We start from the raw sequence: 57,671 nt of genomic DNA, 5'->3' as shown, positions 1-57,671 counted from the left end.
CGTAGCGATGTTCCAAAAATTCTCTGGTATTGATGCAGAGCGCGTAAATGCGCAGGGATATGACTTCGGTGATGGTTATCCGCTGCCTACCAAATTTACTGTAGGTGCACGTGTAGAATTCTAGTTTATCCAGTAAATCCAATGCAATGAAAAGAATCAAATTAAGTTTATATAGCCTTTTACTCCTGGGTGCACTTACCTCCATGAGTTCCTGTAAAAAGTACCTCGACAATGAATTGAAAAATGGTACTTATGACAACGTTTTTTGGAATTCTCAGCAAGACGTGGAAGCAGCTATGAATGGCGCCTATGCGCTATATCGCACTGCCAACCAGAATAAAAATACCTTCTTCATTTGGGGGGATGTTCCTGCCGGCATCTATGCTACTGAAAGCTCTTACCTGAAACCTGTAGTGGAATCCGGTGATTTCAAAACACCATATTACGAAGATGCTTGTCACGATTGGACCAACTGGTATCGCATTATCAATCAGTGTAACATGATTATTGATAAGGTAGGCCAGTTACCTGTATCCAAATTCAAAGAATCATCTATCAGTGCAGAGGAAGTAAAAAACACTTATATCGGTGAAGCTTATTTCCTGCGTGCACTGGCGTACTTCTCCATGGTACGTGTGTGGGGTGATGTGCCTGTGCAGAACACTCCTATTTACGCAGCAGAACAGATTAAAATTAAAGCCAGAAGTCCACAAGACTCCGTCCTGGACCTAGTTACAGCCGACGCGCAATCCGCCAGTGCCCTGCTGACTTGGGATTATGCGGATGATCAAAACAAATCCAGAGCAGGTAAAGCGGCAGCATTATCATTATTGTCGCATGTGACAGCATGGCGTCATAAATATGATCTGACACTGAAATATGCTGACTCTGTTGTTAATCGTGGAAAATATGCACTGGAATCTGCGGCCACTTTAAGTCGCCTGTATAAATCCAAAAGCAATTCTTCAGAGATCATCCTCGTGGTGAACAATGACGATGCTGCAGGAGAAAGCAACGGTAACGGTGGCGGGTTCAGTATTCCAATGGCGGTGGCAACAGGTGTAACCCTGACTGGCCAGACGGCATTCAGTTTGTATTGGGGTAATGCCAGCAACATTGAGATGTATTACAAAACCAAAGACAATCCGGATGCACATGCAGATGCCAGGTATAGAAGTTTCTTCCTGCCAAAAACTGCGGATAAATATGTGTTGCTGAAGTATTCAGATGTAGTGAATAAAAGTACTACAGGTGGCACACTCTATAAGGATCAGTCGCCATTGATCATCTACCGTCTAGCAGATATGCTCCTGTTGAAAGCAGAAGCAGAAGCTAACCTGGGTCAGGAAAGTAATGCCATGAATACTGCCAATATTGTTAGAACACGTGCTGGCATTCCTCCATTGCAAGACTATAGCGGTCAGCTCCTAAGACGTGAGCTGCTGGCAGAACGTTTCCGCGAACTCACCGGAGAAGGCCAGAACTATTTCGATATGATCCGTACCGGATTTTATCCTAACTGGTTAACATCTGCAGACCGTATCAGCAAGAAAGGTTGGTTATGGCCGATTACCAAAAGCGTTTTCAATAACAACCCGCTGATGGTACAGAACGAGTATTGGAAAGGAAGATATTAATCAAAAATTCATTACATCAATTGCAAAAAATGATGAAACATATTTTTTTGAAAACGGCTACTGTGCTGATGATCGTGTATACCCTCGCTAGCTGTAAGAAAAGTCAAATCATTGATGGTGGTGTCTCCGACCCGCATGTGAACATGACCACTTATGATTATCTGAAGAACAATTCCTGGCATCTCTTCGATACCACACTGCTGTTGATTGACAAAGCAGGTATGAAAGATGTGATTAATGGAGATGTCACCTTCTTTGCGCCTACCAACTATTGCATCAATAAATACCTTGCTGCAAGAAGAGACGCTGCAAGAAAAATCTCTGAAAAACTGGACTATACACTGGATTCTCTCTTCAAGGAATTCACTCCACAAATGCTCCGTGATTCCCTGGGAAGATATTGCTTCAAGGGTAAGATCAACCGCGATCAAATGACAGAGAAAGGTCAATCCTTTGAATCATTGACAACTGGCGCTCCTTTGTGGTTGTATCTCACTAAATATACCTACATCAACAGCGGCATGATGACCACCACTGGTTTCCTTGTATCTGCCCGCAGAGTAATCGGCGATCCGGATATTATGGTAAACAATCAATTGGTAGATCCTAGCGGCGATCCTAAACTTACAGACGTTGCAACCATTTGTCAGACTTCCGGTATACTCACTACCAATGGTGTAGTGCATGTAATGGCCAATAGTCACTTGTTCAACTTCTATGGCAGATAGTCTTTAATCTTCTTAAATCAGTACAATGAAATTCAAACATATCATATTCGCCTGCCTGCCGCTGATAGCTGGTTTTACTGCCTGCCAAAAAGTGGAAACAGGTTACTTGAGTGATTATCCTCGCTATGCCGATAATCCACTCACCATCACACAAGGGTCCTTTAAAATGTCTGCCGGTATTATTCCGGACAACTCTACTCCTCCTTTGAATGTAACGCTGCTGGATGTACGCGACAAAGCGACTGGTAAACATGCGGATGTATTCTTCCAGGAGTTTGACACCTATGTATGGACAAAACCATACGATCCGGTAACCGATACTACTTTCGATTTGATCAATGCCAAGCGCTCAAAAGCCAAGAAGAAACCATTGGAAATTCTGGCTGCCAGCGGACAGTTGATCTTCTCGGATGTTACGACCAACGTTCCTCCTGGCACCTATACCATTGATCTTCAGATCTCCAATCCAAGAGGTACCAAGCAGTATAAAAACATCTGTGATATTATCGTGAATGCACAGAAAGAATACGAATATGTAAACGCACCATACGCGCTTGCTGGTAAAACCGACAAGGAAGAAGCGATCCGTTTCTCCTATGATGCAGACTGGATTGATCAACTGATTGGTCGTTCTACTACTGCATGGCTGAAGATTAAAAAGGTAGCTAATGAACCAAACCAGGTAATATTCGTTGTAAAAGACAAATATGGTAATATCTTCCCGCCAAATGCATTGCAGAAACGTCCTAGCGGTAGTTCTTTCCTGAAAACGATGGCAACATTTGCGGTAAAGACTTTCACCAACGATACTGCAACTATTCACCAGTTTGCAACGGTTCCTTTCCCACATACTTATTGGGAAAGCCAGAGCAATGGTATCAACTGCTATTATCGTATTTATAGTCAGTATATTCAATCTATTGATACCGCTGACGCGAGAAACTGGTTCCCACCAAACTCCACTCCATATGGAGAATGGAACAAACAACCAGTTAACCTGAACGTCAGGATGAATACAAGAATTCTGACACCAGGCAGTTACGTATACGAGCTGAATTTGCAGTGTACTATGAAAAAATAATTCCATTTTCACTGAAGGCTGGCTAAATTTAGCCAGCCTTCTTTTCAAGCAATAATGATATGCTCAGTCACCTGAAACGTCATATTGGTATGTTGGCGGTGAGTCTTCCGCTCTTCGCTACAGCAGCTACCTATAACGGGAATGATTCTACGAACATTGGTAAAAAGACGTTCATCATTCCCGCCAATAAATCTTATGTAGAACCTTACAGAGAGGATAATCCCGTTCGTTACAACCAGGATAGACCTTCTGCTGAAATACATAACTGGACAGATGCCGGCACCAATATCAGTTGGTATCTATATGCCAAACCTGCTGTTTACAAAGTGTATCTCCATGGCAAATTGCCTGCAGGAGATAAATCGGACCTTATATTAAATATCACCCGTACAGATGGCTCCTTCCGCCCACAACAAGCCAAGTTACACTTCGAATCCGATAGTAGTCGTGTATTTGTTGCCAATCTGAATATCGGTGATGCCGGTTACTATCGTTTTGAACTACAACCGAAACGCAAGACTGGCAAAGAATTCCTGCAAGTATCCCAACTTACATTCGAAACCGTTTCCGGCGATAGTGCAGAGGTACATCAGACAAAATATCTTTCCTCTCCTTCCGTGCATCTCCGTTTCGGTCCGGAAGACCAGGTTAAACGCGAATATGACTGGTTATACGGCGAGATCACGGTTCCGGTAGGATATGATCCCATGTATACGTATTACATGAGCCTGGGCTTTTATAGAGGGTATTTCGGCATACAGGTCAACAGGAGTACAGAGAGAAGGGTTTTATTCAGTGTATGGGATAGTTCCAATGAAGGCGTAGACCGTAATAAAGTAGGCCAGACAGACAGAGTAACCCTGTTGGAAAAAGGGAAAGATGTTACCGGCGGTGGCTTTGGCAACGAGGGTACTGGTGGCCAGACTTATCGTAAGTATATGTGGAAAACCGGCACCAAAGTGCAGTTCATCATGAACATGCGTAAACTGCCAGATAATTTTGTAGTCTATTCCGCTTGGTTTAAGGATAATGAAAAAGACGGATGGCAATATATGGCCAGTTGGAAAGCACCGCGCGAAACACGTTTCTTTGACGGATACTATTCTTTCTTGGAGAACTTCGGCCCTGGTAATGGACAACAAACCCGCAAGGCCTTATATGGTAATGCTTGGGGGAAGATTGCCGGCGGAGGGGATTGGGTTTCGTTTAACCGTGCCCGTATGACCTACACCGATGGCGCTCCAGGCCAGCGTTGCGATTATGCCGGAGGCCAGGATCCAAATCAAAAGGACCTTTTCTATATGAGCTCTGGCGGATATAGCGCTACCCAATATAACCAGTTCACCACCATCCCGAAAGGAACTAACATTCCAGTGACGGATCTGAAACAATTGGAAGCGCAGGTAGATCATGCGATTAACAATGCGAAATAAAATAAAGCCGGTAATGGAGAATTGCCGGCTTCATTTTATTAATTCAAGCAAGAACAATTTATCTTTCCTTATGGGTATTAATGAGGGAGACCCAATTTTTCAAATAAAACCCGGTTCCTACTTTTAGCATCTTTGAGCATTTTTTGATAAGAGATTACCTCTATGTAAGCGTTATACTTTTCATGAAAATTAAAGAAGCCCAAATTATCTGGAGTTCGTTTATAATCTCTGTCTTCAAGGATCTTTGTCAGGCTTTGATTGAAATCACAGACAATATATGCGTAAAATGGAGTCTTATCTTTATCAAGTTGAATCAATTTACCACGTCTATCAGTTGCCCCATTTTCACGGATGATTCTAATATAAGAAATAACTTGATCAACAGGATTCTTCTTCTCGGTTGAGATAGAATAGTGGTTCCGTTCCGGTCTCTTAAACTCAACTATAACAAACGAATTATGCGGGGCTTCGTCGTTGACAAAAGCAAAACTTGAGTTGAAGATTAATAGATCCAATCGGTCTTTACTTTCAATTCCTTCAAGAACAGGAATTTGATTTATTACCTTATCAGAAGCTAAATAGTAATGGTATGAAAGTCTTTCATCAATTAACCATAAATTTTGCTGTTCATAACTTATTTCATCCGACTCCTTACGAATCGGGAAGAAAATATTATGAATAGTTTCTTCTGTTTGGAATTCCCCATTTTCATCGGCACCCAATGAAATATCAAGCAACTCGATTACTGCTTTCCGATGGACAATGTATCTTGCTAAATTAGATTTGCCAATATCATTAAATTTCTCAATATACTCCTCATACCTCTTCATGTAATCCTGCGAAGACCGAATATCATCACTAACTTTCAATATACTTTCTCCCAATTCTTTTATCTCCAATTCAAGATCATTTTGAATCTTGAACAATTCAATATTTAACTTGTTCCCAGACAAGTTTGGAGGCATCATTTTTATTATATCAGACTTATATTTTACAAGAGGTTTGTACTGTGGTGCATTTTCACTGATATGATCTCTATACTGAAAAAATTTAGTCTCCCTGATTTCTGACAGATAGCTTTCTAATAGCTTTTCTAATGTATCAATAACTTTTGTTCGTATCTGTTTTAAGGACAGGTCTTCTAAGTTATCAACCTCTATTTCATCATCATTATCTCCAACTGGAAAGTGAAAATCAGTTCTTTCATTATCGACATTGATGTCCAGGAAATTACCAGTAACATAGCATTGATATGTAAATTCCTTGCCATCGGCATCCTTAATAAGTTTTCCTAAATCAGGAATATATTTAACCAGGTTTTCAGCAAACACTTCTCTTTCATTAGCACAATAATGGATTTTGTGCCCTCCTTTATTTTCATAAAGTTTTATTAAGTGTAACTTAAATGAAAACCTATCCTCAATAATTATCTCTGCTTCAGTATGACTTGTTCCGATAGTTTCTCCATATAAATCCTGAAGTAATATTTCGCTGTTGTTACTTTCAAGTATACGAATGTATGGGCATTTGTTAAGAACAAAATAAATTAGAAAATGCTCGATTATTTTATGACCTATTTCTTTCAATGATTTAGGTATACCTCTCTGAAACTCCGGACGAATCGTATCTAGATACACTATAGTCCCCGTTCTATTCTCCGCGCTGGACTCTAATATATACTCGTCAAAACCAGATGGTTTTAAACTAAAATAACGCCTTTGTCTCTGCGCATTACATTCTATATAAATACTATCGAAAGCTATTGATCTAAATGCCTTCAAGCAGACAAATCTACCAATACCTTTAGCACCTTTATCAATTTTGTATTCTGATTCAGCTGTCAAGAAAGAATGAAAATTGCGCTCATTGAAACCAATTCCATTGTCTTCAATAATAAATGATTTGACTGGTGATATCTCCACGTTCTTCATTTCCTCCAGCGTAGTAAGCTCCCCATTTCGTAGTAGGGTTATAATAATTTCTCCTGAATCAAGATTACCCTTTTCTTCAATTGCATGTATAGCATTACTTATAGATTCATAAAGAGGCCACATAGCCTTTCCTCTAGATAATTGTGTATTTCTAACTTTACCCGCAGAATTTGTATGAAATTTTGGTAATACTAATTGCTGTTCCATTAGAGATAAATTACCATCTAAAATAGCAATTTTAAAACTAATTAAATTAGGATGCGAAACTATTTTTCACAACAATTCAATGGGAATACATTTACATTTAAATCCTTATCTGACCTATCTCAATTCAATATATTGCTGATCATTCCGACTTCTTTGTTAAGCGTAAAATAAATTGAAATATTTATTTCATTATCTAATGTATAAACCCTTTTCTCAAACCAATCTCTCTATATCAAATCCATATCATAAACATCCGACAAAAACATAAAGTAGCGATATCTGTTATTCCCTTTATTTTCACTTCTAAATATTCAAAAACGATAGCGTACGAAAACTATGAGGAATAAACTGCCATTTAGTGGAGTCAATAGTATTAACTATTTCAATAATATGAATAAAATAAAAAAACCGCGACTAGCGCGGTTTCAATTTTTTCGTTGCCCAACCTGGATTCGAACCAAGACAAACAGAGTCAGAGTCTGTCGTACTACCGTTATACTATTGGGCAATTTCTATTTCCTACTGAATGTATCCTTTGATAAAATCTCACCAAAGCATCATTGTTTCGGGAGGGCAAAGGTACATTTTCTTTTATTTTTACCAAATTTTTCTCCTGAAATCCCAATATTTTTTTCATTAAAAGCCCTTCAGTATCAACTCAAACGGCCATTTTCGCGTAATTATTCCTAAATTAACAGCGGCTAAAACCCAAATCTCATGCGCCGCATCTTCCTCACACTCGCTGCTTTTCTCTCCCTGACGCTCACCGCTGCAGCCCAGGACAATACCACCGTAAAACCGGTATTGCTGGGAAAAATTGACAACGATAAACTGGAAGAAGCCTCTGGAATCGCCTCCAGCGTACCACTGAAAGGCTACTACTGGACGCACAACGACAGTGGCAATAAACCGGACGTATTTCTAATAAACAGCAACGCACATGTGGTAAGTGTTTTACGCATTGAAAACGCGTCTAATAGAGACTGGGAAGATATCGCGGAAGGCATCGGCCCCGAAAAAGGAAAAAGCTATGTGTATATAGGTGATATTGGCGATAATGCCGCTGTGCGCAATCATATCAAAATATATCGCTTCCTAGAACCCACCACTGTTCCTGCTGCTAAAGCGAGCATAACAGCGGATGTCCTGAAACTAGAATACCCCGATAAACCCAAAGATGCAGAATCATTAATGGTAGACCCTATCTCTAAAAATATTTATATTATCAGCAAGCGACAAAAAGCTGTTCACCTCTATAAAACCCCGCTCCTATTTAAAGATGGCGATCATGCAGTGCTCAAAGATCTCCTCACCCTTCCTTTTACCTGGGTCACTGCCGGCGATATCTCCAAAGATGGACATCATATCGTTATCAAAACCCTCACTACTGTTTATTACTGGCATCGTAAAACAGGTGAAACTGTAGAACAGGCCATGTCGCGCCCCGGTACCCAACTTCCTTACATCCCCGAAAAACAAGGCGAAGGCATCACGATTACCCCAAACAATGATGGTTATGTGACTATCAGCGAAGGAGAAGCCTCTCCCGTGTTTTTCTATAAGTGGAAATTCTAATTTTCTCATAATTATATTGTCTTTTTTGTTGCCGCTGACATCTCATTTCAGTAGCGACTGGTATACTTGTATACTATTCTACCCCTGAAGTCTATACCCTCAAAAACAGTGCTTCCTCACTGCAGGAAATGCTGTTGATAAAACCATAATAGTATGCCAGCAAAAAAAGCAATCATCATTGGGGCAGGCCCCGCAGGCCTTACTGCCGCATATGAACTACTGCAACGCACCAACATTACCCCTGTAGTCCTGGAAAAAAGCACAGACATCGGTGGAATATCGAAAACCGTTAACTATAAAGGAAACAGGATCGATATCGGAGGGCATCGCTTCTTCTCCAAATCTGACCGCGTGATGGAATGGTGGATGAATATGATGCCGCTGCAACAAGAAGCCGCGGCCGCATTCAGTATTACCTATCAACGCAAAACAAGAGAAGTTAGGAAACCTGAAAATAGTGATACGGATACCCTCGTAGCCCGCAATCCCGACCTAATTATGCTAGTGCGTCAACGACTGTCGCGCATCTACTTCCTAAAAAAATTCTTTAACTATCCCATCCAGCTTTCTCTCGATACACTTCGTAAACTCGGACTGGCAACAACTATCAGCATTATGTTCTCGTATATGTATGCCCAGTTGTTCCCAAGAAAAGAAGAGAAATCACTGGAAGACTTCATGATAAATCGTTTCGGCAAAACGCTCTACCACCTGTTCTTTAAAGACTATACAGAAAAAGTATGGGGCATTGCTTGTAATAAAATATCTGCTGAATGGGGCGCTCAACGTATCAAAGGTATCTCCATCGGTAAAGCCATCTCCCATGCGCTGAAATCAGCCTGGGACGCAGGTAAACCCAAAGATATCAATCAGAAAAATGTGGAAACAAGCCTCATCGAACAATTCCTCTATCCCAAATTTGGCCCTGGTCAACTCTGGGAAGAAGTAGCCCATCAAGTAACAGAAAAAGGCGGCATTATCCACATGCAACATGATGTGACTAAAATATTCACAAAAGGAAACCAAGTAACCGCTATCGAAGCAGTAGATAGAACTACCGGCGAAGCCACCATCTTGGAAGGCGATTATTTCTTCTCCACTATGCCCATGCAGGAACTCATCGCTGATATGCAAGGCGATGTACCTGAAAATGTACGCCAAGTGGCTGCAGGACTCTTATACAGGGATTTTATTACAGTAGGTATTCTCCTGAAAAACCTCACCTTCAGTGATCCGAAATCAGGCGCGGTGAATCCTATCGAATTAAAAGATACCTGGATCTACATACAAGAAAAAGATGTACGTGTAGGTCGTTTACAACTATTCAATAACTGGAGTCCTTACATGGTGAAAGATCCCAATACCACTTGGGTGGGAATGGAATACTTCTGCAATATCGGCGATGGTTTCTGGGAATTGAAAGAGGAAGAAATCCGTCAGATCGCTATTGACGAATTATGTAAAATCGGACTGGCTCGCCATGAAGATGTACTCGATGCTACCGTCTTGCGCATGGAAAAAACATATCCTGCCTACTTCGGTACCTACGACCGCTTCGACGAACTCAGAGCTTATATCGATACGTTCGAAAATATTTTCCTCGTAGGACGTAACGGTATGCACAAATACAACAACTCCGACCACTCTATGCTGACCGCTATGGTGGCCGTGGATAATATCTGCAATGGTATCACTACCAAATCAAATATCTGGTCTATCAATACAGAACAGGAATATCACGAAGAGAAAAAATAATGATTCACAGTATGTGATCCTCAAAATACCCAGAGATGTTGTTCGCTTCTTACCGCAACCCCAAATCTACGGAATACAGTTTCCGTCACTTCCTCCTTGCCGACAGGCGTAACCTCCTGTTGGCTGGGGTGGCGGCCATAACTATCTTGCTAAACCTGATCATCTTCAAAATGATCTATCCTTATGCAGACATTACTGCCGATACAGATACTTATATCACTGCAGCAACATACAACATGCCTGCCAACCTTTGGCCGGTAGGATACTCTCAAATACTTCGACTCTTTCATTTTATTTCAGCCTCTGAAACCGCACTAGTGGCATTTCAATATATATGCCTCCAATGTGGTGCTTTCTTTCTGTATTTCACGATATTATACCTGCTAAAACCAGGAAAGATTTTTCGCTACGGTGCATTTTTCTTTTTACTTATTAACCCTTTATTTCTTTATCTCAGCAACTATGTAATTACAGAGGCGTTATTCCTTGCCCTTGGGTTTACCTGGTTTGCGCTGTTGCTGTGGATGCTCTATAAACCCGGATTGTTTATTTTCCTTCTTCATGGCATTGTACTGGCGCTGGCTTTCACCATCCGGTATAATGCCATGTTTTTTCCTATAGTGGCTGCATTTCCGCTTATTATTTGTCGTGCTCCCATGTGGAAAAAAGCGATAGCAGTAGCCCTACCGTCACTGCTGATAGGCGCGTTCATCATCTTCACTATGAATGCGACCTACAAAGCCACAGGCGTACGGAAATTTTCCGTTTTCAGCAGTTGGCAACTGGCCAACAACGCGATGTACATGGCGCCCTACATTCCATACGACACCCTACACATTCCGCAGGATTGTAAACTGATTCATCAATTTACACACGCATTCTATACCAGCTCTTATTTTGATGCTGCGAAAGCAACACCCGCCAATGGGGCCTATTATATGTGGGAAACAAATGGTCCTATGAAAGCATTACTGTCTTATTATGAGCGGAAATACAGTATTGACGATAACTTCTCCGGTTGGGCACATACTGCTCCTGTATTCCAAGAATATGGTAACTATCTTATTTCACATCATCCATTTGCCTTTGCTAGGTATTTCTGGATACCTAATATGGTGGAATACCTGCGCCCATCACCTGAGTTGATTGGTGATAATATCCGTGCCAAACATGGTACGCCACTCGTTATGCAATCCTGGTTCCATGGTACTCCAGCTACAGTTAGCAGTCCATTACCAGGTGTGCAAACTTCCATCATGATGAAATACGTGATGCTGATAGTATTCCTCCAGTTTATTTTTCTGGAAGAAATTATACGTTATTTATATTTAAAGAGACACCGTTACGCAAGACGGATATTCAACAAAGTATTGGTGTTATTCGGTGTTTTCGTGATGGTGAATTTCTTCTTTAGTACCCTGGCCGCTCCAGTAGTATTGCGTTATCAGTTAATGTTGATGGTCCTGCAATTGTTTGCCACCCTATTACTGATAGAAAAAAATGAAAACAATCCGATTCCTACTCCCAAAGAAATGAAGGAAGACGAGGCGATGTTGGGGATTTAAATAATGGGCTTATTCTTCTCTTAATCGTTCATCCGTATACGTGATAGCGGTTTTACCATGTGGAACGGGTTTACCATGTTCATCCACACTTACAAACACCATTCTATCAATGGTTAGGATACTTTTATGGGTAATCTTGTTACGTACTTCACAGGTCAATGTTAAGGAGGTACGTCCAAAATGAGTAGCTTTAATACCTAGTTCCACAATGTCTCCCTGACGCGCAGAATTGATGAAATTAATTTCAGACATGTACTTGGTCACACAACGATTGGTTCCCAACTGAATAATGGAATAGATCGCAGCTTCTTCATCAATCCATCTCAATAAGCTACCACCGAAGAGCGTACCATGTGCATTCAGGTCTTCCGGTTTTACCCATTTCCTTGTATAAAAATTCATTGCATCCTCGATTTAATTCTGCTCAAAATTAGCGCATTCTCTATAAAGCAACTGTTAAAATCTCAATGCTGGTGCATCATCGTGATGATTTCGGCTGTCTCATAATCCGGGCATCCTTCACTTTTCCCTGCTACCAATGCTCCCAGCGCATTCCCAAAACGAAGCGCTGCTCCCGGCTTACTACCAGATAACATAGCATGGATATACCCAGCCAATAATGCATCTCCACTGCCAATGGTATCCACTACCTGCACCTTATGTCCCGGCTGCTGATAAAATTCACCATCTTCATACAATAAACATCCCTTCGCTCCCAATGTTACCAGTACTGCCCTCCATAAAAACCGATCCCTGAGTTGCCTTACCATTGCTCGCATATCTCCTTCAATCCCATACCAACCACACAACTCATGCAACTCATGCTCATTCATCTTTACGATATCGGCATGCTCCAATAACCAAGTGATATGAGTACTGCTATAATGTGGAGGACGCAAGTTTACATCCAGCACACGCAATCCGCGCACTTTACTTAGCAGTGCCTGCAATGCCTGCTTGCTGACATGATTCCTGGAAGAAAGAGATCCGAAAATAATACAGGCTGGATGTGGCGATTCCAGCGCTTCCCAAAGTATATCTGTGGTAATGTAATCCCAAGCTGCGGGAAATAAAATATCATAGGCCATTTCTTGTGCTGGGGTAACAGTGGCGATGACCTTGCCGGTGGCGACTGTTGGATCTACCTGGATGTAGGCAGGATCAAGCCCATAACCCCGCATCAACTGCAGCAAGCGATCACCATACTCATCCTTACCGATGCGTGTAACCATTGCCGTTATATGATGCAGCTTCTGTAGATGATAGGCTACATTCATAGGCGCACCGCCAGGCAACTCCTTATCTGGCAGAATATCCCAGAGCACCTCTCCGAAGCAGACAATTTCTGTTTTCATATACAGAAAGTTAACAAACTCCCGGAAAATAAAAAACCGCTATAGTTAAAAACTATAACGGTTTCTTTAAAGGTAAAGCCTCACGTTGCCCGACCTGGATTCGAACCAAGACAGTCAGAACCAAAATCTGATGTACTACCCTTATACTATCGGGCAATGCTAGTCATTAGCACCATTGATTTATCATCAACGGACCGCAAAAGTAGGATATTTTTGAAAAAAAACAAGAGGTTGAAAAATTTTTTCAAAAAAAATAAGCTGGAGGAGATCTCCATCCAGCCTATACTTCATGGTTGGTCTAAAATTACTCTCCGTAAATCTCTTTCAGTTTTTTGTCCAAAGCCTCTTCCTCACTACCATATCGGCCAATGATGACTCCCTCTGGATTGATGAGTATTTTAGTAGGCAAGGAATGAATACCATACCTCAAGGAAATATCATTTGGATTATTTTTCATGGCTTCGAAATTCAGACTCGCTCCTCTGCGGACATGTCTCCATGGTAAACCATCTTTTTCTACAGCCGCCACCCAGGCTTTTTCTGTCCTGTCGTCATCTGCAATACCAACTATATCAAATCCTTTCGGCTGATATTTTGCATACAAGGTTTTCAGGTGCGGATTCCCTTTTCTACATGGTACACACCAGCTAGCCCAGAAATCCAGCAATACATATTTCCCTTTATAATCACTCAACGATAATGCCTTTCCAGTCATATCCGGTGCAGTGAAAGCAGCAGCTACTGCTCCCGGAGAGCCAAGCTCCAAACTGTGAATCTCTTCCGCTATATCTTTCGCGAAGCCAGTTTTCTTTGTAGCAGGACTGAGCTTTTGATAATACTCCTTCAGTTCCGTCAGCGGAAGATCACCCACGTGATAACGAAGCATATATGCGGTGATCACAGAGGTAGGATACTTTTTGAAAAACCGGTAATCTGCTTCCCTATTTTCGGTAAAGTATGGTGCCAGATTTTCACGGATGGCCGCAGCTTTATCATGATCTTTTTCATTTCTCATGGCATCCAGTGTAGACTGATATTTCTGCTTGATCTGTATCTTCTCCTGCTGTAATACCCGCAGTCCTTCATTTGCGGGATCTCCGCCTGTGATAGTGGCGGAAGACATACTATTCCAGGAAGAGACGAATGATTGTGTTCCCGGCGCCAGGGCAAACATGGCTTTATCATCGCTCCGCAAGTCGCGCTGTACATAGGCAATCGCCACTGTTTCCAGCTTGCCTTTCAGTATGAATGTACCATTCTTCAGTTGCATCGAATCAATGGTACGATCGCCGGCACTATCCAGATACCACACATACACTGTACCATCTTTATGGTCAGTGATCTTACCATTGAGCTGAAAATTCTTTTTCTCCTGCGCATGGGATACAACTGTCAGTGTCATAAATCCCAACAGGGTGAAGGTGAGCTTTTTCATAAGTTCAATTAAAACGGATTTTGTGTAAGATTAGGATTGACAGTAATTTCAGTTGCAGGTATAGGATAAATCATACTCTTGTCTGTAGCTGGAATATTTATATGGCTGCCAGGCACGGTACTTCCTGTATAATCACGCACTACAGGCAGTCCATTGCGTAGCAAATCAGCTCTTCTACGACCTTTCTCAAATGCAAATTCTATCCTCGACTCATCCAATACCACCTGTAATACATTGGATCTGCCATGAAGATTTGCCAGTTGATATAAACCGGTGCCACTGATACCTGCACGGGTTCTTAACAGGTTCACATCATCCAATGCGGCCTGTGGATTGGTATTTGCATTGGCCTCCGCGCGGATGAGGTACATATCAGCGAGTCTGTATACCACTGGAGAACTCACCGCAGTATTACCACTCTGTATAAACTTGGTGGTAAAATAACGATCACCACTAGTAGTCGATAGCTTGGTATAAAACCCCAATCGTACGTCTCCTGCGGTTTCATTTAGTAGACTAAGTAATGGCGCAGATACCGCAGCATATTTGGTTTGAGTATAGTTGTAACCCAATCCGTAAAAGCCTTTCGCTTGTCCATCGACACTCTTGATAGTAAAGATGGTTTCTTTATCCGTTCCAGCGCTATGATCGTTATTGAAATAAGTGAGGTAATTGGTACCAGTTACCAAAGAAAACTTACCACTGTTAATTACTTTTTCCGCATAACTGATAGCTTTGGTATTGTCGCCTGCATTCAGCCATAGTTCGGCGAGGGCCGCCCAGCAAGCCTCTTTATTGGCATATGCATTGGCTTTAGGCTGTGTAAGCAAAGTAGCTGCTTTTTCAAAATCGGCTGCTGAAAGCGTATACACTTCCTTCACGGTATTCCTGGAAGGCAGCAATGTTGCATCCGTAGAGATCACATACGGCACTCCTGGATTTGCGCCAGCATTTTGTGCAAACGGTTTACCGAAAACCTGTACCAGTTGCATATGCAGGAATGCGCGCAAGAAAAGCGCTTCCCCCTTCAACTGTAGCAAGTTGGCCGCTGCATTATCAGGAATGGCGTTAATCACCATATTCGCATGATAAATGGCTTTATATCCTGTTCCCCATGTTTGTATATCCATCATGGAAGAGGTACGCATAAAAGAATAACTCTCGATGCTGGTAGTCGTGGCATTATTCCCCGCCTTCATCACCTCCACATTATCTGTACTCATCTCCACCTGGTTCATATAAGGGGTGATGAATTTATAATTATTCACAAGTGAGTATACGCCACTCAATGCTACCTGCAAATTATCATAACCAGTGAGTGCAGTAGATGCATCCAAGTCTGTTTTGGGCTTGAGATCCAGTGCGCTCTTGCAGGAACAGAGCATCCCTATAAACATCACGCCAATGATACTAGATCGCTTTATATTGATTGCCATTGTGATTTAATTTAAATTAGAAGGTTACCTGTATACCACCCAAAAACCTTTTCGTGAAAGGAGTTTTTCCTTCATTCTCTTCTCCGAATGCATTCTCCGGATCCATACCAGTGAATTTTGTCCAGGTCATGAGGTTATCGCCAGAAACAAACAAATTCAGTTTGGAGACTTTCAGTTTTCTCACCACATTATCCGGGAAATTATACCCCAGCCTTACGTTTTTCAATCGCAGGAAATCACCATTGTCCAAATATCTGGATGTAGGGAAATAGGCATCCACCTTATTGCCGGCCTTTGGTAGATCAGCAATTTGTCCAGGATGCTGCCATCTCACTTGTCCCGCCAATGGTGCAGCATTGTTGGAGCTTACATCAGATCCATCCAAATCCAGATCCGCACGGGTACGGTTCAGCATTTTATAGCCGCCAAAGTAACTCAGCATCACGGTGAGGTTGAAATTCTTATAGCTGAAGTTATTGGACATACCCGCTATATATTTAGGATCACTGCTCCCCAATACTTGAAGGGTAGCATTACCTGGATTATTGGTATAAGATACTTTACCTGTATAGTTACCATTGGCATCCTTTTCCAATACTTCAAAACGAGAGTTACCAGTGGCAGGATCTACGCCTGCATACACTGGCATGAAGTAGCTATTCATCGGCTGACCAATCATTCTTGCTGTACCCATATACTGCCCATCATACAGTTTATCCGTACCTGGTTGGAGTTCCAGTACTTTATTTTTATTGTATGCAAAAGTGAGATCAGTAGACCACTTAACAGCCGTGTGTTTCAACTGTCTAGTATTCAAAGTCAGTTCAATACCCTTGTTACGAATACGTCCCATATTGGCATAGTAAGCATTACCACCACTGGTGGCAGGAGGAGTAACACGCAACAATAATCCTTTATTCATTTTTTGATATAGCTCCAATGTTACATTCACGCGATCCCAGAAGCCTGCATCAATACCGATATTGGTTGTGTATTGCATTTCCCAGTGCAGGTTTGGATTTCCTTGTGCTGTTTGCGTAGCGCCGGTTTGACGGTTGTACTGATCACTGGAGGCCAGATAGCTATATAAGGAGAGGTACTGATAAGCTCCTAAAGGTAGATCATTACCAGAAACGCCATAGCTGAAGCGGAGTTTCAGGAGATCTAGATTCTTCGCATTACGCAGGAACTGTTCTTTGCTCAATTGCCATGCACCACTGAATGCGTAGAAATTACCATACTTGTTGTTCTGTCCAAATTTGGAAGATCCATCTCTTCTGAAGCTGGCGGTTGCAAAATATCGTCCATCATAGGAATAGTTGAGTTCAGAGAAGGCAGAGAGATAGGCCGTTTCTGTAATAGCGTTCCGAAATACAAGGGTGGTCTGATCTCCGGCGCCAATACTTTGGATACCAGGCTTCAAACCATAAACGGAAGCGCTAGTATTCTTTACGGTTACTTTATTATATTCAAATGCAGCAAGTCCGCTGATATGATGCTTACCAAATGATTTATCAGCCTGCAACATTTCAGTTGTAATAATATTTCCGGTATTAGGAGTAGACAAAGTCATGAGACCACCACGATAGAAATAGTTACTTGTCACATCTCTAGGATCTACATAATTCGATAACTCTCCATGTAAAAAGCTGTATCGGTTACGGGAGCTAAATGTCAGCCAGTTGGTTAGTTTGTAACGGAGACTCAGGTCAAAGGAGCCGATCGTGTTTTTGCCGGTTCCGAAATCATAGTCTTTTCCATAGAGTGGGTTATACCATATACCGCTGTACCAACCTGGTTCATTCATTCCTCCCACTTTCACAGCGCCATCAGGGTTATAAGGAATATCCCATGGCATCAGGCTCCAAGCATTGGTGTAAGGTGAATAAAATCCTCCACCACGTTGACTAGCATAGGAAATACTCGCATTAGAAGAAAGCGAAAGTCTTTCTGTAGCTTGAAAATCCGTGTTAAAACGGAAGTTACACTTCTTATAACTATCGGTTATAAGTGGCGCTACTTCATTGAAATAATCGCCCGATGCATAGTATTTAATACGACTATCCCCACCAGAAATCCAAAGGTTGTAATCCTGTGTCTGCCCCGTACGACGCACCAGGTCATTCCAATCAGTGTTATACTTCAACACGCTGTCTGGCACCATGGTGTGTACATACTTATTTACGTCTGCATCGCTGGCATTTGGATTGGTAGCCAGGTATTGGTTACGATAAATTTGTTGTAGCAGGTCAAAGCGTTCCTGACTGTTCATCATGCGGAATTTACCCTGACTTACTTTATTCGCACCATAGGTTACATTTCCACCGATGCGGGTGCCTCCTGCGCCGGCTGCGCCTCTTTTGGTAGTAATCACCAATACCCCGTTTGCTGCTCTGGAACCATATATAGCTGCAGATGCTGCGTCTTTCAGTACGGTTACAGATGCTATATCCGTAGAAGAAATGCTGGAGAGAGGATCTGTGGAACCACTGTAACTTTGAATGATACCATCAATTACCACCAGTGGTTGGGTAACATCATATCCCATAGACCCTTTACCACGAATGACGATGGAAGATGCGGTATTGGAACCGCTGTTTCCCCCGCCCACAGTAATATTCAGGCCTGCTACTTTACCTTGGAGATTATCGAGAATGGATTGAGTGGTAGTTGTTTGAAGATCTTCAGAGGTTACCTGCGAAACCGCTCCTGTCAACTCCCCCAGTCGTTTACTGGTGTAACCGGTTACTACCACTTGGTTCAGGGATCGTGGTGTTTCCTGTAATGTCACGTACAATGGGCCTTTTACCGTATCCATCTTAATATCCCGACGGTCATATCCCAAGAAAGAAAATTCCAACTGCTGGCCTTTACTTGCATTCAGATGAAAACTGCCTGTTCCGTCGGTGGCTACACCGCTGTTCGTTCCTTTAACGCGAACAGAAACACCCGCCAGCGGTTCACCGGATAAAGTAGTAACGGTACCATTTATCTGTGATCCGTTTGCTTGATCCGTTGATAACTGTTGGCTGTCATTTCCTTTTATTGCACCGGGAGCAGTGATGTAGATGTATTTGCCTTGTATGTGCCAGTTATATTGCTTTCCCAACACGGCATTCAGCGCTTCTTGCAGGGATGCCTGTTGCAAATTCACCGTTACACGTCTATTAAGATCCACCTCCGTATCACTGTAAAAGAATTCGTAGGATGTTTTCTTTTGAATATCCTGCAATACTGATTTCACACTCCTGTCTTTAACAGATAATGTAATGGCTGCTTTAGGTTGCTGGGCTTTCACTTCCACTATACCTGCATAAACACTGATGCAGGAGCATAGCAGGGTGGCACGTAAAAGTAGTGCCCAGCCTTCGCGGAAAGGCATAGGTATCCCCTTTAGTTTCATCACTATTAATTTTGGTTAATAAAAAAGATCAGACGTGTTGTAAATACTCCCGAACTATTTTTTTGTTACTGTAATGGTTGATCCTTGCAATGAAAATGAAAATTGGTTGGTGCTGTTATTCAATGATTGTAAAAATTCGCCCAGACTTTGATTCTTATCCAAATAACAGGTAAAAAATTGTCCTTCTATTTGTTGATGTGCGGCATTTATATCTACATTATACCACCTGGAAATAGTTTGCAGAATATTGGTTAATGGTTTATTGCTAAATCTTATCCATCCATCCTTCCAGGAAGTATATTCTTCTGTATTTACGTGCTGTACCTGGATTTGCGCCCCTTTCAACACCGCCTGTTCTCCCGGTTGCAGTACTTGTTGTCTCCCTACAGCCACTACTTGTACCTTACCACTTACCAGTGTTGTAAGCTGCTGCTGTTCTTCCTCATAATCACGCACACAGAATGCTGTTCCTAATACTTTTATTTCCTGCGCATGTGTGCGCACAATAAATGGTTGCGATGCTACTGCCGCCACTTCCAGGTATACTTCTCCAGAAATCGTCACTACTCTTTCCCCTCCTGTAAATACCGCAGGATAAGTAATGCTGGACATCGCATTCAGCCACGCTTTGGAGCCATCGGGCAATTGCACCTGGTAGGTAGCGCCACGTGGCGTAGTCAATGTATAATCCACTGGCTTGGAAGTAGCTACCTGCATGTTGCCATGCTGCACCTGTACTTGATTACCACCCAGTATAAAACTACTGTCTCCTCCATGCAAATCCACTTCCTCATTACCAGCTTTCAGCACAGCAAAATTACCCGCTGGTTTCTGCGCCGCTACCACTATTGCCATTGCTTTTGCATGGCTATTTTCCGTAGATCGCATGCGCCAAAACATTCCCATAGCCAGGACCACTACCGCTGCAGCAGACCACCAGAATATCCTGAGACGACGCATCACCACTACTTTACCTCCAATGTAATCTTCTTCTATAGTATGGGAATCTTCCCCAATAACATGCCGTTGCACAGCACTATGAGATGCCCCTGATTGAGACGCCTCATTCCACTGATTCGCTGCCGTAAACCGCTCCCACATTACATTCGTGTCAAAAAAACGTTGCTGCTGCAACACCTCCAACAACCGACGTAATTCCGCAGGCTCCTTTAAGAGCATACTCCGCGCAGGATCCGCCTGCAACCATGATTGCACAACAGCATCCTGCGGCTGCAAAGCTCCGCTCAGTAAACCGGATAATATCTCTATATCTGACTGTTCCATCAATAACTATAAGGACCTGTATAAGTAAGACACGGGCTTGTTGAAAATGTACTACGCGCTAAAGGAAAAATTTTTAAATAAAATTTCATCTCCCCAGCAAACACAATACCATCAAGGATGCCAGCACCAGAATAATATTATTTCTTAAAATATCGTATGCCTTGCTTACCTGATTTCGCACCGTAAAAACAGAAATACCCAATTCCTCCGCTACCTCTTTGTACTTCTTTTGCTCCAAGCAAACCTTTTCAAATATAATCCTACACTGAGGAGGTAAACCCGCTATCACCTGCTCCAACTGACGCACCCTATCCTGGAAAAGCATCTCCTGCTCCAACGGACCTTCGTCTGCCTGCAATTCTTCCGGCAAATGGTCTTCGGAAATAAACTTATTATCACGTAAATAATTCAGACTGGCATTATGCACCGCCCGGAAAGCATAACGCTGAGGAGAAATTTGAATCTGCAGCTCGATACGTTGCTGCCACAACTTGGAAAAGAATTCCTGCACAATATCCTCCGCTGCCTGCTTGTCTTTTACTATACGAAAGGAATAGGCACACAAAGCTGCTACCGTACTTTTAAAGAATTGTTCAAAAGCGGCAGGGTCGCGCTGAAGCGCTTCCCAAGAATAGTTGTCTGATCGGTGCTGCTTATTCAAAATATTATTAACTAGACGGATTGCTTCAAATATATAAATTAAAATCAAAAAGCTCCACCAGCCACATCTTAGGCCCGCCTAAAAAATATATACACCACCCGTTTCTTTATTTACTAAATTGGGCAGACTATTTTCCCTACGGAAATATGTATAAAATCGTTACAACAATGGAATGGAACGCACTTCAGCCACAAACCCTGTGGACAAACTTCGCCCATCTGAACGCAATTCCCAGAGCTTCCAAAAATGAAGCCGCAGCAATTGCTTTCGTCATGAAATTCGGCGAAAAACTGGGCCTTCCGGTAATCAAAGACGCTACCGGAAATGTCATCATTAAAAAACCTGCCAGCCCTGGCATGGAAAACAGACCAACAGTAGTGCTGCAGTCGCACCTCGACATGGTGCACCAGAAAAATAATGATACTGATTTCGACTTCGATACACAAGGTATCAATATGTTCATTGATGGTGACTGGGTAAGAGCCAAAGGTACTACCCTCGGCGCGGATAACGGTATCGGCGTAGCAGCTATCATGGCTATCCTGGAAGATAAAACCCTCGTACATCCTGCCCTCGAAGCGCTCTTCACCATCGATGAAGAAACCGGTATGACAGGTGCTATCAGCCTGGACCCCGCCAATATCAGCGGTACTATCCTCCTCAACCTGGATACAGAAGAAGAACATGCTTTCACGATCGGCTGTGCCGGTGGCCTGGATACCAATACCCACGCCACTTACAAGGAAGTACCTGCCGGTGATGGATTCATTTCCTATATCCTGAAAGTAAAAGGCTTACAAGGTGGTCACTCTGGTATGGATATCCACAAAGGTCGCGGTAATGCCAATAAATTAATGAACCGACTGCTGTACAAAGCACAGCAGGTATTTGATATCCAACTGGTAACACTGGATGGTGGTAGCCTCCGCAATGCAATTCCACGCGAATCTACTGCACAAGTCCTGATCTCTAAATCAGAAGAAGCCGATTTTCTGCAATTCGTACGCGATTACGAAATCGCAATTAAAGAGGAATATAAACATGTAGAACCTAAGCTGGCATTGGATTTTACCACCACTACCCATCCTGGCGTCATGATGGACCCAGCCTATTTCGGAAAACTCACCAGAGCTCTGTATGCCCTGCCAAATGGCGTTTTCCGCATGAGCCCAGAAATACCTGGACTGGTGGAAACCTCTACCAACCTGGCCCGCGTAATCGCGAAAGATGGCGTGTTTACCACCCAATCTCTCCAGCGTAGTAGCGTAGACAGTACGAAGGAAGATGTCGCCTTCGCTGTAAGAGCAGGCCTGGAAAATATCGGCTGTGAAGTGAATCAGGAAGGTGGTTACCCTGGTTGGAAACCGAATAAGGATTCCGTTATCCTCCAGGTAATGACAAAACTCTTTAAGGAACAATACAACCAAGAACCAGAAGTAGGCGCCGTTCACGCTGGACTGGAATGTGGTATCCTCGGATCTCATCTGCCTGGTATGGATATGATCTCTTTTGGTCCTACCATCCTGGATGCACACTCTCCAGATGAAAGAGTACAAATCTCTTCTGTAGAACGTTTCTACAAGTTGCTGACACGTACATTACAAGAAATACCTACTAAAGCATAATAATGAAGGCCGGAATAAATTCCGGCCTTTCTTTTTGAATCAACTATTCGGACTTGAGACTGTGAGCTGGATTTATAATGGCTGTTTTTATTGCCTGATAACTGATCGTACAAAGCGTGACCAACATAGCTAACAAAAAGGCATATACGAAAACAACCGGCGAAATTTGAATACGATAATCATACCGTTCCAACCAAGATTGTAATATCAACCAGGCCAACGGCACGGCAATGGCACTACCCACCATTACCAACAAGAGAAACTGTCTGCTAAGTAACATCCACAGATGCATAGTGGAAGCCCCCATGACCTTGCGAATGGCAATCTCCCTGGTTCTCCTAGCAGCAGAATAAGCAGCAAGCCCCAACAACCCAAAACAGGACACCAATATGGCCAAGATCGCAAAAATCCCTGCCAGATTGCCTGTCAGCACTTCCATTTTAAATTTCTTTTCATAAGCCACATCCGCAAATGCATAATCATAGGGATAAGCAGGATTATATCGGGAGAAAATAGGCGCAATTTTGGCCAATGATACCTGCGTTGGCATTTCGCTGTTCAGTCGGTAAATAACAGCGCCCATATTGTTATCGTGACTGAATATAGTGGGCTCCGCTGGCGTGAATGGTGATTTCATCAACACATCCTTCGCTACGCCTACTATCGTAACACGGAATTTCCCATTCATTACAATCGTTTGCCCTACTGGATGTTGGAGGTTCATCCTTTTAACCGCGGCCTCATTCACAATAACCAGCCCGGAATCAGCGGCTATCGTTTGATAGAAATCACGCCCCTCCTTAATTTGCATCCCAACGGTATGAAAATATCCATCCTGTACAGACATTGTAATAGTATTGATAAAGGAAGACGGCTGTCCCGTCTTACCTTCCCACTGATTTATAACGCCATGTGAATTTACTTCTGTTACGGAGCTACTCGCAGCCGTTACAGATGTTACCGCGCCAGATGCTAGCAGGTCATTCTTTAATGCGGGAAAGTTACGATCCAGATCCACCGTTATATCGGTAGATACCAATCCTGTTGCATCATATCCAGTTGGTCTTGATCTGCCATATTGTATCTGTTGATAAATAACAATGGTGGCAATTATCAAGGCTACAGAAGCAGCAAATTGCACGATGATCATTGCCCGCATCACACCACCGGATTTCCCTGGTTGTTTCAGCCCCTTCAACACCACTACCGGACGGAAGCCGGATAACAAGAAGGCAGGTCTACTCCCAGCCAATAAGGTCACTGTTATGATAAACAAGAGCAATACCATCCAGGCAAACGGTTGCTGGAAAGGTATCCGAATAGCGGCGCCCACCAGCGCATTGAAATACGGCATGATAGCAAACAACAATCCTACACTCAATACTGCGGCAATGGTAGTCAATAGTAACGACTGCATCATGAATTGAATAATCAAACTACTGCGCGAAGAGCCAATCGCCTTCCTAACACCAACTTCACGGGCTCGCTTATCTGCCATGGCGGTAGAAAGATTCACAAAATTGATACAGGCAATTAGCAGGATCAATAACCCTATAATCGTAAACATCCGTACATAGGCAATAAATCCTCCTAACACTTTTCCATTTTCGATTTTATCATAGAGATGCCATTGCACTAGTGGATGCATCATGGCACTCAGACGCGTATCAGGAACGTTGGAATAAATCAGGTCACTAGCTTTTTTCGCCACTCCTTCCGGATGAACGCCAGGAGCCAGTTTTACAAAACATTGAAATGAATTATTCTGCCAATCGTCCCGTACATCTTGTATCCATTTATAGGCTAATTCCAAATTTCTAAATGGAAAGAGGTAATCAAATTTTATAGTTGCATTATCTGGAACATCCGCCAATACACCCGTTACACGCAGGTCTTGCTGATTTTCGAGTCGTACAATTTTATTGATAGGATCTTCATTTCCAAAAAGTGATTTTGCGGTAGATTGGGTGAGCACAATACTATTGGGAACTTGCAACATACTCACATCCCCACTGATTACTTTATAATGAAATATATCCAGGAACTCCGGCCCTACAGCACCGCCCTGTAAAATGAATTTCTTATCTCCTACCGCAATACCCCTGTCAGAAAACCAGTCTGTCAATACCGCCTTCTCCACTCCAGGGATAGCTGTTTTCATCGCTGCTGCGAGTGGCCGAGAGGTTGCATTCATAGCATGTTTTCCCCCATCGTTATCCACATAATTCGTTTTCACCTGGTAGATATTCTCATATCCCGGCAAAAACTGATCATACGTATATTGATGCCAAGCCCACAATCCAATCAACAATGAAACCGTCATGCCTATAGCAAGTCCTGCTACGTTTAGTAACGTATATCCCGGGTTATTTTTGCAATTCCTCCATGCCGCCTTCAGATAATTGCGAATCATAATTTTTTTTGAGAGACATCCCGAATAGAATGCCAGTAGTTAATAAATTGATTATCAACAAGAACAAAGTTAATCGCTGTTCATTTACGGACGAAGTTGCATCAAAATTGAACAACAATATAAGTTCAGCTTTTTACTATATATGGCAGACAATTTTACGAGACAAAATCCAAACCTTACTATACACCTGATTCAAAAAATTGTATATCTTGCCTTACAATAAATTAGTTGATAGTATTCCACGTAGAACCAAAATCGTAACAAACACTTAATAAAAGACTTATTCCCTTTAATATACTTTTGTGCAATGGTAAATGATAAGCAGATACAATCACTGTTTCATAGGGTCTGCTATAATAATGATATGCAAGCGTACAACGAATTATACATAGCGTTGTGTACCCGATTGATTCATTTTTCTGCATCCATTGTATCCTCTTTTCATCTGGCAGAAGAAATTGTGTCGGATGTCTTTATCACGTTGTGGCAAAAACGGAATAACCTATCACACGTAGAAAATCCGCTGGTATATCTGTATGTCAGCGCAAAAAATCTTTCTCTTAATACGCTACAACAGCAAAAAAAACATCAACATCGGTCAATTGAGCATATAAATCTAGATATCCTATCTATTGCACCAGATGCAGAAAATGGAATGGTATCTGCCGAAGTCTCTCAAAAAATAGAAGGGGCTATCCGCAGCTTGCCGGCCCGCTGCCAACTGATTTTCCGCTTAATTAAACATGATGGCCTCAGTTACCGAGAAGTAGCCACCCTACTAGGTATATCTCCTAAAACCGTTGATGCACAACTAACCATCGCAGTAAAAAAAATATCCCAAGCTATTCGATTCGACCTATCGGATGAAATCGTGCAAACCTTCCTCCGGATTGATTCTTAACTTTTTTTCATTTCTCTTAGGGAGTTTCTACCTGTTTATTTGTCCTTCTTATCACGGAGAGACAAATTACGGCGTATCACAACAAGGGAGTTATATTGTCTCTTATCTGTAAATATGGATCAGGAAAAACTCTATGCGTTGCTGGCTCGCGAAATGGCCGGCCAACTTTCAGAAAAAGAAGCTAGTGACTTGCAGCAATTGCTGCAACGATATCCTGATGCCGGTTACATACGGGAAGTGTTCTCTCAAAATTGGTCGCCAGTAAGCAATCAATATACATCCACACAAGTTCAACAACTACTGGAAAAACATCAGTCACGCCTGCAAGAGGCCATGGCTGAAACAATAATTACACCTGAAGAAGAAGTACCACGAAAAGTATGGAAGCTTTACCTGGGAATAGCCGCCAGCTTACTGATGCTAATATCTGTCGGCTTCTACTTTTTTCAGCCCAAGCGAATAAAAGCCACAGCGGCCTTAGCACAATTAGTTACTTCCAAACGCACACGCTCGCAAATTCTATTACCCGATGGTTCACGGGTATGGCTAAACGCTGGAAGCAAACTCGACTATCCAGAACAGTTTGAACCACATAAGCCAAGAGAAGTAAACCTCGAAGGAGAAGCCTTCTTCGTGGTAGCCAGCGATGCAGAAAGACCATTCCGAGTACACACCAAAACATTTCATGTACGCGTATTAGGCACTTCCTTTAACGTAAGAGCCTACCCAATGGAAGACAGTGCTGTAACCACACTGGTGCAAGGAGCCGTGGAGGTAGTGTTAGACAATAATACCAAACAAGTAGTCGCCCTCAGGCCCAACGAGAAACTAACTATTCCTATTCATACCACGCCAGCAGAAATCCATAACACACCTGTTCCATTACCACAAAAAGCTAAACTGGTGCTAGTACAGGATAGCATTATCACGGAAACAGCCTGGGTTCAGAATAAACTGGCCTTCAAACACCTCCAGTTGGAAAAAGTAACCGCGATGCTGGAACAATGGTATGGCGTGGAAATAGATTTTCGCAACAACAGTAAACGGAATTTATTCTTCACAGGCGTATTTGAAGCGGAAAATCTAGAGCAGGTACTCAACGCCCTGGAATACACGCAGTCATTTAGCTGGGAGAAAGACAGTACCGGAAAAATTTGGATCAAATAATATTTCTATTCAATATAAAAACGATAGCCAGAACAGACAGTAATTTCAAAAAATAGAGAAGTAAAACGATTTAGCTAATAGCCGAAAAAAAACGGGAAATGTTCGCACCATTCCCCGCATAATATCGGTTAACGGCATTGTATTGACTAAAATTTCCATCAACAATTTATTAACCAACAAAACAAATGTATGAAAAAAAGTACAGTGGGCAATTGGCTTCCGCCAGGTCGGAAGCTATATAAACTGTTAATTTTTATGAAGCTTTCCATGCTGCTAATCACCGTCGCCTTTTTACATGTAAGTGCTGCCGTGCATTCGCAATCTACCATTACAGTGAAACTTACACAAGTACACTTAGAGAAGGCACTCGCCCTGTTGGAGAAAAACAGTCATTACCGTTTTGTTTACAACGACGATAACCTGCCAGCAAATCTCAAAGTATCATTGGATGCCAAAGACTGGAGTATCGATGAAGTACTGAATAAAATGTTGGATAATACATCCCTTCATTTCAGAAAAATGTCTGATAAATTGATTGTTATCGCGCCAGCAAATACAGTCAGTAAAGATGTACTGGTGAAAGGACATGTAGTTAGTACAGCGGGCGAAGCCCTGCCTGGCGTAACCGTGCGATTGAAAAATACGACCATCGGTACAGTTACCAACGAGAAAGGTAACTTCGATCTAAAGGTCCCTGAAAATGCTATCCTACAGCTCACTTTTGTTGGTTTCGACCAACAGGAAGTAGCGGTGAATGGCCGGGAAAATATCACTATCACGATGGAACCTTCCAAAAATTCTATGGAAGAAGTAATCGTGGTAGGTTATGGTACCCAGAAAAAAATTAACGTAACAGGTGCTATTGATCAGATAGCCGGCAAACAACTGGCAGAACGTCCTATTGCCAATGTGATGCAAGGCTTACAAGGCTTGAGTCCTGGACTGAATATCAGCTATGCTGGTGGTAAACCCGGACAAGTTCCGAATATCAATATCCGCGGTGTAGCAACGATCGCTGGTCAAAACGGTATGGTGGCGCCACTGATTATCATTGACGGTATCGCTGCTGCTACAGATGATATGATGCGTCTCAACCCTGCTGATATCGCTTCTATTTCTGTACTCAGAGATGCCGCTTCGGCTGCTATCTATGGTGCTAGAGCCTCTTTCGGCGTTATCCTCATTACGACCAAACAAGGCAATGCAGGCGGTAAACAAACCGTTAGCTATAGCAACTATTTTGCTAAATCCCGCCGCACGGTAATGCCAGAACCAGTCACCGATCCTTATATCTATTCTCGCGTACTGGAAACATCTACCGATAATACACCTTGGGATTATGTGAACTTCTCCGATGAGTATTATAAATGGGCCAAACAAAGATCCGAAAATCCTTCCCTGCCTGATACCCGCGTTGATCCCAACGACCCTACCAAATGGGCATATATGGGTAGCAACAACTGGAATAATTATTTCTTCAGTAAAACAAATCCTTCGCAATATCACAGCATTTCCCTCAGTGGTAGCGCGGAAACAGCTAAAAAAACGCCTATCACCTACCTGTTGTCAGCCGACTACACGAAGGAAAATGGCTTGAACAAATTAGCCAAAGACGAGTGGAACAGAACCGGTATGCGTGCTAAGATCAACCTGAAGCCTATCAGTTGGTTACAACTGGATAATAACCTGAGCATTTATCAAACAAAGGCAGACGGCCCTACCTATAACATTACCGATGTATACTATCTGCAACCTACGCAGGTGGCCGTAAACCCTGATGGTACCTGGGCTAACACAGGTGCCGGACGTCTTGCAGCCCAACTGGTAAACGGCGGACGCAATGTGAATACACGCTTTGGATTCCAAGATGTAATCAAAGGAATTGCCTCTTTCCTAAACAACGACCTGCAAATCACCGGCGACGCTAGCTTTCAGCGTGAATTATGGAAAACGCATATCGACCAGAATTCGTATAAAATCGGATATGGCCCTAATGATGTTCGCCAGGAAGGTAGCAGCGCTGTAACAGAAAGTAATGTTTTCGTGAGACACGATGTTTTCGACCTGTATGCCAACTATCATAAAACCATTGCAAAAAATCATTCCTTCACATTACTGGCAGGATACAACCAGGAAAGTCAGGAATGGGAATATGTAGATGCTAGTAAAAAAAATATCATCTCTCCTGCTTTGCCCTATATAAAACTTACCAGCGGCGATGCTTCGGCTAGCGGATCTTATTCCTCCTTTGCCATCAGAAGTCTTTTTGGACGTATCAACTATACTTTTAAAGATCGATATATCCTTGAAGCCAATGGCCGATATGATGGTTCTTCCCGCTTCCCATCCAGCAACCGCGTAGGCCTGTTCCCTTCCGTTTCTGCTGCTTGGATAGCCAGTGAAGAGGCTTTCATCAAACGGATACCTGTTATATCTGTGCTGAAGTTCAGAGGTTCCTATGGTAGCCTGGGTAACCAAAATGTTTCCTACTTCGGATACCTCCAACAACTCCCTACCAAAAACTCCGGTTATCTTATAGATGGTAACTATAACCAAACCATTATTGGTGGAGCGCCACTGCTGAAAGTCGATCCGTCTACCTATACCTGGGAAAAAGTAACCACCACCAACGTTGGTACTGATATAGGTTTCATGGAAAACAGATTGCAAGCGTCCTTCGACTACTTTATCCGCAATACCACTGGAATGCTCGCACCCGGACAAGAATTGCCTGCAGTACTCGGTACCGGTGCTCCTATGAAAAATGCGGCCGACTTATCCACCCGTGGTTGGGAACTCTCTGCAGCTTACCGCAATGACTTTAAGGTAGGCGGCAAACCATTCAACTTCGGCCTGAAAGTAACCTTGTCTGATGATAAAACCGTTATCACCCACTATAAAAATGATCAACATTTATTCAGTGGTAACTACTGGGATGGACAAACCTTCGGCGAAATCTGGGGCCTAACCAATGATGGCTATTTCAAAGACAAAAACGATACTAAAACCCTCGACGAATCTGCTATCGTGCCATGGGGCGCACTGGAAATCAAAGAAGGCTGGCCTAAATACAAAGACCTGGACGGCAACGGTAAAATAGAGTTAGGCACTTCCGCCAAAGATCCGAAAGACCTGAAAGTAATCGGTAATACCAGTCCACATTACCGCTATGGTATTAATCTGGATATGAATTGGAACGGCATTGATCTCTCTGTATTTATGCAGGGAATTGGCAAAATGGATTACTATCCACATCACTACTTGTTCTGGGGACCACTGCAACAACCATATGCCAACGTTTATCCGTGGAACCTCGACTTCTACCGCGCCACTGCGGATAATGAAGCCACCCGTGCTAAACACAGCGAATCTTATATTAAAGCAGGACTCGCAGATGCCAATACCCATTCCTATTATCCAGTACTACAGGCCTGGTTGGCGGATAACAATAACCACAAGGGATTGGATATCCCGCAAACAAAATACCTGTTGAGCGCTGCCTACATGCGTATTAAGAATATCACCATCGGATATACGGTGCCTGCATCCTTAACAAAACGCTACCATATCAATCGCCTGCGCTTCTTTGTTAGCGGTGAAAACATTTTTGAATTCTCTGCCATTAAAAAATACCTGGATCCGGAATCTATTATCGATGGCTACGGATGGGCATATCCTTACCAACGCAAATATGCAGCAGGATTGAATCTCGACTTGTAATACCGGACATCACAAATATTGCAACATGAAAAAACTCACTAAATATATCGCCATAGGAATGCTGATCGTCGGCAGTTCCTGTAAGAAGGACTTCCTGAACCGATATCCACAGGATACAGTTTCACCAGATTTATTTTTCAAATCAGAAACAGATCTGTCCCTTTATATTAATGGATTGCTCGACCTGCCTGGCACCTGGCAATACCTCGGCGACCAAAGCAGCGATAACACCGCTACTACCGGTTCCATTGAAATAAAAAATATAATGATCGGTACGCCAACCTCTCAGACCATTACTGGTGGCTGGGATTGGAGTCGCTTACGTAACATTAATTATTTCCTGGATAACTATAGCAAAGCTGCTGTACCCCAAGAAACAAAAGACCATTACGCCGGCCTCGCCAGATATTACCGCGCTGCTTTTTACTTTGGTAAAATCAGCCGCTTTTCTGATGTTCCTTGGTATGGAAAAACACTGCAACCAGAAGACCCGGCCCTCTACAAAGCCCGCGACCCACGTGCGCTGGTAGTAGATAGTATGATGGCAGACCTGTCATTTGCGGTGAATCACATACGTGAAAAAGTACCTGTTGGTACCCCAAATGTTTGGGCCGCTAAAATGCTGTTTGCCAGAATTGCACTCTATGAAGCAACCTTTCGGAGATATCACCCGGAACTAAACCTACAATCCACTGCCGATCGTTTTCTTGACAGTGCTGTAGCTCAAACCAAGGATATCATGGCTTCGGGTAAATTCGCCATCTACACCGATCAAGGCCCTACAAAATCATATGCAGCCTTATTCGCCAGCCAAGATGCCTCAAAAATTTCGGAAGTAATATTGGCCGACTCCTACGATTATGCGAAAAGCAATGGTGCCAGCAATAGTAATATCAATGGTTACGTGTTTGGCGATTATGAACAATCTCCTTCCCGCGACCTGGTACAAACTTACCTGATGAAAGATGGTAGCCGCTTTACGGATATCCCTGGCTACGACAAATTCCTGTTTACACAAGAATTTCAGAACAGAGATCCTCGTATGGCGCAAACATTGGTATATCCTGGCTTTAAGCGCTCCAATGACACCCGTCCCTACAATCAACGTTTAAATAAAAACTTTACCGGTTACCACCAGTTAAAAGGTTATTTCAATACTACTGATAACGTAGCGGCAGGAAGCATGTTCTTCCCGGTTTATCGCTATGCGGAAGCATTGCTCATCTATGCAGAAGCCCTCGCAGAAAAAGGTAACCTCACTCAAAGTGATCTGGATAAATCAGTAAACCTAATCCGCGCCCGTGTAGGTATGCCTGCCATCGACCTCGTTGGGAGCAACGCCAATATTGACCCTGTGTTAATGGCGCAATATCCTGATGTAAGCGGCCCACTGAAAGGAACCATATTGGAAATCCGTCGCGAAAGAAGAGTGGAGTTTGCCCTGGAAGGATACCGCTACGATGACCTGATGAGATGGCACGCGGGTAAACTGCTGCAAAAAATACCAGAAGGCATGTACTTCCCAGGATTGGGTAAATACGACGTGACCGGCGATGGTATCGAAGATATTATGCTGATAGATAAAAGTCAGGATATCCCTGCTGATGCCGATAAAGTGAAAAATTCGCTGGGTATAAACCTAGACTATTACAAGGCTGGTAGTTTCGGAGACGACGTAACAGTATACCTGAAGAATGGTGCTGCCGGAGGCACCATTGTAACGGAAACGAATATACGTACTTTCCAAGAGCCGAAGTACTATTATCGTCCTATTCCTTTTAACCAGGTGGCACTGAATCCAAACCTGAAACAAATTTTTGGCTGGGAATAATCCATATCATGAATAGAAGAGATATTTTAAAACGCACTGGTCTGCTGGCAGCCGGTTCCCTCCTGGGACCGGTGGCCGCCAGCGCGGCTACTACCAGCAAACGTAGCCCTGTACTCACGGTGGCGCATATAACGGATGTGCATATACGTGAAGACCTCAACGCTCCTGCACGATTCAAAAAATGCCTGGAAGAAATTAAAAAGAAAAAAGTCGATTTCTTCCTCAATGGAGGCGATTCCATCTTCGATGCTTCGTATGATAATGTTGTCCGCGATCGGGTTACACTACTCTGGGGCATCTGGGACGATTGCATCAGTAGCCTGAAATCATATGATGTCTATAGTTGCCTCGGCAACCACGATATGTGGTGGAAAGCGCCCTCCAAAGAAGACGATATGTACGGTAAAAACTATGTAGTCAAACGTTTGAAAATACCACACCGCTACTATAGCTTCACGCGTAACGGCTGGCACTTTATCATCCTGGACAGCAACAACGCAAACGTATCCTTGGATGAAGAACAATACCAATGGCTGGAAAATGATTTGAAATCATTGCCTGCAGGTACGCCTACCCTCGTGATGTCGCACTACCCGATACTAGGTGTTACGCCTATCCTCGTAGGCGGCGGGCACTCAGATCACCAACGCCTGAAATCACTGTTCTTTCAGCACCGCGATAAAGTAAAAGTATGCTTAAGCGGTCATAATCACCTGGCGGATAATGCAGTGTATAATGGGGTTCGCTACTGCTGTAATGGCGCTATGAGCGGTTTCTGGTGGGGCGCCGGCGATAAAGAATCCGCTGGAGAAGGGTATTACCTGGAAACACCTCCCGGCTATGCCATCCTGAAACTATATGCCGATGGTACACTGGAAAATGAGTATATCGCTCATTCCTAATCAGCATAACTTGACTAGTCCTAAATAAAAAACCGCTACAATGAAATGTTGTAGCGGTTTTTTATTTAAGACGAGTCTATGCCTAAAAAGAAAAAGCCGCTTCTAGAGCGGCTTTTTCGGTAGTTGCCCGACCTGGATTCGAACCAAGACAGTCAGAACCAAAATCTGATGTACTACCCTTATACTATCGGGCAATCAATGCTTAAGGTGCATATACCCCCGTTGTTTGGGATTGCAAAAGTATGCTTTTTTTTGAAACTGCAAAAAAAACTTTTCATTTTACAGCTTTTCCAATATCTGCGCCGGTTTTAACCACTCCATACAAGCATGATCCCCACGGAAACAAGGCTTATTCCCAAATACAGAACAAGGCCTGCATTCCAAATCCTGGATCTGCACCGCATTACTTTCCAACTGTCCATATCCCATAAATCCTGCATATGGATGCGTTGCCCCCCATACAGATACCACTGGCACTCCAAAAAGCGATGCCAGGTGCATATTCGCGGAATCCATACTCACCATAGTATCCAACTGACTGATAACGGCCATCTCCTCTTTCAACGACAATCGCCCCGCAACAGATACCGTCTGCGGATATTTCGCCGCCAAAGCGCCTAATTGTGCCACTTCTTCCTTCCCACCGCCAAATAGCAGGATCTTATGACCCTTTTCACCGGAAACAGTCGCTATGACTTCCTCCATCTTTGCTAAAGGATACATTTTTTCCACATATGTGGCAAATGGAGCGATTCCTACCCATTTATCAGTCCCTTTGGACCCTGTTACCACTAAAACGGATTGAGGTAAATCCCGGGGCGCAAAAACAGGTTTAGTCCCCATCTCACAAGAAAGCTGTAATGCCCTGAACACCTCCGCATACCTTTCAATGGTAGTCGTCAGTGGACGCAACACTTTATTTTCTTTACGCGTCAAAGCTTTCTTCTCAGCACGCCCTTTATCTATCGTACGCACCGGTACCCCCGACAATCGGAAAAATGTACTCACCACTTTAGACCTCAGTACATTGTGCAAATCCGCTACTGCCGCAATATTAAATTGACTACCCAACTCCTTGAAAAGACGGAAAAGGCCAGGAAACCCTTTGTGAACGCCCTTAAAATCCGCCGGATAAAAAGTGATCCCCGGAATGCCTTCACACAAAGCTCCCCAGTTCTTATTCGATACAAACACGATATCCACCCCTGGATTACTTTCCAACATCCGTTTCATCACAGGTATGGTCATGGCCATATCCCCCAATGCGGAAAATCGAAATACCAGAATGGTTCGCTTGCTTTGTTTAGCTGTCATCTTGCTAAATCTTGAAAAATGGGACTATTTCCCCTTATATAATACAGGATTCAGAGAAGGATCATTGTACATCTTCATCTGCTTGTACACTTTCATGTACTTCTTTCCCGCTGCAATATCCGTCAATAACTCCTCAATGGCCTTTCCCAGATCCGTACGCTGCTCCAGCAGAATATCCAGCTTACGCTGACATGCCGCTCTATGCTCAGCAGTAGCATCCTCACGGGTTGCCTCTTCCTGCATATGGTAAATCTTCAAAGCCAAAATGGACAGGCGATCAATCGCCCAAGCAGGACTCTCTGTATTAATAGCGGCTGTGGCTGCAGTGGCCACATCTTTGTATTTATCCAGGAAATAACTATCAATATATTCTACTACATCGGTACGCTCCTGGTTACTCTTATCAATCCAACGTTTGATTCCCAGCGCTTCCACCGGGTCAATCGCCGGGTTACGAATGATGTCTTCCAGGTGCCATTGCACCGTGTCTATCCAGTTTTTCAAATAAAGCAGGTGCTCTATGCTGCTCTTTTCATATGGATTGCTGATGCTCTGATGAACATCATTGTACTGGTGATAGTCCAGTATGCTCTGATTAAATATCTGATTGCACAGTTGAGTAAACATCTGGCAAAATTATAAAGAATTTTTATCTGTTGACAATCACTTTCACATAATAAATTTTAAATATGTATAGTTTTGATATTACTGCTCACTTAAACCTCCTGATGTTCTTTTCTACTTTGCGTCTTGCGCGCAAAAAAAAGCGCATGGTTGAAACCATACGCTTATTGTAAAAGATTGTCATGTGAATGTTCGAGAATGCAAATCGTGTAGGCATTAATGGTTATCTTGTGGATATAAATCCCGCAAGGTCATTACCTCATAACTTGTTACTCTTGCTAATAGCATGCATACAAGGCATACCATTAACGTTGGCATTAATATTTTGAAATTGTAATTCTTTAATTGGAGTATACATTACTCTATGGCAAATATTATTTTGAGGGTATAAAAAAACTATCGTCACAGAAATCAGTCACATTCTTTTTTGCCGTGTCTACGGCGAGAACAATCATAACTGTAGTTTTTTGTGTTTGCCGGACTTCCAAACTTCATTTCCTCAGGTTAAAGTCCACATGGCCAATTTCAATTTTCAGGGTTTTCTTTTAACTGCTAATCGGGGAAACTTCATCCTTCTCCTTATCTCTTCGTCTCTTGATGCAAATTAAAAGGAGCCACTGCAATATTATGTGCAGTGGCTCACTTTTTTTATACAACGTTCGTGTGAAAATGCATTTTTTTTTATCCATTTTAGCTGGCCGTAGTCTTGCGCTGACGGCGCAAAGCAAGGTAATACACCGGAACGCCTAACAATATGATACCCAGGCCCGGCAGTGTATATTTTGTCTCAAACATCAACAACAAGATGGCTAAGGATAACGCTACCACAATGTAAACCATTGGCAGCACAGGATAGCCAAATGCCCTGTAGGGGCGCTCTATCTCCGGACGCTTCCTACGTAACACGAAAATTCCCAAGATCGTCAATACATAAAACAACAGTACACCAAAGATGACCAACGCCAACAAATCATTATAACGTCCGGTCAAACAAAGGAAAGATGCCCAAAAACATTGTATCCACAAGCCTTTGGCAGGTACGCTGTTCTTATTCAACTCTCCTGCCCCCTTGAAGAATAACTTATCTTGTGCCATGGTATAATAAATCCTTGCACCAGAAAGTATCAAACCATTATTACATCCAAAGGTGGAAATCATAATCATCACTGCAATCACCTTACTGCCAATACCACCAAAAATAGCTTCTGCGGCAGCCACCCCTACTCTATCATTCGCTGCAAACGCAATTTCCTTCAATGGCAACACCGCCAAGTACATCAGGTTGGCACTCACATAAATAATCGTCACAATCAAAGTACCCAGGAACAAAGAACGACCAATATTCTTCTGGGGATTCTTAATTTCTGCGGCAATAAATGTCACGTTATTCCAAGCGTCACTGGAGAACAAAGTGCCTTTCATAGATATCGCAATCGCTCCCAGGAAAGCAAGGCCAGTTAAGGAAGACGACACTAAATTGGTGTCTGTCATGCTCAATGATGCCGCATCCCAAGCATGCTCCCAATTGGCATTCCAGATTTCAGCCTTGGCGCCCAACAGGAAGCCAAAGATAATCAACCCAAAAAGCGACAATAACTTAGCCAACGTAAATACCGTCTGGATAACCTTTCCATGCTTTACGCCCCTGGTATTGATATAAGTGAGCACGATGATGGATACAATGGCTACTATCTGCGCAGCAGATATATTTACCAGCGATGATTCAAACAACATATTCTTCTCACTGAAACCAGGAATCAAATAGGCGGTAAACTTCGCAAAGGCTACCGCTACTGCGGCAATGGTGCCTGTCTGAATGACGCCAAACTGCGTCCAGCCAAAAAGAAATGCAATAAAGGGATTATAGGCTTCTCGCAAATACACATATTGCCCGCCCGCTTTGGGATACATACCGGAAAGCTCACCATAGCTCAACGCCGCAATCAGCGTTACAACGCCCGCCAATACCCACATAGCGGTGATCCATCCTGCTCCCCCTACATTACGGGCTATCTCAGCGGTAACGAGAAAAATCCCGGACCCAATCATGGAGCCGGCTACTACCATAGTGGCATCTAATAAGCCTAAAGTCGGCTTGAAGGATTTAGTTTGGTTGATTTCCATAAGTTCAAGTAGAGGTAAAAAAAAATCCTGGTTCAATGAACCAGGACTATAAGGTAGATAATTTTCTCCAAGATTGTGTATTTCCGCAGGTTATTTTGCAGTTCCTGCTGCATTCATACCTTTGATAACTTCAGCGGTAATATCGTAGTTGGAATCTTTCCACAGAATATTGCTAACACCTTTACGGTAAGAGAAGATGTAAGCAAAACGTTTGTCTTTATTGAATGATTCCAAGAAACCGTCCAGACGAGTCTGCAACTCATCATTGAATTTAGCTTCCTGCTCAGAATAAGTAGTTCTCATTTGTTGTGCTTCCTGCTCCAACTGTTGTTTCTTTGCCAGGATGGAACGTTGTGCGGTTTCACCTTGCTCTTGCGTCATGCCAGAAGCATTACGCTGCAAATTCTCAAACTCATTCTGCAACCCACGAGCCTTACCCTGTAGGGTGTTCTCCATTGATTGCTGTTTCTTTTCCAGCTCTGCTCTCTTTTCTTTGAAATACTCAAAATGTGCTTCCAGAGAATCCAGGTCTACATACGCAATTTTGAAACCTCCATTGGTAGCAACTGCGGTAGAAGCAGTGTTTGCAGCAGGTGCAGTACCTGCAGTTTTATTGTTCTGGCATGCCATGAATAAGCCTGCTGTCAGTGTGGCTACTAATCCTTTTGTCACGATTTGATTACGAGTGCGCATGTTTATTAGGTAGATTTTCTGAATTTTAGTTTTGAAAATAGAACGGCTAAAATAAATATTTTGCCGGATTTTCAACTTTGGTTTAAAATATTTAGCTATGTTTTAACGTAACAGGTCGGTCATGCCGTGCTACAGCAGATTTCAGCCTATTTCACCCCAATATAGCAATTTTAGTTGTGTATCACTGGAAATACATTAAAATTCAATGTATCCAGGGCATTCCCAGTGGCTACAAATGTATACACCTTCCCATTGTTCACATTCATAGGAAACACGCCCAATCGCTTAGAAGAGTCCACCCAATTGACATTCATCTTATAACTACTATCCGCAAAAATGGTCTTAAATGCAGATCTAGTAGCAAAAGTCATCCCACGGAAACCATTCAGAATAATACTAGTATCAACTGCAAAATCAAGTGGCAACGGGGTTTTACTAGTACGATTAGTTCTCCAAGTATCGCTCAAATCTACTACCCTATAACGGGCCGTCTTACCCGGAAGCGTTGATAAATCATCTTCTGCAAATACCGTCACCAATCCTGTATTGGTACTATCCACACCCAGGATAAGAGAAAAATAACGGCCATTACGCAAATTCACCTGTCCTAATTTCAACACATTGGATGGATTATTTACGGGATAAATAGATAGGTTATAAGCCTGTGCCCGGAAAGTTGCATACTTGCTGGCCTGCCCGTAAGGTACATTGGTGGCTACACTCATGCTATCTACCTTTACACCGAAAGCCGTTCCTGGAACGCCATTGATAAACATAAAATGAGACTGCGTATTAGGTATGGCACTGCCATTATCCTTCTTACAGGCCACAAATGCAAGTAAACCCAGAAATACTACTGTTATATACTGTTTCATCCGTCCGGAACGTTATTAAGAACTCAAAAATAACTTTTAATTACTTTTAAACAATTATTCCTGCATTCAGTCTAAGCAGGCGTCAACTTATATTTTTTAAAACCTATACTATGAAATTAACCAGTATTCTAATGCCTGCTTTTGTGCTGGGCCTGTCTTTCTCTGCTGTTGCACAAGAAAAAAACAAATATGCTAGACCAAGCCGCGATACCGCACATACGCATGCTGCTGGCAGAGAGGTCATTCATCGCGACAGCTCCTATATCAAACACACCAGACCTGAACCGAACCACGACAGTCACGAGGCAGGTAAAGAGGGAAGGGTATTCCGTCGCGATAGCGCTGTTGTAAGACAATCCAAACCAGAATGGAAACACGACAGAAACGAGGCAGACAAAGACAAAAAAGACTCACGTCGCGATGTCGATGCCAACAAACGCCCTAATTCCGAACACGCTCATGATAAAAATGAAAAACGGAAAGAGGAGAAAGAATACCATCATGATCAAAGTAAATTCAATCATGATAAAAACGAACAACGGAAAAAGGAGAAAGAATATCACCGCGATCAAAAGGCAAAAGATCAGGCGAAAAGAAAAGAAGAACGTGAAAACAAACAATAATTAAAATAAAAATGGCTGACCTACAAGTCAGCCATTTTTATGTCGTTAAATAGCCAGCAATACGGCTACATAATGGCATATGGCCGCTACCAGCACCAGGAAATGCCAAACGGCATGCGTAAACTTATACTTATCCCAGAGATAGAAAAATACGCCTGCGGAATACAATACGCCACCCGCCACTAACATCACGATAACAGGTAAGGGCATATGTTCAAAAAAGCGCTTTCCGCCCAAAACCATAATCCAACCCATCGCCAGGTAAATAATGGTGGAGAGTATATCGAATCTCCCTGTAAACCAAATCTTAAAAAATACGCCTACCAACGTTAATCCCCACAGTATACACAACAACGTTATCCCAAAAGGATTCAGCATATACATGAGTAAAAACGGCGTATACGTACCCGCAATCAGGAAATAGATACTGATATGGTCAAAGACCAAGAAAATCTTCTTGACATAGGCTTCCAGGCTCAAATGATACACCGTGGAATTTGTGAATAAAAGGATAAAACAAAAACTGTAAATACCAGCCCCCACAATGCCGGGGGTATTGCCATGCGTCGCTGCAATGGCGGTCAGCACGGGCAGGGCGCTGACGCCAAAAATCACTCCTGCTGCATGAATAAGTCCGTTCACTACTTCTTGCTGCCTGGAGTAAGTCTGCTGTACTATAATTCCCATAAGCTATGATTTGTCATCAAAGCTAAGGGTTATTTGTGATCTGTTGATTTAGGGAGACACGAGTCCACTGAAACAAAAAAGAAGGCAATACTCTCCTGCCTTTTCAGTGCAATCGCAATACCTGCGGTAGCAACCGGGCGAAGCCCGGAACTCCGCAAGTTGACATCGAAGATGTCAACTTTATTTCCCAATAATGGTAATTATCGTCGTCTGGATATCTAAATCGACATCTGCGATGTCGATTTGGTTGGTTCCGCCCTTCGGGCGGTGGCGCTGCGCTGAGCTTTGGAATTTAGGGAGACACGGCTCCACTGAAAACAAGAAAGCCTCTCCTTTGCAGGAGAGGCTTTCTCAATATTCAAATGCTTACGCACTATTCTTCTTCATCAAACTGGAATACTTCTTTAGAAGATGCCAGGATATCGTATTCTTCTTTAGAACCTACGATCATGTTTTCGAATTCACGTAAACCTGTACCAGCAGGGATCAGGTGACCGGTGATAACGTTCTCTTTCAAGCCCATCATGTCATCGATCTTACCGTTGATAGCTGCTTGAGACAGTACCTTGGTTGTTTCCTGGAAGGACGCTGCGGAAATCCAACTGCGTGTACCCAGGGAAGCCTTGGTAATACCTTGTAACAGTGGGCTGGAAGTAGCTGGCTGCGCATCGCGGAATTCAACCAGTTTCTTGTCAGCACGACGCAGGAGAGAGTTCTCTTCACGTACCTGACGCAGGGTCACGATCTGACCAGCTTTCAGTACGGCAGATTCACCTGCTTCTGTTACCACCTTCTTATCGAAGATGTTATCGTTTTCTTCAAAGAAGTCGAATCTGTCTTCAGTATCGCCTTCCAGGAAGCGGGTATCTCCAGGATCTTCGATGTTTACTTTACGCATCATCTGGCGTACGATCACTTCAATGTGCTTGTCGTTGATCTTCACACCCTGTAAGCGGTAAACCTCTTGGATTTCATTCACCAGGTATTCCTGAACAGCAAACGGACCTTTAATAGCCAGGATGTCTGCAGGAGTGGTAGAACCGTCGGACAGAGAAGTACCAGCTTTCACGAAGTCGCCGTCCTGAACCAGGATGTGACGCGTCAATGGCACCAGGTATTTCTTGATCTGACCTTCGCGGCTCTCGATGATGATCTCACGGTTACCACGTTTGATGTTACCAAATGCTACCACACCGTCGATTTCAGAAACGATAGCAGGGTTGCTTGGGTTACGTGCCTCGAACAGTTCAGTTACACGAGGCAGACCACCCGTGATATCTCGGAGTTTACCGATTACACGTGGGATCTTCACGATTACCTGACCTGATTTCACGCTGTCTCCCTCATCAATAACGATGTGAGATCCAACTGGCAAGTTGTATGATTTCACTTCCTTGTTGCCTTCTACAACGATGGAAGGGATCTTATTTTTGTCTTTGGTTTCGATAACCACTTTCTCACGGTGACCAGTCTGCTCGTCAGCCTCTTCACGGAAGGTGATACCTTCAATGATGCTGTCGAAACGGATGCTACCAGGGATTTCAGACACGATAACGGCGTTGAACGGATCCCAAGTACAAATCTGATCTCCTTTAGAGATTTTCTGACCATCTTTTACCAACAGTGTAGAACCGTAAGGGATGTTGTTAGTGATCAACAAGCGATCATTCTTAACATCCATGATACGCAGCTCACCTGTACGACCGATAACCACTTGTACTTTATCGCCTTCAGCGTTTTCGTAGGTGGTAGTACGCAGACCGTCAAACTGTACAGTACCTTCGAATTTGGCGAGCAGGCCGGATTCAACAGATGTAGAACCAGCCACACCACCCACGTGGAAGGTACGCAGTGTCAACTGTGTACCAGGCTCACCGATGGACTGTGCAGCGATGATACCCACAGCATCACCTTTCTGAGCAGTATAACCAGTTGCCAGGTTTTTACCATAACATTTCACACACACACCACGACGGCTTTCGCAAGTCAATACGGAGCGGATCTCTACAGTTTCAATCGCGCTGTCTTCAATGCGATGCGCAATATCTTCTGTGATTTCTTCACCAGCACCTACGATCAGCTCATCTGTATGCGGATCGTACACATCATGGAGGGAAGTACGGCCCAGGATACGATCGTACAGTGGTTCTACCACCTCTTCGTTATCTTTCAGGGCAGAGGTAGCGATACCACGCAGGGTTCCGCAATCCTCATCATTAATTACCACATCCTGTGCAACGTCCACCAGACGACGAGTCAGATAACCCGCATCCGCTGTTTTCAACGCCGTATCCGCAAGACCTTTACGAGCACCGTGCGTAGAAATGAAGTATTCCAATACGTTCAGACCATCCTTAAAGTTGGACAATACCGGGTTTTCGATAATCTCAGAACCAGTAGAACCACTCTTACGAGGCTTAGCCATCAGACCCCTGATACCAGCCAACTGTTTAATCTGCTGTTTGGAACCACGCGCACCGGAATCAAGCATCATGTAAACAGAGTTGAAACCTTGTTTATCTGTAGCCAGTTCACGGATCAGCGTTTCAGTCACTTTGGTATCGACGCGGGACCAGATGTCAATGATCTGGTTATAACGTTCGTTGTTGGTGATCAGACCCATGTTGTAGTTATCCCAAACTTCATCCACCTCGCCAGCAGCGCTGTCAATCATGTCCTGCTTAACGTCAGGAATGATCAGGTCATTGATGTTGAAGGACAGACCACCACGGAATGCTGTACGGAAACCTAACTGTTTGATATCATCCAGGAACTTCGCAGTAGTAGGAATGTTCGTGTATTTGATGATATCACCGATGATTTCACGCAGTGATTTTTTAGTCAGAAGGGCGTTTACATAACCGGCTGCCTTAGGAACGTGTTGGTTGAACATCACGCGACCTACGGTAGTTTCGATCAGTTTTCTTTCCAGTTCACCTTTAGCATTTCTTACATCAGCTTTAACACGGATGTGTGCATGCAGGTCAACTTTACCTTCGTTATATGCGATAATAACTTCTTCTGCAGAGTAGAAAGCTTTACCTTCTCCTTTCACGATCTCATCACCCATCGTTTTCTTACCCTTAGTGATGTAGTACAGACCAAGTACCATGTCCTGTGAAGGCAGGGTGATTGGCGTACCATTCTGCGGGTTAAGAATGTTGTGGGAAGACAGCATCAGGAGTTGTGCTTCCAGGATAGCCGCATTGCTCAACGGTACGTGTACCGCCATCTGGTCACCGTCAAAGTCGGCGTTGAACGCAGAACACACAAGCGGGTGCAACTGAATCGCTTTACCTTCTACCAGTTTAGGCTGGAATGCCTGGATAGAAAGACGGTGAAGTGTCGGAGCACGGTTTAGCATAACTGGGTGACCTTTCAGTACATTCTCCAGGATATCCCAAACTACTGCTTCTTTACGATCTACCAGCTTCTTAGCTGATTTCACGGTTTTAACGATACCTCTTTCAATCAGTTTACGAATGATAAACGGTTTGAACAGTTCTGCCGCCATATCTTTTGGCAGACCGCACTCATGCAGTTTCAGTTCAGGACCTACCACGATAACGGAACGACCAGAGTAGTCCACACGTTTACCGAGCAAGTTCTGACGGAAACGACCTTGTTTACCTTTCAGTACATCTGACAGTGATTTCAGCGCACGACCACCTTCTGCTTTAACAGCGTTAGATTTACGGCTGTTATCGAAGAGAGAGTCTACCGCTTCCTGCAGCATACGTTTTTCGTTACGCAGGATCACCTCAGGTGCTTTAATTTCGATCAGACGTTTCAGACGATTGTTACGAATGATCACCCTGCGATACAGGTCGTTCAGGTCAGAAGACGCAAAACGGCCACCATCCAATGGAACTAACGGACGCAGTTCTGGTGGAACAACAGGGATATATTGCATTACCATCCATTCAGGACGGTTTTCAACACGACCATTTGCTTCACGGAAAGCTTCCACAACGCTGAGGCGTTTCAGGGCCTCTGCTTTACGTTGCTGAGAAGTTTCAGTAGCTGCTTGGTTACGCAGTTGGTAAGAAAGACCATCCAGATCAATACGAGCCAGCATCATTTCTACCGCTTCTGCACCCATTTTCGCAATAAACTTGTTAGGATCTTCATCCGGTAACAGTTGATTGTCTTTAGGCAGCGTATCCAGGATATCCAGGTATTCTTCTTCAGTGAGCAAATCACCGTAGTTCAGACCTTTCTCCTGTTTAGCACCCGCCTGGATCACTACATATCTTTCGTAGTAGATGATAGTCTCCAGTTTTTTGGAAGACATACCCAGGAGGTAACCGATTTTATTTGGAAGAGACTTGAAGTACCAGATGTGTACAACCGGAACAACCAGACGAATATGTCCCATTCTTTCGCGACGTACTTTCTTCTCGGTAACTTCCACACCACAACGGTCGCAAACGATACCCTTATAACGGATACGTTTATATTTTCCGCAATAGCATTCGTAATCCTTTACAGGACCAAAAATCCTTTCGCAGAATAAACCATCACGTTCCGGCTTGTAAGTACGGTAGTTGATGGTTTCAGGTTTCAGCACTTCACCGTATGAACGCTCCAGAATTACATCGGGAGAAGCCAGACTAATGGTAATGCTGTTAAAATTTGATTTAGGACGATTTTCTTTCTTGATAGCCATCTGTAATTAGCTTTTAGCTGTTAGCCGCTGTTTCCGAGGGAGAGCAGCGACAAAAATTTTATTCCTGCGAAATATCAAAGCTATCAGCCATCTGCACTTGCTGCAGACGGCTGGTAGCTAAAAGCTCTTAGTCAAATTTCAGATCCAGACCCAGACCACGCAATTCATGGATCAATACGTTGAAGGACTCAGGTACACCCGCTTTAGGGATGTTATCACCCTTCACAATTGATTCATATGCCTTCGCACGACCTACGATATCATCAGATTTGATAGTAAGCAGTTCCTGCAGGATATTGGACGCACCGTATGCTTCCAGTGCCCATACCTCCATCTCACCAAAACGCTGACCACCAAACTGTGCCTTACCACCCAACGGCTGTTGAGTAATGAGAGAGTATGGTCCGATAGAACGGGCGTGCATTTTGTCATCCACCATGTGGCTCAATTTGAGCATGTAGATAACACCCACGGTCGCTTTCTGGTGGAAACGATCTCCGGTTTCACCATCATACAGGTAGGTGTGACCGAAGCTAGGTAATCCGGCTTCATTGATATAGCTGGCAATTTCTTCAGTGGTAGCACCATCAAAGATTGGAGTAGCAAAGCGTACACCCAGTTTCAGACCAGCCCAACCGAGTACGGTTTCGTAGATCTGTCCAAGGTTCATACGGGAAGGTACCCCGAGTGGGTTCAGTACGATATCCAGTGGTGTACCATCGGCCAGGAACGGCATGTCTTCATCACGCACGATCTTAGCTACGATACCCTTGTTACCGTGACGTCCCGCCATTTTATCACCCACTTTCAACTTACGTTTGCTGGCCAGGTAAACCTTCGCCAGTTTCAGTACACCAGCAGGCAGTTCATCACCGATAGAAATGTTGAATTTCTCACGTTTGTAACGACCCAGTTCTTCGTTGTACTTAATGTTGTAGTTGTGCAGCAGGGTGTTGATCTGATCGTTGGTTACCTCGTCGGTAGTCCAGCCGAGCGGATTCACGTTCTGGAAGTCAATGTTTACCAGGTTTTTAGGAGAGAATTTAGATCCTTTAGAGATCAGTACTTCACCGTAAGTGTTAGTAATACCTTGGGATGTTTTATCCTTCAGCAATACTTGCAGTTTACTCATCAGCACTTCCAGCAGATCCTCTTCATTCTTCTGGTGAACTTTTTCCAGTTTCTCCAGCGCCGCTTTTTCACGGGTTTTGGAGTTCTTATCTTTCTTAGCGCGGCTAAACAGTTTCTTGTCGATTACCACACCCTCAGTTGATGGAGGTGCTTTCAGAGAAGCATCTTTCGCATCAGAAGCCTTATCACCGAAGATCGCGCGGAGCAGTTTTTCTTCAGGAGAAGGATCAGATTCACCACGAGGAGTGATTTTACCGATCAGGATATCACCTTCTTTAATGTGCGCACCAACACGGATGATACCGTTCTGGTCGAGGTCTTTGGTAGCCTCTTCACTTACGTTAGGAATATCCGGAGTCAGTTCCTCTTCACCCAGTTTAGTATCACGTACTTCCAGTTCATACTCATCAATGTGGATAGATGTAAAGAGGTCTTCACGTGCAACACGCTCAGAAATTACGATCGCATCCTCAAAGTTGTAACCTTTCCAAGGCATGAACGCTACTTTCATGTTGCGTCCCAGTGCCAGCTCACCACCGCGGGTAGCGTAACCTTCTGTCAAGAAGTCGCCGAATTCCACGCGCTGACCTTTCTTCACACAAGGTTTCAGGTTGATACAAGTACTTTGGTTCGTTTTAACGAATTTGGTCAGATTGTAGATAACCAGATCATCTTCGAAGCTCACCAGTTTCTGCATCTCATCACGCTCGTAACGAACATGTATTTCTTTTGCATCCACGAACTCGATCACACCTTTACCTTCAGAAGTTACCTGCAGACGAGAATCGCGTGCAGCCTTAGCTTCCAGACCAGTACCTACGATAGGTACTTCAGGATTGATCAGAGGTACCGCCTGACGTTGCATGTTTGATCCCATCAACGCACGGTTGGCATCATCATGCTCCAGGAACGGAATCAGTGATGCAGACAAACCTACGATCTGGTTAGGTGCAACGTCCATGAATTCCACTTCACCTCTATCGAGGATTGGGAAGTCACCGGTTTCGCGGGATTTTACTTTTTCATTTACGAAGTTACCTTTATCATCGAGCGGAGCGTTCGCCTGCGCGATTTTCACGGTATCTTCTTCTTCAGCGCTGAGGAACTCTACATTCACCATATCCACTTTACCGTTGTTTACTTTACGGTAAGGAGTTTCGATGAAGCCCATTTCATTCACTTTCGCGTGAACGCAAAGGGTAGAGATCAGACCGATGTTTGGACCTTCCGGAGTTTCGATGGTACACAGACGGCCATAGTGGCTATAGTGAACGTCACGAACCTCGAAGCCTGCTCTTTCACGGCTCAGACCACCGGGTCCGAGTGCGGAGATACGACGTTTGTGCGTGATCTCAGAGAGCGGGTTGGTTTGATCCAAGAACTGTGACAACTGGGAAGTACCGAAGAAGGAGTTGATTACGGAAGACAGTGTTCTAGCGTTAATCAGATCCACCGGCGTGAACACCTCGTTATCACGAACGTTCATTCTTTCACGGATGGTACGAGCCATACGTGCCAGACCAACACCAAACTGAGCATATAACTGCTCACCCACAGTACGTACGCGACGGTTAGACAGGTGATCGATATCGTCGATCTCTGCTTTACTGTTCGTCAGTTGTACCAGGTATTTGATGATGGCGATGATATCTTCCTTCGTGAGGACTTTCATATCCAGCGGCGTAGGAAGACCGAGTTTTCTGTTGATTTTGTAACGACCAACATCTCCGAGATCATAACGTTTGTCGGAGAAGAATAATTTATCGATGATACCCCTTGCAGTTTCATCATCCGGCGCATCTGCACCGCGCAGTTGGCGGTAGATGTGCTGAACGGCTTCCAGCTCGGAGTTAGATGTATCCTTATTTAAGGTATTGTAGATGATGGAGAAGTCGCCGCTCACCTCTTCTTTCTGAACGAACACACTCTTCAGACCCATGTCCACGATGGTTTCAATGTTCGCTTCATCCAGAATGCTATCGCGTTCGAGCATGATTTCATTACGCTCGATACTTACCACTTCACCGGTATCTTCATCCACAAAGTCTTCCACCCAACTTCTCAGGACGCGAGCAGCCAATTTTTTCCCAGCGTATTTCTCGAGGGATTTTTTGTCTGCTTTCACTTCATCCGCCATGCCAAACAGCTGGAGGATGTCCTTATCTGTTTCATAACCAATCGCACGTAACAGGGTGGTAACCGGGAATTTCTTCTTACGGTCAATGTAAGCGTACATCACATTGTTGATGTCCGTTGCAAACTCCATCCACGCGCCCTTGAACGGAATTACCCTTGCAGAGTAAATCTTGGTTCCGTTCGGATGTATGGATTGACCAAAGAAAACACCAGGAGAGCGGTGAAGTTGGGATACAACTACACGCTCAGCGCCATTAATAACGAAAGTACCTCTTGGGGTCATGTAAGGGATGTTACCTAGGAACACATCCTGCACAATAGTCTGGAAATCCACATGCTCCTCATCATTACAGCTGAGGCGAAGTTTCGCCTTCAACGGAACGGAGTAGGTAAGCCCACGCTCAATACATTCCTCGATAGTATAACGCGGAGGATCAACGAAGTAGTCCAAGAACTCCAGATTGAAGATATTACGCGTATCCGTAATCGGGAAGTTCTCTTTAAATACTTTAAAAAGACCTTCGTTATTTCGCTTGTCTGGTGTGGTTTCTAATTGGAAGAAATCCTTGAAAGATTGGATTTGGATAGCCAACAGATCCGGTGTCTCAGTAACTTGTTTGATCTTTCCAAAATTTACTCTTTCGTTTGTTTGGGCTTTTTTTAGAGACATATTCGAAGTTAGCAGTTATATGACTTGTAAGAATTAGGGAAATTAAGATTTCTTTGCCAATATCCCATCCTCATAAAATATTGCCTTTCTGCACGTTGTCAAATTCACTTAAGTGATTCCCTATTTTGACTCTCTGAAAAAGACACTTTCCCAAAGGGAATAAGGCCAAAAGTGCATGAGCACTTTTGACCTTTAAAAGATGTATATAAGCAAAGAATTACTGAATTTCAACTTCAGCACCAGCTTCAGTCAGCTTAGCTTTCAGATCTTCTGCTTCTGCTTTGCTAACGCCTTCTTTTACTGATTTAGGAGCGCCGTCAACCAGTTCTTTCGCTTCTTTCAGACCGAGACCAGTCAGGTCTTTTACAACCTTAACTACGTTCAGTTTGCTAGCACCTGCAGATTTCAGGACAACGTTGAAGGCAGTTTTTTCTTCAGCAGCTGGAGCAGCATCACCTGAAGCAACTACTACTGCAGCAGCTGCTGGTTCGATACCATACTCATTTTTCAGTACATCTGCGAGTTCCTGAACTTCCTTAACAGTTAAACCAACTAATTGTTCGGCTAATGCTTTTACGTCTGCCATTTTATAAAAATTTAATTATTTTTTGTAATTGTTGTTTGTTATATATTATGACTTGGAAGCCAAATTTTTGTGGGGAGAAACCTCTCCCAAAGATTACTCTGCTGCTGGAGCTTCTGCTGCAACAACTTCGCCACCTTCTTTTTTGCCTTTTTCCAGCAATGCAGCGATAACGCGTTTTGCAGGAGATTGCAACAGACCGATAACTTCGCCGATGAGCTCGTTTTTGGTCTTGATTTCAGTCAGCGCTTTCAGTTGATTGTCGCCTACGAAGATTTCGTCAGCAACAAAAGCAGCTTTCAGAACTGGTTTTTCCAGTTTCGCGTTCGCTTTACGGAAAGAAGAGATGATCAGAGCTGGCTCTTTTGGAGAATCAGAGAACATCAGTGCAGTCACACCGTTCAGCGCATCAAAAACACCTGCATATTTTTCAGCATCCAGAGATTCCAGCGCTTTCTTAATCAGAGTGTTTTTAGCAACTTTCATTTCTACATTCTTGTCGAAGCACGCTTTCCTCAGGCTAGAAACCTGCGCTACAGTCAGTGACTCGGTGTTAGTGATGTAGAAGTTGTTGTATTGAGAGAACTTGCCTTTCAGCAGTTCGATCACTTCATTTTTTTGATCTTTATTCATATTATTACGTTTGCAGCTAGCCCATTCCCCTTGCGGTATAACAGACTACACACTCGTGATCAATTAGTTTTGAACAGATTTAGTGTCGATAGCGATACCTGGGCTCATGGTTGAAGCCATAGACAGGCCTTTCAGGTAAGTACCTTTCGCTGTAGCTGGTTTCAGCTTGATGATAGCATTGATCAGCTCCATAGAGTTCTGCTCAATTTTCTCAACACCAAAAGATACACGACCGATAGAAGCGTGGATGATACCAGCTTTATCAACCTTGAAAGTGATTTTACCGCCTTTAACATCGTTTACAGCAGCTGCAACATCGTTAGTAACAGTACCGGTTTTAGGGTTAGGCATCAGGTTACGTGGACCTAAGATTTTACCCAGTTTACCGATTTTAGGCATTACAGCAGGTGTAGCGACGATCACATCTACGTCAGTCCAGCCAGATTCAATCTTAGTGATGAACTCGTCCAGACCTACGAAATCTGCGCCAGCTTCTTTTGCAGCCGCTTCTTTATCAGGGGTGCAAAGTACTAACACTCTTTTAGTTTTACCAGTACCGTGAGGAAGCGTTACGGAACCACGGATAGCCTGGTCTGCTTTCTTAGGATCAACGCCTAAGCGGATATGTAAATCGACAGAAGAGTCGAATTTAGTGCAGTTGATTTCTTTTACCAAAGTGGAAGCCTCTTTCAGAGAGTAAACTTTGTTTTTCTCCACCTTAGCTTCAGCTACTTTTCTCTTTTTAGTTGCCATTTTTTCAAAATGTTTTTAAGTCCTGCCTTAACAGGGTGAAACAATTAGTTTTCCCAAGGAGCTTTACCCTCAACAGTAATACCCATGCTGCGTGCAGTACCTGCAACCATGCTCATAGCACTGTGCAAAGTGAAGCAGTTCAGATCAGGCATTTTATCCTGTGCAATTGCTTCAACCTGAGCCCAGGTTACTTTACCAACCTTGTTACGGTTAGGCTCTTTAGAACCACTTTGAATTTTGGCAGCTTCCAACAGCTGAACTGGAGCCGGAGGAGTCTTAATTACGAAGTCAAATGATTTGTCTGTGTAAACAGTCAGCAATACAGGCAGTACTTTACCCATTTTATCCTGGGTACGAGCATTGAACTGTTTGCAGAACTCCATGATGTTCACACCCTTGGAACCCAGTGCAGGTCCAATTGGAGGTGCAGGATTGGCCTGGCCGCCTTTTACCTGCAATTTCACGTACGTTGCGATCTCTTTTGCCATACTTTTTAATTTAATTTGGTTAAAACGCCCCCTGCAGGACAGAGGACTCCCAAAACTAAAAGGAACTCAAATAACCTTTTAAACGGGATGCAAAGGTATATAATAATATGAACTTGTCAAAAAGTATTTGATTTTGGGCATCCTTTTTGCTTAGAACCAACATTATTTTACAAATCTATTGCATTTCCCGACTTTTTTCCTTATCATTCAAGGGCTGCAAAAATACACCATTTTCCCCAATTTCATACATCACACTCCCCCAACATAAAACAACTCCCTTCGCTTCCCCTTCTCCGTCTTAATATACTTGTTCACAAACCCTTGCTCCTGCACTATCTTCTCCCGCATCCCATTCACCGCAGACTCCAACTCCGCCAAATGACCAGACAATTCCGCATCACGCCCACGCATCTCTCCCAACAATTTCTCTACCCCTCCTAACCTCCCCGTCATATTATCCACCATCTTCCGTAATGCAGCATCCGACTGCTCCGGCTGAAATTGCTTATTCTTATAAGTCACATAGTCATTATATAACTGTACCATCTCCCGATATATACCCTCGGCAGATTCATACTTATCCACCAACCGATTCCGCTCCTCTATCTGACGATTCGCTGCCAAAACTTTTACCGTTTGTCTCAACCAATCCATCTCCGCCATTACAAAAGGATTCGCTCCCCCGCCATAACGCTCCATCCTAGCCAAAGTGCCTGAAAGTCGCTCGTAACGCCCAGAACGCAGGTACACCGCAATGGTGTCATTATAATTGAAATTATTCCCCGCCGGCCTGCTTACTCCCGCTTCATCATGACGCACTGGGTTGCTCAACAGTTGCCACATTGGGTCGAAAGGCACGTGTCTCCTTACAGCTACCTGCGGACTCATCTGAAACCATTCCCAGTTCAATCCTGGCGTAAAACGAGCACCATCCATAGTTCCAGCTCCCCAAGTAGGGTCCGTAATTGTCCAGGAACCAGCATTTTTCACCACTACCCAGTCGTGTGAACCACTCGGCGCCAAACCACCATTCTGTAAACAATATCCATTCACTGTATAGGCAGCAATCCCCGCTTCCTGGCAGACTTTCGCGTATAAACTGGCATAATCTGCACTCACTCCCACTCTACTGCGTAATGTCCGCTGTATAGCTGCAGCCGTGTCTCTATAATCCCGCTGCTGATACATATTGGGCACATCATACGCAATATGGGTGGCCATCCACTTATATAAAGTCTGTTGCAAAACATGGGCATTGGCGGTATGAGCTTTCAGCCATTTGGCCATGGTAGCGGCGCTATTGGTTACATCATCCGGAATAGACACCACAGCGGCATCTGGCGCCACCTTAGCCGCTACAGAACGCGGTTGCTGGGCACTGGCTACTGTCACGGCCAGCAGCCCGATTACTGTTGAAATGACTCTCATGGTAACTGGGATAATTATCTCCTATAAATATAAAAAACCAAGTTCGCTATTCATATAGCGATCACATCCATCGAAACTTATAAAATAGGGACTTTCTGAACATTTTTCCCGTTTTCAGGTACTTTGTAACAAATGCTTGCTCTTCGTCTATGCGAGGCTTCATCTTATCGAGCAACTGCCGGGTATCATCTACTTGTTCTTGGTGCTTGCGCTCCTCCAACTTGATATCCTTGATCATGTCATAAATCTTTGCCAGATCTGCTGCCATTCCATCCACCCATTCACGGATTTCCTGATCCGGCTTAGCTGGCGTAAACTGGTTATTCTTAAAATGAACATAATCGTTGAAGGTACTCACCAGCACATTGTATTTACTGTTAGCAGCATTATACCTGTCTATCAATTGGTTCTGAGATTCCACTTTTGCATTTTGACGGGTCACCTCCTCATTATGACGGGTTACTTCCAGCTTTTGCAACAAATAACTCAATTCTGTGGATATATATGCATTACTCACTCCAAAACGGCGAATACGTTCAATGGAACTCACTACCTGCGCATTACTATCCAGCTTTTGCCACATCGCCAAGGAATCTTCATAAACGAAAACCGGGCGACTAGCTGCCAAGGTCAACTTGCCCTCCTTGATCTCATCATGACGGTAGGGGTGATCCAAGAACTGATAAATAGGATCATAAGGCACATGCGTTTTCACAAATACCGCTGGCGATATCATGAAGTATTTCCAGGTAAACGATGGATAAAACTTAGTTCCACTCACGCCACCTGCTGCCCAAGTTGGATCAATCAATGTCCATTTATTATCTGTCTTCACAGCTACCCAGGCATGACTTCCATCCGCACTCAATTGGCCACCATTTACGGTATAACCAGACACCAAAATGGCAGAAATTCCGGCTTTTCGGGCAATTTCCACGAAAAGTGAAGCATAACCATAGCAGATACCTTGCCTGGTACGCAGGGTTTTAGCGGCAGCATCTGTGGTGTCTTTGTAGTATTGTGGATCGTAAGTATTGCGGGTATCATAGGCAATATTCTTACCGATCCAGGCATAAATGGATTTCAGGGACTCCGTAGTATTCTTACTGTTTGCCTTCAGCCAATCGGCCATAGCAGTGGTGGTCATCACTTCCGTATCTGGAATAGTGGTATAGGTTGTTACCGGATTCGCTACAGTTTTAGGCTTATTGCTCTGTCCTTGTGCTACTGTAACTACAGTAAGCATCACGCCGGTAATCATGGCGATTACTCTCATATACTCTTAAAGATTGTACTAGCTTTTATGATGGAATAGGAACTACAAATATCTGTCAATCAGTGCGAATTTGCCAATTAAAACAGGATGTATGGTAATTTATTGACGTTGCATTTGTTTTCTCTTCGTCAAATATTCCGACATAGATTTCTGACTATTCGCTATCGTAGTCATCATAGATTTAATTCTCTCTACCAAGGCTGTTTTATTCTCTTTTAAGTCGGGTGACAGAAAGTTCATCGGACTGGCTAACGTATGAATATCTTTCGCTTCTTTGTTTCAGTTACTTCCGTTGGGCTAAAAATGCCAGCGTGTTTTTGCGGGTATTCTCCAGGTCATCAACCGTAGGCTTAACGGAACGTACGAATCCAATTCTATCCTCCTCCATGAAGGATGACAAGAAATGTAGATTGTTCAGTGCAGTATGAATTTCTTTCACCTCTTTACACATATTGTTTAACCACTCTATAATTGCCTTATCAGATTTAGCAGGCTTCATTCCATTATTTTCAAAATCGATATAAGTGTTGTAGTGCTCTATGAGTTTATTATAGCGGTCCGAAAGTTCATAGTATTTTCGAGTAGTTCCGTTGACAGAATCCGTCACATAGATGGCATATGGTATCATGCTTTTCAGATACTTTGCTTCTTCACGTTGAAGTGGATTGATGATACCGAAGTTTTCCAAACGTTGTAGTCGACCGGAATACCATTGCACCAGGTTTTGTCTCATAAAGGTCTGGAGGCTATCCTCGAAGTTCATCGCCTGTCTTTTCAATGCTTCCGCCCCGGTGTGGTTATCTAATTCAGCAGGTTTGATAGGATCGGGAAGAAACTGGTATACAGGATCAAAAGGTACGTGGGTATAAATTGCTTTTTCTGGTGAGATGAGGAAATTATCCCAATTGAATGCGAAATCAAATCTACCTTTCCCATTCACAGTACCAGTTCCCCAGGTGGGATCGATGATGGCCCATTTATTATTCAACTTGATTCCTATCCAGTTATGGCCACCATTCAGTTCTAACTGTCCGAATATATAGACATAGCCGGAAATCAGGTGGGTAGGAATATCAGCATGTCTGCATACTTCATAAAAGAGGGAGCAGTAGCCTTGGCAAATACCTTTTCGGGCAGCGAGTGTACGTACGGCTGCATCCACTGTATCTTTATATCCCTTCTTAGAATTCATCAATACTACATCATAGGCAATATTGTGGCCGATCCAGTAATAGAGTGCTTTCACTGCCTCGTAATGATTGGGCGTATTGTTTTTTAGCCATAGTCCTATTGATTGTGGTGATGAGACAGCGGTCCCAGGAATTTTGATGACAGTAGTATCTTGATTTACAGGTATAGATGCAGCGGATTGGGCAGACGCGGTTACGGAGAAATGCAGTAAAATGCTCAGGGTGAAAATAGGTATCAGGGACTTCATAATTAGGTATTGGGATAAAACGACAACGTTCCGGTGGTAAGCCGGAACGTTGTAAATATTGTATTGGGTAAAAGCACTTAGGAAAGTTTTTCCACCTGCATAAAGTTCAGTTCTACTGGAGTAGCGCGACCGAAGATTTTTACAGTTACTTTCAGTTTCTTTTTGTCTTCAATAACTTCTTCGATAACACCGTTAAAGTCGTTGAAAGGCCCGTCGATAATCTTGATAGTTTCGCCCACGATGAAAGGTTCGGACATGGTGAGACCCTGATCGGAGAGCTCATCAACTTTACCTAACATTTTGTTTACTTCTGCTTTACGGAGCGCGATAGGTTTTTCTTTACCGAGGAAGTGGATTACGCCGGACACGTTTCTGATGGCCTGGATCACTTCATCTGTCATTTTACCGTCGATCGCTTCGATCATCACATAACCCGGATAGAAGTTTTTTTCGCGCATTACTTTTTTACCGGCTTGCACTTTATAAACTTTTTCTACGGGGAGGAAGACTTGGGTGATTACGTTACCCCAATCGGAGCGGCGCACTTCAATATCCAGGTATTCCTTCACTTTTTTTTCCTTGCCACTAACAACGCGGAGCACGTACCACTTTGTTTCCTGCGCAGGAGTATTGGTTGCGTCCATTTTGATTAGTGTTTGAATATTTGATAATAGTGAGTTAACACGAAGTTAGAGGCTGCATCCATGCCCCATACCAGAGCTGTTACAAAGATGGTAGCAATCAGTACTATCATGGTAGAGGACTGCAGTTCTTGCCAGGTAGGCCAGGACACTTTGTAAACCAGTTCATGATAAGACTCGCGGAAGTAATTTCTGATCTTATTCATTAGTTAAAATGCGTTTATTTGGTCAATTTGGATAAAGCCTAAAAAGGTTGAATTGTTCTATTTTTTTAAAATAATAACAATTCAACCATTTTGTATTTTTTAACCTTGCACGGGCACTAGGATTCGAACCCAGATCAAAGGTTTTGGAGACCCGTATGCTACCGTTGCACCATGCCCGTGTATGAACCATTAGCTTTGATTTATCTCAGCTTTGGACTTTGATAGTCAAAGCTAATGGTTTTATTTAGATTGTGAAATAAATTCACAATATGTAGTCCTTATTTCAGGATTTCAGTCACCTGACCAGCACCTACGGTACGGCCACCTTCACGGATAGCGAACTTCAGACCTTTATCCATCGCGATAGGAGCGATCAGTTTTACAGTCAGAGTAACGTTATCACCAGGCATAACCATTTCAACGCCTGCAGGCAGTTCAACTTCACCAGTTACGTCAGTAGTACGGAAGTAGAACTGAGGACGGTATTTGTTGAAGAACGGAGTGTGACGGCCACCTTCTTCTTTGCTCAGTACGTATACTTCGCATTTGAATTCAGTGTGTGGAGTGATGGTACCTGGCTGGCAGATAACCATACCACGACGGATTTGAGTTTTCTCAATACCGCGGAGCAACA

41 protein-coding genes, 4 tRNA genes and 1 pseudogene (1 of these 46 running past the window's edge) are annotated in these 57,671 nt (G+C 43.4%); 15 read left to right on the top strand and 31 right to left on the bottom strand.

The genetic code is table 11. The annotated features are described in order from the left end of the window. The 5 genes in view from JO154_RS09550 to JO154_RS09530 are tightly spaced (at most 59 nt apart) and all read left to right on the top strand, a layout consistent with a single transcriptional unit that may run on beyond the window. Positions 1 to 124 carry the end of a SusC/RagA family TonB-linked outer membrane protein gene (locus JO154_RS09550; RefSeq protein WP_291944329.1) on the top strand. It extends 3,041 nt beyond the left edge of the window, so the window shows 124 of its 3,165 coding nt (coding positions 3,042–3,165); its start codon lies beyond the left edge, outside the window; it ends in the stop codon at positions 122 to 124. 22 nt (positions 125 to 146) lie between these two features. After that, positions 147 to 1,637, top strand: a complete 1,491-nt coding sequence (locus JO154_RS09545; protein WP_291944326.1) for a RagB/SusD family nutrient uptake outer membrane protein — start codon at positions 147 to 149, stop codon at positions 1,635 to 1,637. Between the two features lie 29 nt (positions 1,638 to 1,666). Beyond that, positions 1,667 to 2,365 (top strand): fasciclin domain-containing protein, encoded by a 699-nt coding sequence (locus JO154_RS09540; RefSeq protein WP_291944323.1) that lies wholly within the window; start codon positions 1,667 to 1,669, stop codon positions 2,363 to 2,365. A 25-nt stretch (positions 2,366 to 2,390) separates the two neighbouring features. Next, the gene (locus tag JO154_RS09535) at positions 2,391 to 3,446 is read left to right on the top strand and encodes a DUF5007 domain-containing protein (protein ID WP_291944320.1); all 1,056 of its coding nucleotides are present in this window, start codon (positions 2,391 to 2,393) and stop codon (positions 3,444 to 3,446) included. A 59-nt stretch (positions 3,447 to 3,505) separates the two neighbouring features. Next, on the top strand, positions 3,506 to 4,879 hold the full coding sequence (locus JO154_RS09530; protein ID WP_291944316.1) for a DUF3472 domain-containing protein: 1,374 nt from the start codon (positions 3,506 to 3,508) through the stop codon (positions 4,877 to 4,879). A gap of 77 nt (positions 4,880 to 4,956) precedes the next feature. On the opposite strand, the gene JO154_RS09525 is transcribed toward JO154_RS09530, so the two are convergent. Continuing rightward, positions 4,957 to 7,017, bottom strand: coding sequence for an ATP-binding protein (locus JO154_RS09525; RefSeq protein ID WP_291944313.1), 2,061 nt, complete (start codon positions 7,015 to 7,017; stop codon positions 4,957 to 4,959). 437 nt (positions 7,018 to 7,454) lie between these two features. After that, positions 7,455 to 7,525: transfer RNA gene (locus tag JO154_RS09520), tRNA-Gln, on the bottom strand. A 209-nt stretch (positions 7,526 to 7,734) separates the two neighbouring features. Here JO154_RS09520 and JO154_RS09515 point away from each other — a divergent pair. From JO154_RS09515 to JO154_RS09505, 3 genes are all read left to right on the top strand, one after another. Continuing rightward, positions 7,735 to 8,592, top strand: coding sequence for a hypothetical protein (locus tag JO154_RS09515; RefSeq protein ID WP_291944310.1), 858 nt, complete (start codon positions 7,735 to 7,737; stop codon positions 8,590 to 8,592). 153 nt (positions 8,593 to 8,745) lie between these two features. Continuing rightward, on the top strand, positions 8,746 to 10,347 hold the full coding sequence (locus JO154_RS09510; RefSeq protein ID WP_291944307.1) for an NAD(P)/FAD-dependent oxidoreductase: 1,602 nt from the start codon (positions 8,746 to 8,748) through the stop codon (positions 10,345 to 10,347). 35 nt (positions 10,348 to 10,382) lie between these two features. Further along, the gene (locus tag JO154_RS09505) at positions 10,383 to 11,912 is read left to right on the top strand and encodes a hypothetical protein (RefSeq protein WP_291944304.1); all 1,530 of its coding nucleotides are present in this window, start codon (positions 10,383 to 10,385) and stop codon (positions 11,910 to 11,912) included. A gap of 9 nt (positions 11,913 to 11,921) precedes the next feature. Here the strand turns inward: JO154_RS09505 and JO154_RS09500 are convergent, their stop codons facing one another. The 8 genes from JO154_RS09500 to JO154_RS09465 all read right to left on the bottom strand — a co-directional run bounded on the left by JO154_RS09500 (position 11,922) and on the right by JO154_RS09465 (position 21,486). Then, positions 11,922 to 12,314, bottom strand: a complete 393-nt coding sequence (locus JO154_RS09500) for an acyl-CoA thioesterase (RefSeq protein ID WP_111590280.1) — start codon at positions 12,312 to 12,314, stop codon at positions 11,922 to 11,924. A 62-nt stretch (positions 12,315 to 12,376) separates the two neighbouring features. Next, positions 12,377 to 13,267, bottom strand: a complete 891-nt coding sequence (locus JO154_RS09495; RefSeq protein ID WP_291944298.1) for a carbohydrate kinase — start codon at positions 13,265 to 13,267, stop codon at positions 12,377 to 12,379. A gap of 85 nt (positions 13,268 to 13,352) precedes the next feature. Next, positions 13,353 to 13,423 (bottom strand) — tRNA-Gln (locus tag JO154_RS09490). A 148-nt stretch (positions 13,424 to 13,571) separates the two neighbouring features. Then, positions 13,572 to 14,702: a TlpA disulfide reductase family protein gene (locus JO154_RS09485; protein WP_291944295.1), complete on the bottom strand. Its 1,131-nt coding sequence runs from the start codon at positions 14,700 to 14,702 to the stop codon at positions 13,572 to 13,574. A gap of 8 nt (positions 14,703 to 14,710) precedes the next feature. Continuing rightward, the gene (locus JO154_RS09480) at positions 14,711 to 16,138 is read right to left on the bottom strand and encodes a RagB/SusD family nutrient uptake outer membrane protein (protein WP_291944292.1); all 1,428 of its coding nucleotides are present in this window, start codon (positions 16,136 to 16,138) and stop codon (positions 14,711 to 14,713) included. A 16-nt stretch (positions 16,139 to 16,154) separates the two neighbouring features. Beyond that, positions 16,155 to 19,541, bottom strand: a complete 3,387-nt coding sequence (locus tag JO154_RS09475) for a SusC/RagA family TonB-linked outer membrane protein (RefSeq protein WP_291944287.1) — start codon at positions 19,539 to 19,541, stop codon at positions 16,155 to 16,157. 54 nt (positions 19,542 to 19,595) lie between these two features. Beyond that, on the bottom strand, positions 19,596 to 20,825 hold the full coding sequence (locus JO154_RS09470; RefSeq protein WP_291944285.1) for a FecR family protein: 1,230 nt from the start codon (positions 20,823 to 20,825) through the stop codon (positions 19,596 to 19,598). An 85-nt stretch (positions 20,826 to 20,910) separates the two neighbouring features. Beyond that, complete coding sequence (locus JO154_RS09465; protein ID WP_291944282.1) at positions 20,911 to 21,486, bottom strand: RNA polymerase sigma-70 factor; 576 nt, start codon at positions 21,484 to 21,486, stop codon at positions 20,911 to 20,913. A 167-nt stretch (positions 21,487 to 21,653) separates the two neighbouring features. Between JO154_RS09465 and JO154_RS09460 the strand changes: the two genes are divergently transcribed. Next, positions 21,654 to 23,111, top strand: coding sequence for an aminoacyl-histidine dipeptidase (locus JO154_RS09460; RefSeq protein WP_291944278.1), 1,458 nt, complete (start codon positions 21,654 to 21,656; stop codon positions 23,109 to 23,111). Positions 23,112 to 23,154: 43 nt separating this feature from the next. Here JO154_RS09460 and JO154_RS09455 read toward each other — a convergent pair whose 3' ends face one another. Then, positions 23,155 to 25,524 carry an ABC transporter permease gene (locus JO154_RS09455; protein WP_291944276.1) on the bottom strand — a complete coding sequence of 790 codons (2,370 nt, stop codon included), beginning with the start codon at positions 25,522 to 25,524 and terminating at the stop codon, positions 23,155 to 23,157. A 364-nt stretch (positions 25,525 to 25,888) separates the two neighbouring features. Here JO154_RS09455 and JO154_RS09450 point away from each other — a divergent pair, with 364 nt between their 5' ends. The 5 genes from JO154_RS09450 (at position 25,889) to JO154_RS09430 (ending at position 34,045) form a co-directional block, all read left to right on the top strand. Then, positions 25,889 to 26,425 (top strand): RNA polymerase sigma-70 factor, encoded by a 537-nt coding sequence (locus JO154_RS09450; protein ID WP_291944274.1) that lies wholly within the window; start codon positions 25,889 to 25,891, stop codon positions 26,423 to 26,425. A 114-nt stretch (positions 26,426 to 26,539) separates the two neighbouring features. Further along, on the top strand, positions 26,540 to 27,592 hold the full coding sequence (locus tag JO154_RS09445; RefSeq protein ID WP_291944272.1) for a FecR family protein: 1,053 nt from the start codon (positions 26,540 to 26,542) through the stop codon (positions 27,590 to 27,592). Positions 27,593 to 27,847: 255 nt separating this feature from the next. Further along, complete coding sequence (locus tag JO154_RS09440) at positions 27,848 to 31,312, top strand: SusC/RagA family TonB-linked outer membrane protein (protein ID WP_291944270.1); 3,465 nt, start codon at positions 27,848 to 27,850, stop codon at positions 31,310 to 31,312. A gap of 25 nt (positions 31,313 to 31,337) precedes the next feature. Then, a complete protein-coding gene (locus JO154_RS09435; RefSeq protein WP_291944268.1) occupies positions 31,338 to 33,143 on the top strand; it encodes a RagB/SusD family nutrient uptake outer membrane protein in 1,806 nt (601 codons plus the stop codon). Between the two features lie 8 nt (positions 33,144 to 33,151). After that, a complete protein-coding gene (locus tag JO154_RS09430) occupies positions 33,152 to 34,045 on the top strand; it encodes a metallophosphoesterase (protein ID WP_291944265.1) in 894 nt (297 codons plus the stop codon). 123 nt (positions 34,046 to 34,168) lie between these two features. Here the strand turns inward: JO154_RS09430 and JO154_RS09425 are convergent. From JO154_RS09425 to JO154_RS09400, 6 genes are all read right to left on the bottom strand, one after another. Continuing rightward, positions 34,169 to 34,239, bottom strand: a tRNA-Gln gene (locus JO154_RS09425). Positions 34,240 to 34,324: 85 nt separating this feature from the next. Further along, positions 34,325 to 35,359 carry a glycosyltransferase family 9 protein gene (locus tag JO154_RS09420; protein ID WP_291944262.1) on the bottom strand — a complete coding sequence of 345 codons (1,035 nt, stop codon included), beginning with the start codon at positions 35,357 to 35,359 and terminating at the stop codon, positions 34,325 to 34,327. A gap of 24 nt (positions 35,360 to 35,383) precedes the next feature. Then, a complete protein-coding gene (locus JO154_RS09415) occupies positions 35,384 to 35,986 on the bottom strand; it encodes a DUF4254 domain-containing protein (protein ID WP_291944259.1) in 603 nt (200 codons plus the stop codon). A gap of 687 nt (positions 35,987 to 36,673) precedes the next feature. Next, a complete protein-coding gene (locus tag JO154_RS09410) occupies positions 36,674 to 38,107 on the bottom strand; it encodes an amino acid permease (RefSeq protein WP_291944256.1) in 1,434 nt (477 codons plus the stop codon). 90 nt (positions 38,108 to 38,197) lie between these two features. Next, positions 38,198 to 38,800 carry an OmpH family outer membrane protein gene (locus tag JO154_RS09405; protein ID WP_291944254.1) on the bottom strand — a complete coding sequence of 201 codons (603 nt, stop codon included), beginning with the start codon at positions 38,798 to 38,800 and terminating at the stop codon, positions 38,198 to 38,200. Positions 38,801 to 38,970: 170 nt separating this feature from the next. After that, positions 38,971 to 39,675 (bottom strand): DUF4397 domain-containing protein, encoded by a 705-nt coding sequence (locus JO154_RS09400; RefSeq protein ID WP_291944252.1) that lies wholly within the window; start codon positions 39,673 to 39,675, stop codon positions 38,971 to 38,973. A 110-nt stretch (positions 39,676 to 39,785) separates the two neighbouring features. Here JO154_RS09400 and JO154_RS09395 point away from each other — a divergent pair, with 110 nt between their 5' ends. After that, positions 39,786 to 40,298 carry a hypothetical protein gene (locus JO154_RS09395; RefSeq protein WP_291944250.1) on the top strand — a complete coding sequence of 171 codons (513 nt, stop codon included), beginning with the start codon at positions 39,786 to 39,788 and terminating at the stop codon, positions 40,296 to 40,298. Positions 40,299 to 40,343: 45 nt separating this feature from the next. Here JO154_RS09395 and JO154_RS09390 read toward each other — a convergent pair whose 3' ends face one another. The 14 genes and pseudogenes from JO154_RS09390 to tuf form a co-directional block, all read right to left on the bottom strand. After that, entirely contained in the window at positions 40,344 to 40,985 is a 642-nt protein-coding gene (locus JO154_RS09390) for a hemolysin III family protein (RefSeq protein WP_291944248.1), read from the bottom strand. A gap of 373 nt (positions 40,986 to 41,358) precedes the next feature. Then, on the bottom strand, positions 41,359 to 45,654 hold the full coding sequence (rpoC, locus tag JO154_RS09385) for a DNA-directed RNA polymerase subunit beta' (protein WP_291944245.1): 4,296 nt from the start codon (positions 45,652 to 45,654) through the stop codon (positions 41,359 to 41,361). A 127-nt stretch (positions 45,655 to 45,781) separates the two neighbouring features. Beyond that, the gene (rpoB, locus tag JO154_RS09380; protein ID WP_291944243.1) at positions 45,782 to 49,591 is read right to left on the bottom strand and encodes a DNA-directed RNA polymerase subunit beta; all 3,810 of its coding nucleotides are present in this window, start codon (positions 49,589 to 49,591) and stop codon (positions 45,782 to 45,784) included. A 217-nt stretch (positions 49,592 to 49,808) separates the two neighbouring features. Beyond that, positions 49,809 to 50,177 carry a 50S ribosomal protein L7/L12 gene (rplL, locus tag JO154_RS09375; protein ID WP_291944241.1) on the bottom strand — a complete coding sequence of 123 codons (369 nt, stop codon included), beginning with the start codon at positions 50,175 to 50,177 and terminating at the stop codon, positions 49,809 to 49,811. A 93-nt stretch (positions 50,178 to 50,270) separates the two neighbouring features. Then, the gene (gene rplJ, locus JO154_RS09370) at positions 50,271 to 50,807 is read right to left on the bottom strand and encodes a 50S ribosomal protein L10 (protein WP_291944238.1); all 537 of its coding nucleotides are present in this window, start codon (positions 50,805 to 50,807) and stop codon (positions 50,271 to 50,273) included. Positions 50,808 to 50,870: 63 nt separating this feature from the next. After that, positions 50,871 to 51,560, bottom strand: a complete 690-nt coding sequence (gene rplA / locus JO154_RS09365; RefSeq protein ID WP_291944236.1) for a 50S ribosomal protein L1 — start codon at positions 51,558 to 51,560, stop codon at positions 50,871 to 50,873. A 44-nt stretch (positions 51,561 to 51,604) separates the two neighbouring features. Continuing rightward, on the bottom strand, positions 51,605 to 52,048 hold the full coding sequence (gene rplK, locus JO154_RS09360; protein WP_111590254.1) for a 50S ribosomal protein L11: 444 nt from the start codon (positions 52,046 to 52,048) through the stop codon (positions 51,605 to 51,607). A gap of 249 nt (positions 52,049 to 52,297) precedes the next feature. Then, the gene (locus JO154_RS09355; protein ID WP_291944232.1) at positions 52,298 to 53,476 is read right to left on the bottom strand and encodes a transglutaminase domain-containing protein; all 1,179 of its coding nucleotides are present in this window, start codon (positions 53,474 to 53,476) and stop codon (positions 52,298 to 52,300) included. 61 nt (positions 53,477 to 53,537) lie between these two features. Continuing rightward, entirely contained in the window at positions 53,538 to 54,752 is a 1,215-nt protein-coding gene (locus JO154_RS09350) for a transglutaminase domain-containing protein (protein ID WP_291944230.1), read from the bottom strand. 283 nt (positions 54,753 to 55,035) lie between these two features. Beyond that, positions 55,036 to 56,190, bottom strand: coding sequence for a transglutaminase domain-containing protein (locus JO154_RS09345; protein WP_291944227.1), 1,155 nt, complete (start codon positions 56,188 to 56,190; stop codon positions 55,036 to 55,038). Between the two features lie 77 nt (positions 56,191 to 56,267). Continuing rightward, positions 56,268 to 56,834 (bottom strand): transcription termination/antitermination protein NusG, encoded by a 567-nt coding sequence (gene nusG / locus JO154_RS09340; RefSeq protein WP_111590250.1) that lies wholly within the window; start codon positions 56,832 to 56,834, stop codon positions 56,268 to 56,270. Positions 56,835 to 56,839: 5 nt separating this feature from the next. Then, positions 56,840 to 57,037 carry a preprotein translocase subunit SecE gene (gene secE / locus JO154_RS09335; RefSeq protein ID WP_291944219.1) on the bottom strand — a complete coding sequence of 66 codons (198 nt, stop codon included), beginning with the start codon at positions 57,035 to 57,037 and terminating at the stop codon, positions 56,840 to 56,842. Between the two features lie 108 nt (positions 57,038 to 57,145). Continuing rightward, a tRNA-Trp gene (locus JO154_RS09330) sits at positions 57,146 to 57,216 on the bottom strand. Positions 57,217 to 57,315: 99 nt separating this feature from the next. After that, positions 57,316 to 57,671, bottom strand: a pseudogene (tuf, locus tag JO154_RS09325) (elongation factor Tu); the annotation flags it as partial.

Source organism: Chitinophaga sp., from assembly GCF_019236475.1.
GTDB lineage: Bacteria > Bacteroidota > Bacteroidia > Chitinophagales > Chitinophagaceae > Chitinophaga.
This window is presented reverse-complemented; position numbering and strand designations above follow the sequence as displayed.

Bases quoted from the DNA above. Each gene is read 5' to 3' on its own strand.
- JO154_RS09545 (WP_291944326.1), top strand. From the start codon at position 147: ATGAAAAGAATCAAATTAAGTTTATATAGCCTTTTACTCCTGGGTGCA.
- JO154_RS09540 (WP_291944323.1), top strand. From the start codon at position 1,667: ATGATGAAACATATTTTTTTGAAAACGGCTACTGTGCTGATGATCGTG.
- JO154_RS09535 (WP_291944320.1), top strand. From the start codon at position 2,391: ATGAAATTCAAACATATCATATTCGCCTGCCTGCCGCTGATAGCTGGT.
- JO154_RS09530 (WP_291944316.1), top strand. From the start codon at position 3,506: ATGCTCAGTCACCTGAAACGTCATATTGGTATGTTGGCGGTGAGTCTT.
- JO154_RS09525 (WP_291944313.1), bottom strand. From the start codon at position 7,017: ATGGAACAGCAATTAGTATTACCAAAATTTCATACAAATTCTGCGGGT.
- JO154_RS09515 (WP_291944310.1), top strand. From the start codon at position 7,735: ATGCGCCGCATCTTCCTCACACTCGCTGCTTTTCTCTCCCTGACGCTC.
- JO154_RS09510 (WP_291944307.1), top strand. From the start codon at position 8,746: ATGCCAGCAAAAAAAGCAATCATCATTGGGGCAGGCCCCGCAGGCCTT.
- JO154_RS09505 (WP_291944304.1), top strand. From the start codon at position 10,383: ATGTTGTTCGCTTCTTACCGCAACCCCAAATCTACGGAATACAGTTTC.
- JO154_RS09500 (WP_111590280.1), bottom strand. From the start codon at position 12,314: ATGAATTTTTATACAAGGAAATGGGTAAAACCGGAAGACCTGAATGCA.
- JO154_RS09495 (WP_291944298.1), bottom strand. From the start codon at position 13,267: ATGAAAACAGAAATTGTCTGCTTCGGAGAGGTGCTCTGGGATATTCTG.
- JO154_RS09485 (WP_291944295.1), bottom strand. From the start codon at position 14,702: ATGAAAAAGCTCACCTTCACCCTGTTGGGATTTATGACACTGACAGTT.
- JO154_RS09480 (WP_291944292.1), bottom strand. From the start codon at position 16,138: ATGGCAATCAATATAAAGCGATCTAGTATCATTGGCGTGATGTTTATA.
- JO154_RS09475 (WP_291944287.1), bottom strand. From the start codon at position 19,541: ATGAAACTAAAGGGGATACCTATGCCTTTCCGCGAAGGCTGGGCACTA.
- JO154_RS09470 (WP_291944285.1), bottom strand. From the start codon at position 20,825: ATGGAACAGTCAGATATAGAGATATTATCCGGTTTACTGAGCGGAGCT.
- JO154_RS09460 (WP_291944278.1), top strand. From the start codon at position 21,654: ATGGAATGGAACGCACTTCAGCCACAAACCCTGTGGACAAACTTCGCC.
- JO154_RS09455 (WP_291944276.1), bottom strand. From the start codon at position 25,524: ATGATTCGCAATTATCTGAAGGCGGCATGGAGGAATTGCAAAAATAAC.
- JO154_RS09450 (WP_291944274.1), top strand. From the start codon at position 25,889: ATGCAAGCGTACAACGAATTATACATAGCGTTGTGTACCCGATTGATT.
- JO154_RS09445 (WP_291944272.1), top strand. From the start codon at position 26,540: ATGGATCAGGAAAAACTCTATGCGTTGCTGGCTCGCGAAATGGCCGGC.
- JO154_RS09440 (WP_291944270.1), top strand. From the start codon at position 27,848: ATGAAGCTTTCCATGCTGCTAATCACCGTCGCCTTTTTACATGTAAGT.
- JO154_RS09435 (WP_291944268.1), top strand. From the start codon at position 31,338: ATGAAAAAACTCACTAAATATATCGCCATAGGAATGCTGATCGTCGGC.
- JO154_RS09430 (WP_291944265.1), top strand. From the start codon at position 33,152: ATGAATAGAAGAGATATTTTAAAACGCACTGGTCTGCTGGCAGCCGGT.
- JO154_RS09420 (WP_291944262.1), bottom strand. From the start codon at position 35,359: ATGACAGCTAAACAAAGCAAGCGAACCATTCTGGTATTTCGATTTTCC.
- JO154_RS09415 (WP_291944259.1), bottom strand. From the start codon at position 35,986: ATGTTTACTCAACTGTGCAATCAGATATTTAATCAGAGCATACTGGAC.
- JO154_RS09410 (WP_291944256.1), bottom strand. From the start codon at position 38,107: ATGGAAATCAACCAAACTAAATCCTTCAAGCCGACTTTAGGCTTATTA.
- JO154_RS09405 (WP_291944254.1), bottom strand. From the start codon at position 38,800: ATGCGCACTCGTAATCAAATCGTGACAAAAGGATTAGTAGCCACACTG.
- JO154_RS09400 (WP_291944252.1), bottom strand. From the start codon at position 39,675: ATGAAACAGTATATAACAGTAGTATTTCTGGGTTTACTTGCATTTGTG.
- JO154_RS09395 (WP_291944250.1), top strand. From the start codon at position 39,786: ATGAAATTAACCAGTATTCTAATGCCTGCTTTTGTGCTGGGCCTGTCT.
- JO154_RS09390 (WP_291944248.1), bottom strand. From the start codon at position 40,985: ATGGGAATTATAGTACAGCAGACTTACTCCAGGCAGCAAGAAGTAGTG.
- rpoC (WP_291944245.1), bottom strand. From the start codon at position 45,654: ATGGCTATCAAGAAAGAAAATCGTCCTAAATCAAATTTTAACAGCATT.
- rpoB (WP_291944243.1), bottom strand. From the start codon at position 49,591: ATGTCTCTAAAAAAAGCCCAAACAAACGAAAGAGTAAATTTTGGAAAG.
- rplL (WP_291944241.1), bottom strand. From the start codon at position 50,177: ATGGCAGACGTAAAAGCATTAGCCGAACAATTAGTTGGTTTAACTGTT.
- rplJ (WP_291944238.1), bottom strand. From the start codon at position 50,807: ATGAATAAAGATCAAAAAAATGAAGTGATCGAACTGCTGAAAGGCAAG.
- rplA (WP_291944236.1), bottom strand. From the start codon at position 51,560: ATGGCAACTAAAAAGAGAAAAGTAGCTGAAGCTAAGGTGGAGAAAAAC.
- rplK (WP_111590254.1), bottom strand. From the start codon at position 52,048: ATGGCAAAAGAGATCGCAACGTACGTGAAATTGCAGGTAAAAGGCGGC.
- JO154_RS09355 (WP_291944232.1), bottom strand. From the start codon at position 53,476: ATGAGAGTCATTTCAACAGTAATCGGGCTGCTGGCCGTGACAGTAGCC.
- JO154_RS09350 (WP_291944230.1), bottom strand. From the start codon at position 54,752: ATGAGAGTAATCGCCATGATTACCGGCGTGATGCTTACTGTAGTTACA.
- JO154_RS09345 (WP_291944227.1), bottom strand. From the start codon at position 56,190: ATGAAGTCCCTGATACCTATTTTCACCCTGAGCATTTTACTGCATTTC.
- nusG (WP_111590250.1), bottom strand. From the start codon at position 56,834: ATGGACGCAACCAATACTCCTGCGCAGGAAACAAAGTGGTACGTGCTC.
- secE (WP_291944219.1), bottom strand. From the start codon at position 57,037: ATGAATAAGATCAGAAATTACTTCCGCGAGTCTTATCATGAACTGGTT.